We start from the raw sequence: 57,671 nt of genomic DNA on the forward strand, positions 1-57,671 counted from the left end.
GTTTGCACCGTTCTTACGCAATGTTACCCAATCAATATTGCCTTGCCAGCGAGAAACATCAACGCCGTGCACGGCATGCTGACGCGGAGAAGCCTTGCCGAAATTGATTGGCTTTGCATCACGGAAACGCTGACCATATACACGAGAGCGTTGCTCAGGTGCTAAGCGCACAGGTGGATAGGCCGCAACCTCCGGCTTCGGCATTGAAACAGGTGTAATGATCCGTTCCTCAGCAGGCTGCACGACAGGCGCCGGAGGCGTGGCTTTGAATGGGCCTGCGTCGGGAACAGGTCCAGCCCATGCGAGAACTTCCTGTTGTGGCTCAGGCGGCAATGATTGCGAGGCTCTTGCAACATCCATAACGGGCTCTGCAGGTCTGATGACCGAGCCAGTCAGATCAGCGGATGGTTGTGGCATCACGCTATCTATGCCTGAACTTGATGTGCATCCCGCAAGGGCGGTGCAGGCGAGGGCAATCGCAGACATAATCGAAGGACGCATGATACCCACACACAAAACTCAGGCATTCGGAAGCCAATTACATCGGCTGCACAAAAGCCATCAACCAACACACGCAATGCTCACCTCAAGCAAATTGCTGACCGAAGCCTATGCGATAATGTTGAATTCAAAGTTTATAAAAGGCTTAATAAACAGGAGATTTTGTTTATAGTTAATTGTCATAAATTTAAATAAAATCAGTAATTTATGATAAATAAATAAGAAAATAATTTAATATCGAAATATTATTTTTTAAACAGATCAAGCGCGTTTGACAGGTTGATCGAAATCTTGCTCGAAGATTTGCTCTGCAAAAGGCTTTGGCTTCACACTTTCAATCTGCATCATCAGATCAGCGATTTTATCTGGGCTGGAAATGCCGCATTCATAGATCTGGATAATCTCGCGCGCCATCTCATCCTTTTGAGGTGATGTTATCGGGCAGCGTCCCAGACGCTGACAAGACATCACAAAAGCCACCTGTAACTGTTCCAGAACAGCAGGGCTAAAACGCTTGAAATAATAATCCCTCGAAAACGGCATATTGGTTCATTCATTGTTGGTCGTGATTGACCGAATTTGGTAACCTGCATTTCGCTTGTAAAGGCAAGTCTGTAGTAAATCTGAAAGCTATACTACCATACTATAGGATAGTTTACATTCTGTAACAGATTTCAACTGCGCATTAATTCCACTCGCGCTGCGATTGCAGCGATCTTTTCTGGATCGTATTCTCCGGATTGATATGTTCTGATAATAACGCGGGCGAGTTCATTTTTCGCCTCATGCGTTGTCGGGCAGCGGTCTAATAAGGCGCAGCTTCGATTATATGCAGCCTGCATCAGCTGCAAATCTTCGGGTGCGAACGTTCCGTGATACTCTTTGCCTCTGAATGGCATTTTGTTCTCCCCCATCAATTATATGATTGAAGCTCGTATTTCCAAGGAAAGCAACAGCATTTTAAGATCGACCTGATATACTTCATTCGGGCGGCTCTAAGGCTTTTTCAAAACCTTCACAGTTCCAATGCTTGTCGCTATTGGTTGGTTGAATTGCATATCAAAAGGGAAAAGATAGTGAAAATCGGCGTCGTTACAGTCTCTGACCGCGCAACCCGCGGTGAATATGAAGATTTAAGCGGACCAGCTATAGAAAATTGGCTGAAAAGCGCGATTGTAACGCCTTATGAGACGGTCCGGCGCGTCATACCGGATGGTATGGCATCTGTACGCGACACGCTAATTGATCTCGCCGACAATGTTGGGTGCGATCTCATCCTAACGACTGGCGGCACTGGACCAAGCCCACGCGATGAAACGCCGGAAGCCATGAAGGTTGTTCTTCACAAAGAGTTGCCGGGCTTTGGTGAGCAAATGCGTCGCGCAAGCCTTGAGCAGACGCCTACAGCGATCTTGTCTCGTCAGACTGCAGGCAGTCGCGGTAAAAGCTTTATTCTCAATCTTCCGGGTAAACCTGTTTCGATTGCAATGACCTTGCAGGCCATTTTCCCTGCTGTGCCGTATTGCCTCGATCTGATCGGTGCGGGACGCATTGAAACCGATCCATCAGTCGTTAAAGCGCATAGACCCGGCTGATTTTCGCGGATTATCGCTATCAACCTCCATTATGTCGCGACGAAATTGCGCAACCCTGCTTTGCACTTTTGCATAATTAGCACACTTGCATTTCTCTAATTTGAAGCCGACTATCAGCTAAAAATAAGGGGAATTCAGTGAATCCATTCGATGAGATGCTTAAGCAGGGCGAGGGTGTCCGCCAACCATATGAATTTCTCAAACAGTGGCTCGACGAGCAGGATCAGCATAAACTTCTGCAAAAGACGCAGGATGCCGAGAGTGTCTTTCGCAAAACCGGCATTACCTTTGCCGTCTATGGCGATGAGGATGCGGCAGAGCGGCTAATCCCGTTTGATATCATTCCGCGTATTATTTCGGGTCAGGAATGGCGCAAGCTTTCGCAAGGCATCGAGCAGCGTGTTATGGCGCTCAATGCTTTCCTTGATGATATTTATCATCGTCAGGAGATTGTGCGGGCAGGGCGTATTCCGAAAGAGCTGATTACCAACAACGAGGCATTTCTGCCTGAGATGATCGGCTTCCGCCCGCCGGGCAATGTCTATACGCATATTATCGGTGTCGATATTGTGCGCACAGCCGAAAACCAGTTTTATGTGCTGGAAGACAATGCACGCACGCCGTCCGGTGTTTCTTACATGTTGGAAAACCGCGAAACGATGATGCAGCTTTTTCCAGAGCTGTTCCAAAACGTAAAAGTGCGCCCGGTTGAAAACTATCCGCAGTTGCTACGGCAATCTTTGGCAAGTGTCGCGCCACCCGGAACGCAAGGCGTGCCGACTGTCGCAGTTCTCACACCCGGCATTTATAATTCTGCCTATTTTGAACATGCTTTTCTTGCTGATCAGATGGGTGTTGAGCTGGTGGAAGGTAGTGATCTGCGTGTTGTAGACGGTCGTGTCGCGATGCGTACAACAAAGGGCTACCGCACGATTGATGTTCTTTATCGGCGCGTTGACGACGATTATCTCGACCCACTGACATTCAGACCGGATTCAACGCTTGGCGTTCCGGGTATCATGGATGTTTATCGGGCTGGCAACATCACGATCGCGAATGCGCCGGGAACAGGCATTGCTGATGATAAGGCGATCTATTCCTATATGCCTGAAATCATCGAGTTCTATACCGGGCGAAAAGCAATTCTGGAAAATGTGCCGACATGGCGATGCTCGGAGCCTGATAGTTTAAGCTATGTGCTCGACAATCTGGCTGATCTGGTCGTCAAGGAAGTGCACGGTTCGGGCGGCTATGGCATGTTGGTTGGCCCCGCGGCTACAAAAGCCGAGCGAGATGCATTTGCTGAAAAGTTGAAGGCGCGTCCGCGTAATTACATTGCGCAGCCGACGCTGGCACTTTCAACGACGCCGATCTTTACCGAAAGCGGCCTCGCGCCACGCCATGTTGATCTCCGACCATTTGTGCTGGTTTCAGACCGTATCCGGATCACACCCGGCGGGCTAACGCGTGTGGCGCTGAAAGAAGGTTCACTTGTCGTGAATTCCAGTCAGGGTGGCGGCACTAAGGACACCTGGGTACTCGACGACTAAAGCATGTCGCGGAAAAGTGGTAACTGGTTTTCCAATACCGACATGCTCTAAATCACATCACACGCAGCAACTGACGCAAAGATCAGAGCGTGCATAGGGGAATGAATTATGCTTCTTGGCCGTACGGCAAACGGGCTTTACTGGATGTTTCGCTACATTGAGCGTGCCGAAAACATGGCGCGTCTGGTCGATGCGGGACTGCGGATGGCGCTTACAAAGACATCAGATGCACCGGAAGAATGGTCTTCCGTCGTGGTTTCGGCTGGTGCAAGCCAGACATTCTCAGCAAAATATCAGGCTTATAATGCAGCGAATGTAGCCGATTTTCTTCTGCGCGATATGGATAACCCATCCAGCGTGATGTCTTGCATGGAAACAGCACGCTCGAACGGGAGAATGGTGCGAACTGCACTCACGCGCGAGGCGTGGGAAAGCATCAACGAAGCGTGGATGGTCCTGAAAAAGTCGCTGTGCAAGCCTCTCAAAGAAGCTGACCTGCCGCCACTGCTTGATCAGATTAAGCGCGAGACAGCACTGATCCGCGGCGCGTTTCACGGCACAATGCTGCGCAATGAGATTTTCGATTTTGCGGGTCTCGGCACATTTATTGAACGCGCTGATAATACGGCGCGCATCCTTGATGTGAAATATTACGTACTGCTGCCTGCAGTGTCCTATGTCGGAACAACACTCGACAACTATCAGTGGGAGTCAATCCTGCGGTCCGTGTCGGCGCATCGGTCTTATCGTTGGGTCTATGACGGTGATTATCGCCCGGCACATGTTGCAGATTATCTCATTTTGAATGGACGTATGCCGCGCTCACTCAATCATTGCTACCAAAGCATCAACGGCCATTTGAATTTCCTTGCCAAGGATTATGGCGATAGCGACGTATGCCATCAGACAGCCGACAAGATTTACGCGACACTGCAAAATCAGGACATCAGTGCTATTTTCGATATTGGTCTGCATGAATTTCTGACGGAATTCATTGCGCGTAATAACCGGCTCGGCAACGAGATCGCGGAAACCTATAACTTCTATTGAGGTGATTGCTTGTTGCTCAATATTCGGCACGTTTCCCATTATCGCTACGAAAACCCGGTTCCTTATGCGGTGCAGCGCCTGCGCCTGCGCCCGCCGACACTTCCCGGCCAACTGGTTAAACATTGGGAATTGAAGATCGAAGGCGGAGAGCCGGAGGTTTCTTATATTGATGGTTTTGGTAACAAGACCGACCTTGTTCAGCACGTTCGAAACATTACTGAAATCATCATAGCTGCCAGCGGTAGCGTCGATGTGGAAGACCGCGTTGGCGTCCTTGGACCAGTCTATGGGTACGCCCCTTTGTGGCTGTTTGAGCGCGAAACGCAATTAACACTGCCGGGGGAGCGCATCCGAGCGCTGGCGGGTGATTTAGGTGCAGCTCAGGAAAGACTGGCATTACTTCATGAACTAATGGGTAAAGTTCATTCGTCCGTGGAGTATATGCCCGGCACGACCAGTGTAGCGACCAATGCCGAAAGCGCACTGGAGGCAGGGAAGGGTGTTTGTCAGGATCACAGCCACATTTTTCTGTCTGCGGCGCGGTTGCTGAAAATTCCGGCGCGCTACGTTTCGGGCTATCTGCTGATGGAAGGCACTGACGAGCAGACGGCCAGCCATGCCTGGGCCGAGGCGCATGTCGATGGTTTGGGCTGGGTGGGATTTGATGCAGCAAACAATGTCTGTCCCAATGATCGCTATGTGCGTCTTGCTACGGGCTTAGATTATCGTGACGCAGCACCGATTTCGGGTGTAAGGCTTGGAGGAGCAGTTGAAAGTCTTGCAGTGCACATCAATGTAGGGCAGTGATTATTTCAACTTAAGATTTGCCTGCCGGAAATTATTGATGACTTATTGCGTTGGAATGAAAATTGATCGTGGCCTTGTGTTCATGTCGGACACACGGACGAATGCGGGCCTCGATAATATTTCCAAGTTTTCAAAAATGCGAACATGGACAACACCGGGCGAGCGGGTGATTGTTCTCTTATCAGCGGGTAATCTGGCAACAACGCAGGCGGTTGCAAGCCTGCTTGAAGAACGCATGAAAGCACCGGATGAGCGTCATCCTTCATTGTTTGATGCGCCATCTATGTTTCAGGTCGCGCGTCTGATTGGTGATACCGTCAAAGAAGTCATCAGCAATTCTGCGACTGGCGGGCAGAATGCTGATGCTTTCGGTGCTTCTTTCATCCTTGGCGGACAGATCAAGGGGGGGCAGCCACGCTTGTTCTATATCTATCCTGAGGGTAATTTCATCGAGAGTTCCGAGGATACGCCATTTTTCCAGATTGGTGAGAACAAATATGGTAAGCCAATTCTGGTTCGTGCTTATCAGCCGGATATGAGCTTTGAAGATGCTGTGAAACTACTGTTGGTGTCGTTTGACTCGACGCTGAAGGCCAATCTTTCTGTTGGTCTGCCGCTGGATATGCAGGTCTATGAGACAGACAGACTTGAACTGGGCGAACACCGTCGTTTTGAAGCGAGCGATCCCTATTATCAAACGGTATCGGAAAGCTGGTCTGAAGCCTTGAAGGCGGCATTAGAACAACTTCCTTCATTCAGTTTTGAGAAATAGAAAATGGCCGGGAAAAAATCACCCGGCCATTTTGTTTTAGTCTTTCGTCACCGTAGCGACATAGTTGGCATCGGCTACCATGTCGAAATTATGAACATTAGCACCGGTTACAGCCGTCTCAATCTGCTGATAGATAACAGCGATCGGGCTTGTCTCCTGAAACTTCTTCTGAATGTCTTTATACATTGCCTCGCGCTTTGTCGTGTCGCGCTCTTCGGCAGCTGCCATTGTTTCGGCGGTGAGTTCAGGAATATCCCATGAAGCCTGCCAAGCCGTGGTGCGCAGATTGACTTCATCGCCATTGTTTGGATTGTTCGTGAAGGTAACCGCGTTTGTATGCGGGTCCCAATAATCCGGCCCCCAGATGCCAAGGGCAAGCTGATGCTTACGGGCGCGAACTTTCGTTGTGGTCAGCTTGCCATCGCCCTGCAAAATCTCGACATTCACTCCAGCCTTCGCCATTGTTTGCTGAATGCTTTCAGCAATACCGACATAAGGTTGATTGTTGCGCACGTCGAGCGTGACACTGATACCGTCTTTTAATCCTGCCTTTTCAAGCAGTTCCTTGGCTTTCTCAACATTGTAGTCGAATGGGTTGTCATCCGTAGCGCCAAACATACCAACAGGCAGGAAGGACTGATGCTTACGGCCAATTCCCTTGATCAGTGTGCCTTCGATCGTATCGTAATCAATGAGATATTTCAGCGCCTGACGCACTTCTGGCTTTGCCAGCTCCGGCACATTTTGGTTCATCGACAGATAATAAACGCGGCCCTTCGGGGCGTTGATGACGTTGAACTTGCTATCCTTTGCCAGTTGCTCAATGTCGCCCGGTTCCAGATTGCGTGCGATATCAATGTCGCCTGCCTCAAGCAAAAGTCGCTGCGACATGCCTTCTTTGACGTGGCGGTAGATGATCCGCTTCATCGCTGGCGTGGCGTCGGTGTAGTTATCATTGCGTTCGAGCAGCAGCACTTCATTGGCGCGCCATTGCTTGAGTGCGAAAGGACCTGAACCAGCATAATTGTTCTTCAGCCATTCGTAGCCGAAATCTGTTTCAAACGGATAGGTATCGGTCTTTTCCGTCTTCTGCTCGTGCTCTTTCACCAGTTTACTGTCAACGATTGATGCAACGCTGGACGTCAGGCAGTTCATCACAAAGCTTGGGGCAAAAGGCTTGCCGGTCGTGAAAACAAACGTTTTATCGTCAACGGCTACCGCATTTTGCTCGACGTTTTCGGGTGTAATACCGAACTGACTGAGAATGAATGCCGGGCTTTTATCAAGCTTAATTGCGCGCTGTATGGAGTAGGCAGCATCCTGAGCTGTAATCGGATTGCCCGATGCAAACTTCAAGCCGTCACGAATTTTGAAGGTGATGGACTTGCCGTCTTCCGAGAATGTCCAGCTTTCAGCGATTTGTGGAATAATCTTCGTTGGATCTTTAATATCTGTCGTGACAAGGCGCTCGTAAGTGCTGGTCAGCATTTCCGATGTCGTGATTTCAAAAATTTCTGCCGGATCAAGCGAAATAATGTCATCGATGCTCATCGCAATCACAAGCGTATCAGCCGGTGTTGCGGCCTCTACGGCTTTCGATGATGCCGAAAAGCACAGCGCGAGTGCGAGTGCAGCTGGAATGGTTGAGCGCATCAGGCGCGTCGTGGTGGTAAACTTCATACTTTGTCCCTCTGGAGACCACAGGTTTTGCAAGCCTTTGGTCATCGATATGAATGCGTTTCGAGGGCTTCTCCCCGGAAGCCGACTCTCAAGAACGCACCGATAATAGATTCCGATTTTTGAGGGGGCACAATAGTTAGACAGAATTGGTCGCAAATAAAAAAGCGGCTGGAAAATCCAGCCGCCTTTCATCTGAGTTTAGAACGGATTATCCGAAAACTTTGAAACGCTCAGCATCATCCATAAAGCCCTTGTCACCAAAAGGCTGTTCATTGGAACCGAACGGCATCTGAGCGCGCAGCTTCCAGGACGAAGGGATACCCCAGGTCTTGGCAACTTCAGCGTCAATCAGTGGATTGTAATGCTGAAGGCTTGCACCGATGTTCTCATTGGCGAGAGCCGACCAAACGGAAAGCTGCGCCATGCCGCCAGCCTGTTCAGACCAGACAGGGAAGTTATCCGCATAAAGTGCGAACTGTTCCTGAAGGCCTTTTACAACGTCCTGATCTTCGAAGAACAGAACTGTACCAGCGCCAGCTGCAAAGCTGTTGAGCTTACCTTCAGTCTGTTCGAATGCGTCGGCAGGAACAATTTTACGAAGTTCTTCCTTTGCAATGTTCCAAAGCTTGTCGCTTTCAGCGCCAAACAGGATAACAGCGCGTGAGCTCTGAGAATTGAAGGAAGATGGGGAATTCTTGACTGCTTCACGGATCAGTTCTGCCACAGCATCCTTGGAGATTGGGAGGTTCTTACCAAGTGCGTACTGCGTGCGGCGCTTCTTGAGAGCGTCAATATAGCTATTGCTCATCGTGCATGTTCCTGTTGTTACGGCGATTCTGCGCTGCGAACCTAATGCAGCAAAGTGAAAACTCTACTGCAAAATATTGTGATTTTAGAAGGAGAAGCCAGCCCATGTTTCTGAAACACACTGTCAACAGATACGACGTTTTTCGGTTTCAGTGTTTCATTTGGCGAAACGAATTATGAGGCATAGCTTAGAAAAATCTGCTTCGGACTTTTATCTTATTATAAAATCTGACAAAATTTATAGGAATTAACAAAAGAGCCTAGAAAAGCTGGCGCGTAAATTTGCGACCCGCACAAGGCAAATGGGGATTATGATTTGAAGTCATTTATTATTATCGGTGGTGGCGCAAGCGGTGTGCTGATGGCCGCCCAATTGCTGAAACAATCCTCCGAAACAAATATTCGAATTTTCGAACGCTCGGGAAATATCGGCGCAGGGATTGCTTATTCAACGCAGAATCCTAACCATTTGCTCAATGTCCGTGCCAGCAATATGAGCGCGTTCGTAGACGAACCCGACCATTTTTTGAATTGGCTTCAAAATCATTCCGAAGATGCTACAGACGAAAAATGGGAAGCCCATTCTTTTGCACCCCGCTGTGTCTATCACCTTTATCTCAATGATCTCCTCAAGCCGTATCTGGGAGAAGATACCCCGCGCATTTTGATAGAAAACGCAGAAATATCTGACATTGCATTTGAAGGTAAACAACTGCGCGTCGAAACAGTTGATGGGAAAAGTTTTTCAGCTGATGCGATAATCATTACGACGGGTAATGAAGCCTCAATAGCAACGTCTGGCCGTTTTGTGACTGAGTACTGGTCGAGCAATGGCTATTTCAACATTCCGACAGAACATTCCGTTGCCATCTTTGGCACTGGATTATCGATGATCGATAGCGTGATTTCATTGCTTGATCGCGGGCATACTGGTGACATTCATGCAATTTCACGACGCGGATTGGTGCCAGCTGCACATGCACCGTCCGACCCTATTTCAATTGAAGCGAGTTCGTTGCCAATCGCCGATGGTTTGCCTGCATTAATCCGCATTGTTCGCAAGATAATTTCGCACTGTGAGGCTGAAGGCAAAAGCTGGCGCAGTGTGATTGACGGGCTTCGGCCACATACCCGGAACATCTGGAATCGACTGCCTATCCGGCAACGCCAGAGTTTTCTGCGTCATTTGCGACCGTGGTGGGATGTTCATCGTCACCGGATGGCTCCTGCAATTGCAAAACGCATTGAGGCTGCCCAGCAATCAGGCCAACTGACAATCACAGCCGCGCATCTTTTATCAGTCAAAAACAAAGGCGAGCATATTGCGGTTCGCTATTGCGAGCGTCGCGCCACAAAAGATATCGAATTAGATGTCCAATCCATTATCGATTGCCGTGGCGGCAGCGCGCGCTTTTCCACAACGCGAAATTCCGCGCTAATCAGCCTGATGGAAAATGGCTTAGGCAAACCTGATTCACTCGATCTGGGCCTTGATGTAACTGCTGATTTGCAGCTGCTGAATGCCCGAGGAGAACCGACGGGACCGTTATTTGCAATTGGCCCGATAACAAAGGGCTTGTTCTGGGAGGTGACAGCGGTTCCAGATATACGGTCACAGGCAGCACAATTGGCTGCGACGCTTCTCGAAGGTTAGGAATCGCTAATCAAATGAATTTATGCCTTGTCATTTGAATGCAAAACTTACGCGTCAATATGACCGATAAAGAGTGGTGACATGGGAAATGCACGCCTTGAAACCAAATTTTGCGGCCCATTCTACAATAAAATGATTCAAAATAACGCGATAAGCCATTGAAAGCTATTGCCATAAAAGTGCCTAGCCGGTCATAATAAAAACATCGGAATATATGATTCCTCACGATACCTTACCGGAGCGTTTCTGTTACTGTTTTTCATGAGCGGTGCCTGCTTCGGATCAACCTTGATTGCGGATAGGAGGCCTTGGGCGCATGACGATGGACGGCAGGATGCTCTTTTTGCTGGTCCTTCTTCCGTTTCTTGGCAGTGCTGTAACAGGTCTATTTCGCGGAGTTGATAGAAGCGGTTCTGCCTGGTTTACGGCAGCTATTGCCCTTGTCGCTTTTGTCATAACAGCAAGTCTTTATCCAATCGTAGCTAACGGCGGCGTTGTTCGCGGATCGATCGATTGGCTTCCAAATTATGGATTGAATATCACTTTCCGTATGGATGGCTTCGCATGGCTATTCGCCATGCTGATTACCGGCATCGGTTTGTTGGTCGTGATCTATGCACGCTATTATATGTCGCCCGAAGATCCGGTCCCTCGGTTTTTCTCGTTTCTTTTGTCTTTTATGGGGTCAATGCTCGGCGTGGTTTTGTCGGGTAATATTGTGCTGCTTGCCGTTTTCTGGGAGCTGACGAGTATCTTCTCGTTCCTGTTGATCGGCTATTGGTATCACAACGCCAGTGCGCGTGATGGCGCGCGTATGGCGTTGACCGTCACAGGCATTGGCGGCTTTTGTTTGATGGCTGGCGTGCTGCTGCTTGGTCATATTGTTGGCAGCTATGATCTCGACAAGGTTCTGGAAGCTGGGAACGTCGTTCGCACGCATCCGCTCTATACTGTGACGCTTGTCCTCATTTTGATGGCGGCTTTCACGAAGTCGGCACAATTTCCATTTCATTTCTGGTTGCCTAATGCGATGGCGGCGCCAACGCCAGTTTCAGCCTACCTGCACTCTGCGACGATGGTTAAAGCGGGTGTTTTCCTGTTGGCGCGTCTGTGGCCAGTGTTTTCTGGCACGGAAGAATGGTTCTGGATACTTGGTCTTGCAGGTCTCACAACCTTGCTGATCGGCAGTTTCTTTGCGGTGTTCCAGCAAGATCTCAAAGGCTTGCTAGCTTATTCGACCATCAGCAATCTTGGTCTTGTCACAGCGCTTTTAAGCCTTGGCAGCCCACTGGCCGCTGTCGCTGCAATCTTCCACATGGTCAATCACGCTATATTTAAAGCGTCATTGTTCATGGCGGCTGGTATTATCGACCATGAAACCGGCACTCGCGATATGCGAAAATTGAGCGGGTTGGCGCGAGCAATGCCCTACACGGCCACACTTGCGATGGTCGCGAGTGCGTCAATGGCCGGTGTGCCGCTGCTTAACGGCTTTTTGTCGAAAGAAATGTTCTTTGCCGAAGCGGTCGAAACGCATATGGCATCGACACTTGATACGCTCACACCTTATATTGCGACATTGGCTGGTATTTTCACCGTCGCGTATTCGGTTCGGTTTATCTATTCCACTTTCTTTGGCCCTGCACCGCATGATCTGCCAAAAGCTCCGCATGAGCCGCCACACTGGATGCGTCGTCCAATAGAATTGTTGGTGCTGCTTTGCCTGTTGATCGGTATCGTGCCGAACATCGCCATTGGTCCGTTTTTGCATTCGGCTGTCACGTCGGTGCTGGGAGATGCAACGCCTCAATATAGTCTCTCCGTCTGGCATGGCTTCAACCTGCCGCTGATGATGAGTATCGTGGCGATGATCGGCGGCGTTATTCTATTCATGGCGCTCAAGAATTATCTTGCGACCAGTGAAGACGGCCCACCGCTTTTCCGTCATTTGCAAGGCCAACGTATTTTTGAACGTGTGCTGGTAACGGTGTCATGGAACTGGGCGCGTAAGGCTGAAAGTTTTCTGAGTACACGACGCCTTCAGCCGCAGCTTCGCATCGTTGTCGCTTTTGCATTGATTGCTGCAGCATGGCCTATTTTTGAAGATGGTATTCATGCCGGTATGCTCGGCGTGCAGCCGGTTGATCCAATCTTTGCTGGCCTTTGGATTCTAGGTGGCGCCTGTGCCATTGGCGCTGCATATCAGGCTAAGTATCATCGCTTGGCTGCATTGATATTGCTTGGTGGGGCGGGGCTCATTACCTGCATCACCTTTGTCTGGCTGTCGGCACCGGATCTCGCGGTCACGCAGCTGCTCGTTGAAATTGTAACAACCGTGCTGCTGCTTCTCGGCCTGCGCTGGCTGCCGAAGCGCTTCGAAGATCCGGATCCAATCCCGGTCAAGTTTGGCCCAAGAATTCGTCGTTATCGCGATTTCGTGCTGGCGATCGGCAGTGGGGTTGGTGTGTTCATCATCTCCTATGCGATGATGACGCGCCCATCACCGGAAAGCATCGGCGATTACTTCTTGCAAAATGCCTATTCAGGCGGTGGCGGCAAAAACGTCGTGAATGTTACGCTCGTTGATTTCCGTGCCTTTGATACATTTGGCGAAATTGCCGTGCTTGGCATCGTCGGTCTCACGGTTTACGCACTTCTGCGTCGTTTCCGTCCGGCTTCTGATAGCACCGGCTCGACCGCACAGCAGAGAATTCAGGATGCATATGATGAGGCAATGGAAGATCGCGAAAAGGGCGAAACCCTGACCGATTATCTGGCAGTTCCATCTGTCATCATGAAATGGCTCTTCCCGGTCATTATCGTGCTTGCTGTGCATTTGATCCTGCGTGGCCACGACCTGCCGGGTGGCGGCTTTGCTGCTGGTATCACTTTGGCGATTGCATTCATTCTGCAATATCTGGCAGCGGGTACGCGTTGGGTTGAAGATCACCTGCGTATTTTGCCTGTTCGCTGGATTGGTTTTGGCTTGTTGATTGCCGCAGCCACCGGAGCGGGCGCATGGCTCTTCGGCTATCCGTTCCTGACAACGTTCTTCCAATATGCGGATATACCACATATCGGAAAGATGCCGGTCGCAAGCGCGCTTCTGTTTGATATCGGCGTTTTTGTACTTGTTGTTGGTGCAACAGTTCTGATGTTGATCGCATTGGCGCATCAGTCGATCCGTAAACATCGCGTTGAAAAACTTGCTGCTGCGAAGGAGGACAACTGATGGAACTCGTTCTCGCTGTCGCAATCGGTGTCCTGATGTCGTCTGGTGTGTGGCTGATCTTGCGTCCGCGCACGTTTCAGGTTGCAATTGGCCTCGCGCTTGTTTCTTACGCCGTCAATCTGTTCATCTTTTCGATGGGGCGTTTGCGCACCAATGCGCCACCGGTGCTTGATTCAGGCATCAATGTGCAAGCGGCGCAATATACTGATCCAGTGCCACAAGCACTGGTTCTGACTGCTATTGTTATCGGATTCGCAATGACGGCTCTTTTCCTGGTCGTTCTCCTTGCATCGCGCGGTATGACGCGAACCGACCATGTCGACGGCAAGGAGAATTGATTTTGGACTGGAAGTCACATCTCATTGTCGCGCCAATTCTGCTGCCACTCGTGACAGCGGCATTTCTGCTGCTTTTCGATGAACGCAAACGCAAGCTGAAGATGGCAATCAACACGATTTCTATCATTGGCTTGATTGTTATCGCGTTCACGTTGATGGGCGTTGCCAGTGATATCGCGCCCACAGCCGACGTTTATCTGATTGGCAACTGGCCAGCGCCGTTTGGTATTGTTTTGGTGTTAGACCGCCTTGCAGCCCTGATGCTGGTGCTGACCAGTGTGCTCGCGCTCGCGGCCTTGAGCTTCGCGCTGGCGCATTGGCACAAGGCAAGCCCGAATTTTCATACGATCTTCCAGCTTTTGCTGATGGGATTGAATGGTGCATTTCTAACTGGCGACTTGTTCAACCTGTTTGTTTTCTTCGAGGTTATGCTGGCTGCATCTTATGCGCTCGCTTTACATGGTTCTGGATCAGCCCGCGTTAAAGCTGGCATGCATTATATTGCAGTCAACCTCGTTGCGTCGTCGCTGTTTCTGATCGGTGTCAGTCTAATCTATGGTGTGACAGGTACGCTTAATATGGCTGATCTCGCACACAAGATTTCGCAGGTTGCGGCTGAAGACCGGATGCTTCTCGAAGCAGGGGCTGCAATTCTGGCTGTCGCTTTCCTGGTGAAAGCCGGGATGTGGCCGCTGAACTTCTGGCTCGTTCCGACCTATACGGCAGCGGCAGCGCCGATTGCTGCGATTTTCGCGATCATGAGTAAGGTCGGAATTTACGTATTGCTGCGCCTGTCACCGCTTATGTTCGGTATTGGGGCTGGTGAATCCTACGGTTTCGGTAACGACTGGCTTTATTACGGTGGCATGGTTACGCTGGCTTTCGGCTTGATTGGTGTGGTCGCATCCCAAGCCATGGGACGTCTTGCAAGCTATAGCATTCTGGTATCGTCTGGCACTCTGCTCGCCGCAATCGGTAGCGGAAATACGGCAATGACGGGCGCTGCACTGTTTTACATGGTCAGTTCCACACTCACTATTGCGGCTTTCTTCCTGTTGATCGAACTGATCGAGCGCGGTCAGGATGCGGCGGCTAATGTTCTTGCGGTTACCATGGAAGCCTATGGTGATGACGAGGAGGAAGAAGAAGAAGAGGAAGTTGGCGTCGTGCTGCCAGCAACTCTGGCTATTCTTGGCACCTGTTTCGCGGTTGTCGCTATTCTGCTTATTGGCTTGCCGCCGTTCTCAGGTTTCATTGCAAAATTCCTGATCCTCGCCGCAGTGTTTAATGGTGATGGTGCGGCGCCGACATTGGCAATGCCTGTCAGTCCTGCAAGCTGGGCATTGATCGCGCTTATTCTGCTGTCGGGCCTATCAGCGCTCATTGCAATGACCCGTACGGGCATACGCACATTCTGGGCGTCACTTGAAGGCAATGTTCCACGCGTTCTGGTACGCGAAGTGGTGCCGATTGCTGGACTTCTTGCTGTCTGTCTTGCTCTGACAATTGGTGCAGGTCCAGCCATGGGCTATATGGATGCAACGGCTCGCGCACTTCATTCGCCGCAAGATTATATCAACAGCGTTCTGCAAGCCCCGCGTGTAGGCGGAGAAACGGTGGAGGTAAAATGAGAAAAATTCTACCTTTCCCGCTGCTCTTCGTGGCATTGATCATATTCTGGCTTTTGCTGAATGGTTTCACACGAGCACAGTTGCTTTTATCGATCCCGATTTCGCTGCTTGCTTGCTATGCAATGACAGCGCTACAGCCTCAGAAAAATCATCTGCGCTCAATCCCGACGATGATTTGGCTGTTTGGTGTCGTGAGTATTGATATTCTCACATCCAATCTCGCAGTCGTTAAGCTCATCCTATCACCGCGAAAGAAACGGCATCCGGGTTTTGTGGTTATTCCGCTGGAGCTTGAAAACCGAACGGCATTGGCTGTCCTTGCCTGTATTATCACCACAACGCCGGGAACAGCTTGGGTAGATTACAATGTTACCCGTAAGGCACTGACAATCCATGTTCTCGATCTGGAAGATGCAAAGGCTTGGCGGACACTTATCAAGCAACGCTATGAGCAGCCGCTCATCCGTATATTCGGGGCGAGGGACGTTGTTAAAGAGGAGCAATCAGCATGAGTGCAGTCATTCTTTTCTGGTCGCTTCTGGCTGCGCAACTCATGCTGGTCGCCGCGATGGGTTGTGTGGTCTATCGCTTGCTTATCGGCCCGCGTGCGCAAGACCGTGTGCTGGCAACTGACGCGCTGTATCTGAACGCGCTTTTACTGTTGCTGACATTTGGTATGCGTACCGGCAGCGTCATTTATTTTGAAGCAGCACTCATTATTTCAATATTGGGCTTTGTTGCGACCGTAGCGCTTGCGAAATTCCTGATGCGCGGGGAGGTGATCGAATGATCGGAGCTGCTGATCTGCCCGTCTGGGCTGCAATAATCATTGCATTTTTTCTGGTGTCCGGTGCGTTCTTAACGCTTGTCGGATGTATTGGACTTGTTCGTTTTAAAAGTTTTTATGAACGCATTCATGCGCCGACAATCGGTTCTTCGTTCGGCGCAGGCGGAATCTTGATCGCTTCCATCATGTTTTTCTCCATCTTGCAATCCAAGCCGATTCTGCATGAAGTGTTGATTACCGTTTTTGTGGTCATCACAACCCCGGTAACGCTCATGTTGCTCAGCCGTGCCGTGATTCATCGGGATCAAACGCAGGATAGCAAAGAGCTTCCTTCTTCTTCCGACCAGAAATGATGGTTGGAAGCTTGGTCTGAGGCATTTGGAGGAGTGCTGAGGACTGCGGCCAATTGTCCATATGCACCCTGCATCCAGACAAGCGGATTGAAGGATCAGGCAATTTAAATTATCTGAATTTCAGTAATTTCTGAAAATTCAGAATTTACGGGAGAGAAGACTTGGAATTAACGCCAATTGTTCAGTCGTTTGTTCTCCACTTTGGAGAGATGGGCAGCCGCTGGGGTATCAACCGGACGGTTGGTCAAATCTATGCGCTGCTTTATCTATCGTCTGAACCTCTGTGTGCGGATGATATCGTCGAGGCGCTTGGGGTATCACGCTCCAATGTCTCGATGGGTATCCGCGAATTACAGGGCTGGAACCTTGTGCTTTTGAAGCACATACCGGGCGACCGTCGCGACTTTTTCACGACACCTGGTGATGTCTGGGTCATTTTGCGTACGCTCGCTGAAGAGCGCAAAAAGCGTGAGATCGACCCAACATTGACTGTGTTGCGCGAAGTGCTGATGGAGCAGCCGCAAGATGACGGCGACAAGTTCGCACAGGAGCGCATGAAAGACATGTATGCGCTCATCGAACGGCTCACCAACTGGTATGATGACGTTAAGAAGCTCGATACAGACCGATTAACCAGCCTTCTGGCGCTTGGTGCCAAGGTTACGCGTTTTCTGGAAACGACCGACAGGATCGTTGCTTTGGGACGCGGCAGAACAGCGGCCAAAAAGGAGCCTAAGCGAGAGTGACAGTCGCGCGCACCCAAACGGAAGAAGTGACACAACAGGACAGCGAAAAACCGGACGACAAACGTCGTTCGCGTCGCCGTCCGGTCCCATCTCTCCTCAAAAAGGGGGCGCGACTTCAGGCAGTGGCAGCACTCATATGGCTGCCACAAGCCGCAATTCTTGCTTACGGCGTAGGCTTGCTCGCCAGTACTGGCTTTGATGCAACAATCTACTATTTAGCCGCAGCGCTCTTTTTTCTTGGTTGCATACGCAGTCTGCTTGATGCGCGTGGCGCGTCGATGGCTTTCGATGCCGCACGTTCAGAACTCACAAAGCTACGCGAAAAGGCCGTCACAGCACTCTCACAACGCTCGCCGCTCGATACGTCACGATCATCTTCGGGTGAGGCCGCCAGCATTCTCGCCGAACAGGCCGAAATGGTTGTTCCTTACCTGTCACGCTTTGTGCCCGTCCGCATTCGCGTCATGCTGGTTCCACTGGCAATTCTGGTGGCAGTTTTGTGGTTTTCATGGATTGCTGCACTGACCTTGCTGATTGCAGCTCCTCTAATCCCGATTTTTATGGCCCTGATTGGCTGGCGCGCAAAAGCAGCCAGTGAAAAGCAGCTTGTCGCTTTGGGTGATATGAATGGTTTTCTGCTTGATCGCCTTCGCGGTCTGGCGACCATCCGCAGCTTTCATGCAGTGGATATGACCGCAAATCGCTTGCGCGATAATGCTGAAACCTTGCGCAAAAAGACCATGATTGTTCTGCGGATTGCTTTTCTTTCATCGGCGGTTCTCGAGCTTTTCGCGGCTATCGGCGTTGCCATGGTTGCGGTTTATATTGGCTTCCATCTTCTTGGAACGCTCGATTTTGGTGCATGGGGCCATAAGCTCACACTTGCCGAAGGGCTCTTTATTCTTCTACTTGCACCTGCATTTTTTGAGCCTTTGCGTGATCTATCGAGCGTTTGGCATGATCGCGCATCAGGTGAAGCTGCGATTGATGCACTGGAAAATCTTGCCGCCCATGAGATGCCCGTTCTCGGAGCGGTTCAGCCAGCAAATAAAGTGGCAACCGAACCTTCACTGATCATGCGGGATATTGGTTTTCACTATGGCAATGGGCCAGACATCTTCAAAGGGTTCAATCTTGATGTTGAGCCGGGTGAGCATGTCGCGATCCTTGCTCCAAGTGGCTATGGCAAGTCGACATTGCTGGCTCTGATTGCGGGACTTGCTGCTCCGCAGACAGGTGAAATCCGTATTGGTGGCATTGTTCTCGACGATGAAACAGCGACAACTCTGCGTTCAAGGATGCGCTGGGTAGGGCAAAAGCCACATATATTTGCTGGCAGTGCGCGATTTAATATTACTCTTGGCCGTGACGCCGATGCCAAGAAAACGCAAGCTATCGTTGAGCAGATGGCGCTTGGCCATGTCGCGGGAGTTACTGGCGCAGGCGTTATTGGCGAAAATGGTGCCGGTCTCTCTGGCGGTGAAGCGCTCAGGCTGGCTTTAGCACGTGTTGCGGTCGATCAGAACGCAGACATTATCCTTGCCGATGAACCGACAGCTCATCTCGATCATGAAACAGCTGACCGCATCGCTGATAGCCTTATCAATCTTGCCAAAGGCAGGACGCTGATAATCTCCACACATGACGAAAAGCTGGCAAGCCGTATGGATCGCATCATTCGACTGGATGATATGAGCGCCACGACAGAAATCTGGCAAAAGAGGGCTGCGGAATGAATGGTCTTCAGGCGCTGCGACCAATTTTACGCCTTTTCTTTAGTAGCAAGGGTAAGCTTCTTTACGCCGGTATTATTGCCGCAACCATGACCGTGCTAGCAGGCATTGCACTGCTAGGGCTTTCTGGTTGGTTCATTACAGCCACAGCGATTGCAGGTTTGACTGTTTCAACTGCAATCGTTTTTGACGTGTTCATGCCTGCAGCGGGTATTCGCTTCTTTGCGATCCTGCGTACAGGCACGCGTTATCTGGAACGGTTAGTGACGCATGAAGCTACACTCGCCATTCTGGCCGCTCTTCGTGAAAAGCTGTTTCGTGCATGGGCGCGGCCTGCTGCGGCTAATGCCTTACTCAAGCGGCCTGCAAGGCTGTTGTTCCGGCTGACTGCCGACATTGATGCGCTCGACTCTCTTTATTTGCGCGTACTCGTGCCAGCAGGTGCAGCCCTTGTAACGGCCATCATCGCAGGATTTGCACTCGGGCTGATGCATCCAGCATTTGGGTTGGTGTTTGCACTGTTGCTTCTGGTTTTCGGACTTGGCTTTCCGCTCCGGGCCGCAAGACGCTCTGAAAAGCCGATGCGCCGGCGCGCCAAAGGTACAGAAGCGCTACGCGCGCGCACCGTTGACCTGGTTGCAGGGCAAACAGAACTGATCATGGCGGGACGGTTGGCTAATCAGAACGCAAGCATATTGCGAGCGGACAGTTATATCGAAACTAGCGACCGTACTCTCAACCGGATTGAAGTTTCGACAGGCGCGAAATTAGGCATTCTTCATGCTGGTTTGATGGCGGGAGGGCTCATCAGTGTTGGGCTGCTCATGCAAGCTCAGCTTATCAATGCGCCTGTCGCTGCACTTGGGCTTCTTATCATTCTGGGTTCTATGGAGCCTTTTGCTGCGCTAAGACGCGGAGCGGTGGAGCTTGGACGCACAATTTTGGCGGCTCGCCGCGTTGGTCCTGCGCTGTCAGCTTCAGATGATATCCAGGATATGAGCCTTCCGAAAAACGGAAATGCTATTGAACTTCAAAGCGTTGTCGCACGTCATGAAGGTTCTACAGTAACTGCTTTAAAAGCTATCAGTCTTACCGTCAAAGAAGGCGAGCGCGTTGCTGTGATTGGCACAAGTGGCGCGGGCAAGTCTACGTTATTCAACGTACTTGCAGGAGAGGTTAACGCTGAGAGCGGCGAAGTTAAGGTTCTACCTGCTCGTCTTTTGACCCAACGCACAGAGCTTTTCAAAGACAGCCTTCGCAACAATCTCATGCTCGCAAATCCAAATGCCAATGATGCAGATTTGAACGCTGCGTTGGAAGCTGCGGGGCTTGGAGAATTCATGCAGTCTCAAACCGATGGTTTGGACACAGTTTTGGGCGAAGGCGGGCTTGGGCTGTCTGGCGGTCAGGCCAGACGACTTGCACTGGCGCGACTGTTCCTGACGGACTCCCCTTTATGGCTTCTCGATGAGCCAACAGAAGGACTTGATCAGGCGACCGCTGAAGACGTGCTTTCCCGCCTGAGTGAACAGGCAAAGGGTCGTACACTGCTGATTGCAACGCATATTCAGCGCGAAGCACAGATTTGTGATCGGGCAATTGTTTTGGATCAAGGCGCTCTTATTCAATCAATGTCCAAAGGAGAGGCGCCTTTTGGCGAAATCCTCAATTCTCTGAGGTGAAATATGAGTAGGGGGCTGTTTTCGGTCGATGCCGACAGCAGCTCGTAACATCAGGAGGGCCGGACTGTCCGGCTAAAGAGATGGAATTCGATATTGTCTCCCTGTCGCGATTGCAGTTCGCAATCACGGCACTTTATCACTTCCTTTTCGTACCTCTGACACTTGGTCTTTCCGTGCTGCTTGCCATCATGGAAACCGTATATGTCATGACCGGAAGGCTCATCTGGCGGCAGATGACCAAATTCTGGGGTACGCTGTTTGGTATCAACTTCGTTATGGGTGTCGCAACCGGCGTTGTGATGGAATTTCAGTTCGGTATGAACTGGAGCTATTACAGCCATTATGTTGGCGACATTTTCGGAGCGCCGCTGGCGATTGAAGGCATGATGGCCTTCTTCCTAGAGGCGACCTTCGTTGGCCTGTTTTTCTTTGGCTGGGATCGATTATCCAAAGTGGGGCACCTGATGGCGACTTATGCTGTCGCTGCGGGTTCCAACTTCTCGGCACTTTGGATTCTAATTGCCAATGGCTGGATGCAAAATCCAGTCGGATCAGCCTTCAATCCTGAAACCATGCGGATGGAAATCACTGATTTCTTCGCAGTTTTGATGAACCCGGTTGCACAGGCAAAATTCGTGCATACGGTTTCGGCTGGCTATGTAACCGCTTCGATCTTCGTTCTGGGCGTTTCGGCCTGGTATTTGCTGAAAGGCCGTTCCACCGAACTCGCTAAGCGGTCGATGACGGTCGCCGCATCTTTTGGTCTCGCGGCATCGCTTTCTGTTGTCGTTCTGGGTGACGAAAGTGGCTATCTCGCCAACGAGCATCAAAAGATGAAAATCGCAGCCATCGAAGCCATGTGGGAAACTGAGCCAGCTCCGGCTTCGTTCACTGCATTTGGCTTTCCTGATCAGGAAGCACGCGAAACGCACTATGCTGTGCATATTCCATGGGTCATGGGTCTTATCGGCACGCGTTCGCTGACAACGCCTATCGAAGGAATTGAACAGCTTGTCGAGAATGCGCAGGGGCATATCCGCAAGGGTTTGATTGCCTATGATGCATTGCAGCAAATTCGCGCTGCGCACGACACCAATGCTGTTTCTCAGGATGTGAAAGATGCATTCGCTGATAACAGTCAGTGGATGGGTTATGCGCTGCTTCTCAAGCGCTATGTCGATGATCCGCGTCAGGCGACGGATGCGCAGATTACACAGGCGGCGAATGATACGGTGCCCGGTGTATTGCCGTTGTTCTGGTCGTTCCGCATCATGGTCGGCATCGGCTTCTTCTTAATTCTGCTGACGGGGACATTCTTTGTCTTGTCTGCGCGTCGTAAGCTCGATCATTATCCGTTCCTGCTAAAAGTCGCCGTTTTTGCGATACCGCTTCCGTGGATTGCAGCAGAAATGGGCTGGATTGTTGCCGAGTTCGGGCGTCAGCCGTGGATTATTGAAGGTATTCTGCCGACAGCCGTTGCCGTGTCCAATCTTGGTGCTTCGACGGTTCTCTTCACCATCGTTTGCTTTGTCGCAATTTACACGGTCCTCTTCGTCATAGAGATGGCACTCATGCTGCGTGCCATTAAGGCTGGACCAGAACCTGACAGCAAACCGGAAGCAAAGCTGGCACCTGCAAGCATTGCGCCAGCGGAGTAAAGAACATGATACTCAGCGATTTGTTGGACTATCAAACACTGCGCGTCATCTGGTGGGTACTGCTCGGCGTATTACTGATTGGCTTTGCCGTAATGGATGGCTTCGATCTCGGTGTCGGCACACTTTTGCCATTTGTAGGCAAGACCGACATCGAACGACGCGTGGTTATCAATACGATTGGACCCGTCTGGGAAGGCAATCAAGTCTGGCTGGTTCTCGGTGGTGGTGCAATCTTTGCCGCCTGGCCGCCGCTTTACGCAGTGTCTTTTTCCGGCTTCTATCTGGCGATGTTCGCCATATTGTTCGCACTTATTTTGCGTCCAGTTGGTTTCAAATACCGTTCCAAGCGCGACAGCGATGCATGGCGTACCGGCTGGGACTGGGCACTGTTCATTGGTGGCTTTGTGCCATCATTGATCTTTGGTGTCGCAGTCGGTAACGTGTTGCAGGGTGTTCCATTTCGTTTCAATGGAGATCTTCAGATTTTCTATGACGGAACATTCTTCGGTTTGCTCAATCCGTTTGCGCTGCTATGCGGTCTGCTGTCTGTCTCTATGCTGGTTATGCATGGGGCGTCGTGGCTCGTGCTTAAAACAACTGGTACGGTTCAGGCACGGGCGCGCGCTTACGGTAGTGTTGCAGCTATCGTAACCACAGCCCTGTATGTCCTTGCTGGTATCATCAGCTGGATGTGGGTTTCGGGTTATAAGATCACCAGCACTGTGGTGCCGGATGGTCCGTCAAATCCGCTGCGCAAGGTTGTGGAGCTGGATCATGCAGCCTGGTTCGATAACTATATGAACTATCCTGTGCTGCTCATCGCACCGGCACTGGGTATTCTGGGACCGTTGCTTGTGCTTATCGCGCTGCGAAAGGGAAGGGAACTCGCCCCAATTCTGTTTGGTGCCGTTTCAATCTTTGGGGTCATTGCGTCAGTTGGCGTTTCAATGTTCCCGTTCATCCTGCCATCGTCAGTTGACTTGCGTTCAAGCCTCACTGTTTGGGATGCATCGTCAAGCCATATGACGCTGTTCATCATGCTCGTGGTGACGTTGATCTTCCTGCCGCTCATCGTCGCTTACACATCATGGGTCTACAAAGTTCTATGGGGTAAGGTCGAGAAAAGCGACATCGAGGACGAAAGCAATCACGCTTATTAATGCATCATTGGGCTGTGATCGCCCTTACAATATAATCGAGAAAGGAAAGCAAGATGTGGTATTTTTCCTGGCTTCTTGGCCTACCACTCGCAGCCGCTTTCGCTGTGCTGAATGCTATGTGGTACGAGTTAATGGACGATAGAGCACGCAAGCGACTGAACGGAGACCCAACCGCAGAACTTGCGCGTGAAGGTAACAAGCATCACTAAGTGCTTCTGATAGCGGCCCGGAAACGGGCCGTTTTCTTTTGCGTAAAATAAGTCATCTAAAAAATGGCAGCATATAGTACCAATTGGTACCCTAATTTTGCGATGGGAATTGTAATAATATTTCGTATATTCACCGTCCAAGATTTCGATAAATTCCTTTTATATAATGCATTTAGAAGAATGTAGAAATTTTATTACGCTATTTATCCAATCCAATAGAACCGTTCTGATAGAATTTAATGCACGATAAGAAAAATAATATTGCTTTATTTTTCATGCCGCTCCATCCTGACGAAAGCAGTGTTGAAGGAGGAAATCAGCAATGCTTCGCATGGGAGAAATGAGGTCATTGCGCCGTATTCTTAGCCAGTGACGAACCGGCATCAATTTTGCTGGAACCAATAATCTGCTCTCTCGTTCGAAATTAAATGCACGTTTTGAGGAACACCTGCATGAGCGATGATGTTGTGCTTTCTTTGCATGTCCCTGAACCGGAATGGCGCCCGGGCGATACGCCGGATTTCTCCCACGTAAAAATACCGAGGGCAGGGAGTGTCCGACGTCCCGAGATTGATGAAAAGCCGGAATCAATGCGCGATCTGGCTTTCAGCATCATCCGCGTACTGAATCGCGAAGGTGAGGCGGTTGGCCCCTGGGCGGGTACGCTGACCGATGATGAGCTGAAAGACGGCCTCCGCCACATGATGATCCTGCGCGCTTACGATGCCCGCATGATGATGGCGCAGCGGCAGGGCAAAACCTCGTTCTATATGCAGCATCTGGGTGAAGAGGCGGTCAGTTGCGCGTTCCGCAAGGCGCTGCGTAAAGGCGACATGAATTTCCCGACTTATCGGCAGGCAGGGCTTCTCATCGCTGACGACTATCCGCTCGTCACCATGATGAACCAGATTTTCTCAAATGAAGCAGATCCGCTTAAAGGTCGCCAATTGCCTGTCATGTATTCCTCGAAAGACCATGGCTTCTTCACCATTTCCGGCAATCTTGCCACGCAATACACGCAGGCTGTGGGCTGGGCGATGGCTTCAGCTATCAGCCACGACACCAAAATTGCAGCTGCATGGATTGGTGATGGTTCGACTGCCGAAAGCGACTTTCATGCAGCACTTGTTTTTGCATCCACATATAAGGCCCCGGTTGTTCTGAATATCGTCAATAATCAATGGGCGATCTCGACGTTTCAGGGCATTGCGCGCGGCGGATCCGGTACCTTTGCGGCGCGCGGCCACGGCTTTGGTATTCCTTCGCTTCGTGTCGATGGCAACGATTATTTGGCGGTACATGCGGTGGGTAAATGGGCAGTCGAACGCGCACGCCGCAATCTTGGCCCGACGATTGTCGAATACGTGACCTATCGCGCTGGCGGGCATTCAACGTCTGACGATCCGTCCGCTTATCGCCCGAAGGCTGAAAACGATGCATGGCCTCTGGGCGATCCAATACTGCGGCTCAAAAACCACCTGATCCACCGTGGCGTCTGGTCCGATGAGCGGCACAAGCAAGCAGAAGCGGAAATTCTCGACCTCGTCGTCAGTGCACAGCGTGAAGCAGAAGCTATCGGCACACTTCACGATGGTCGAAAGCCCTCGATGCGTGACATGTTCGAAGATGTTTACGCGGAAACACCGCCGCATCTTGTTCGCCAGCGTCAAGAAGCGGGGTTCTGATATATGTCCAAGATGACCATGATTGAAGCCATTCAGAACGCTCATGACATTGCCATGGAGCGCGATGATAAAGTTGTCGTGTTCGGTGAAGACGTTGGTTATTTCGGCGGGGTTTTTCGCTGCACCGCAGGACTGCAAAAGAAATACGGCAGGGACCGGTGTTTTGATGCGCCAATCAGTGAGCTAGGTATTGTCGGCACGGCGATTGGCATGGCGACTTACGGCTTGCGCCCCTGTATCGAAGTCCAGTTTGCCGATTACGTTTATCCGGCCTACGACCAGATCGTCTCAGAGGCTGCGCGTATGCGTTATCGCTCGGCGGGTGAGTTTACATGCCCTATGGTTATTCGTATGCCTTCGGGCGGCGGCATTTATGGTGGGCAGACGCACAGCCAAAGTCCGGAAGCGCTTTTCACCCATGTTTCCGGTCTGAAGACCGTGATGCCTTCAACGCCTGCCGATGCCAAAGGTCTGCTGCTGGCAGCAATTGAAGATCCCGATCCTGTCATCATGTTCGAGCCGAAGCGCCTTTATAACGGACCTTTTGACGGACATCACGACAAGCCCGTCACTTCCTGGAAAAAGCATGAGCTGGGCGAAGTGCCAGAAGGCTACTATACCGTGCCACTCGGCAAGGCTGCAATCAGACGTGAAGGCAGCGATGTGACTGTTCTGGCCTATGGCACGATGGTTCACGTGGCATTAGCAGCGACCGAAGAAACCGGCGTCGATGCCGAAGTGATCGACCTGCGCACGCTGCTCCCACTCGACACGGAAACAATCATGGCTTCCGTTAAGAAAACCGGGCGTTGCGTCATTGTGCATGAAGCAACACTGACCTGCGGTTACGGCGCCGAGCTTGCGGCACTCGTGCAGCGCGAATGTTTCTATCATCTTGAAGCACCGATCATCCGCGTGACGGGCTGGGATACGCCATACCCACACGCACAGGAATGGGCCTATTTTCCCGGACCAGATCGTGTCGGTCGTGCACTCGTTTCAATCATGGAGGCTTAAATGGCTCATTTTGCGATCAAGCTCCCTGATGTTGGCGAAGGCGTTGCAGAGGCTGAACTTGTCGAATGGCATGTTAAGGTTGGCGATGTTGTCCGGGAGGACGATCTGCTTGCTGCCGTCATGACCGATAAGGCAACAGTTGAAATCCCTTCCTCGCGCAGTGGTAAAGTCATCGCGGTGAATGGCGAAATCGGCGAGAAAATTGCTGTTGGCTCCGAACTGGTGCGCCTCGAAATAGAAAGTGGAAGCAGCGAACAAAAATTGGAAGCACCAGAACCTGTAGATGCCACTCCAGCTGAAACACCTCAGTCGCAAACAACCAGCGCGGAAGCGCCTGTGCTGTTGCAAACGCCGGTTCCACCTAAAGCTGTTGCGCAGAAAAAAGAAACCTCAAGCCGGGCTTTTACCGGTGCCGGGCCGGTGCGCGCAGAAGGTGAAAAACCGCTGGCAACACCATCGGTCAGGTTGCGCGCACGCGACGCAGGCATTGATTTAAGACGCGTCAAAGGTAGCGGCCCTGCCGGACGCATTACGCATGAAGATCTGGACGCCTTTTTCCAGACTGAGAGCGGAGCCGCGTCTGCAGTGTCGGGTTATGTTGCAGACACTTCGATCAACGAGATCAAGGTCATCGGCCTGCGGCGCAAGATTGCAGAGCGTATGGCTGAAGCAAAACGCCATATTCCGCACATTACTATCGTTGAAGAAGTGGATGTGACACAGCTTGAAGACCTTCGCACGGGGCTTAACAATGAGAAGAAGGAAGGGCGTCCGCGCCTGACCTTGCTGCCATTTGTTATCCGTACAATCGTCAAGGCAGTCAAAGAACAGCCTGGTCTCAACGCACATTTCGATGATGAAGCAGACATAATTCGCCAGTTTGGCGGTGTGCATGTGGGCATTGCCACACAGACGCCAAACGGTCTTATCGTGCCGGTGGTTCGCCACGCGGAAAGCCTTTCTGTCTTTGCCGCCTCATCGGAACTTGTCCGAGTGACGGAAGCAGCGCGCAACGGCACAGCCAAGCGCGAAGAACTGACAGGCTCGACCATAACCATCACGTCATTGGGGCCATTAGGCGCCATCGCAACCACGCCGATTATCAACCGGCCCGAAGTGGCGATTGTCGGCATCAACAAAATGGCCGTGCGCCCGATGTGGGACGGCACACAATTTGTTCCGCGCAAAATGATGAACCTGTCGTGCAGCTTCGACCATCGCGTTATCGATGGATGGGATGCGGCAGTATTCGTGCAGAAGCTGAAGAGCCTGCTTGAAACGCCTGCGATGATTTTTGTAGAGGGCTGATCGGATGAGTGAGATTTCCTGCAAACTTCTGATCATTGGCGGCGGTCCCGGCGGTTATGTCTGCGGTATTCGTGCAGGCCAGCTTGGTATCGATACGGTTCTGGTAGAGAAAAAACGGCTGGGCGGTACCTGTCTGAATGTCGGCTGCATACCGTCCAAAGCTGTTATCCATGCCGCTGACGAGTTTCATCGCCTCACGACTTTCGCGTCTAAAGGCGCGCTTGGCATCACAGCTGAAAGTCCTAAGATCGATTTTGCCAAAACGCTCGAATGGAAAGACGGCATCGTCAATCGCCTGAACAGCGGTGTCGCCGGACTTTTAAAACGCTCCCGCGTGCGAATGTTTCAGGGGCAGGCGCGTTTTATGGATGGTAAAACCGTTGTGGTGGATACCGATACCGGTCGCCAGACTATCCATGCCGAGAACATCGTGATCGCACCAGGGTCGGTGCCGGTCGAAATTCAGTCGCTACCGTTTGGCGGCAATGTCATCTCCTCTACGGAAGCGCTTTCACTCGATAAGATCCCTGAAAAGCTTGCCATTGTTGGCGGTGGTTATATCGGGCTCGAAATCGGTACGGCATTCGCAAAGCTTGGTGCAAAAGTGACCGTCGTTGAAGCCACTGATCGCATACTGCCGCAATATGATGCAGAGCTGACACGCCCGATCATGGCACGGCTGAAAGCCCTCGGCGTTGAAGTTCTGACGAACACGTCTGCCAAAGGCTTATCCATCGATGGGAAAGCGCTGGAGGTGTTGCTGGCTGATGGCAAGACGCATTCAATTCCTGCTGACAGGATTTTGGTCACGGTTGGCCGCAAGCCACAAACCGATGGCTGGGGTTTGAGCGAAATCCGGCTCGATATGGATGGCCGCTTTATCCGCATCGATGATAAATGCCGCACATCAATGCGCGGCGTTTATGCCATCGGCGACGTAACAGGTGAGCCAATGCTTGCGCATCGGGCTATGGTGCAAGGCGAAATGGTTGCTGAAATCATCGCGGGTGGCAAACAGGCGTGGGATAAGCGCTGCATCCCGGCAGTCTGCTTTACTGATCCTGAGATCGTAACAGTCGGCCTATCTCCTGATGAAGCGCGCAAGACAGGTCATAATATCCAGACCGGCATTTTCCCGTTTCAGGCCAATGGACGCGCAATGACTATCGAGCGGGAAGATGGCTTTATCCGGGTTGTCGCCCGCGCTGATAACCACCTGATACTTGGCATTCAGGCCGTCGGTGTCGGAATTTCCGAGCTGTCATCTGCCTTTGCACTTGCTGTTGAAACAGGCACACGCCTTGAGGATATAGCCGGGACGATCCATGCTCATCCGACCCTCGGAGAAGGCTTTGCCGAGGCCAGCATGAAAGCACTCGGCCACGCCCTGCATGCTTAGTCTTTTGACTTGTTCTCGTGTCGCCAGACAAAAACGGCAGCACCGGCAATCATAGCTGCAAGCGCAAACCATGTGATTGCGTAAGACAGATGGTTGTTGCGGAAAGTAACAACCGTCAGACCGCCAATGGGTACCTTGCCGGAATTGGACTTTGCATCTGCATCAATGAAATAGGGCGCGACACTGCCCAAGCCTTCTTTTTCGGCGAAGGCTTTGACATCACGCGAGTTCCACTCATTGCGTGCGGGATCATTGGGACGCAGGAAGAAGCCATCAGGTTCGGGCAGACGCAGAAGACCAGTTACAGTCGTCTCGCCAGCGATTTGCGTTTCTACGCGTGAAGATGGATCTCGCTTGGCATCCGGAATGAAGCCACGATTGATGAAGGTCAGTGTACCATCATTTGAACGCAACGGCGTCAGCACCCAAAAGCCCAAACCGCGTTCGGTCAACGCACGAACTAACACTTCCTTGTCATTGAGGTAAGAGCCGGTTAGCGTAACATGCCGGTACTCATCATCGGCCTGATTGACATTGGCCCAGTCGTCTTTGCCCGGAGCCGCAACCGGCTCCGCATGAACGCGCGCATCAACGCGGGCAATCAGGTCAAGCTTCCATTGCAGGCGCTCCACTTGCCAGATGCCAAGGCTCAGAAACAATGCGAAAAACAGCGCCCCCAGAACAGCCATGAAGCCAAGGAAGAAGCGCGGTTTCTTCTTTTGTGGTGTCGAACTGGCTTGCATGGGCGTTATCATAAGTTATTCCTGAGCAATGGGGGAGAATTGCCGCTTGAAATACTCCATATGCGCCTTGCGATAAAGGGTGACCAAGGCAAAAGAACGTGATTGCGCAATAAGAAATAGCGCCGACATCTCTCTGACCGGATGCGGCGCTTTAAATTATTCAAATTTTTTATGCGCTTTTTTGAACTCGGCGTCTGCGATGTGAGTAGCCGCCTTTCGAGAGGCGAAGAACATTGCAAACTTGCGTCTTATCTTCAGAAGGCTTCTGCATTTGCGTTTGAGCATTCTGGAGCATCTGGGTTGTGACAGGCGTGTGCTTTGCACTTGGTCCGATAGTAATGCTTCTCATCGATCATTCTCCCTGTTTTTGGGTACGGCCGAAGCCTCAAAGGCTACTCCGTCCGGTAGTCAAGAATGTGCGAATGAAGAGATTATTAACCTTATTGGGGAGCTTGACAAGCACCAAATACAACCCTGCGTAAGCCCTTACATATGCATATGAAAAAGCCGGGTCGCTCGTGCAACCCGGCAATTTATAGCTCGTGATTTTAAACTTAGTCGCGATTGCCGGTTAGAATTTCACGCTTGCCGACATGGTTCGCAGCACCAACAAGACCTTCTTGTTCCATGCGCTCAACAAGTGAAGCCGCACGGTTGTAGCCAATGCCGAGGCGGCGCTGGATGTAAGAAGTTGAGCACTTTTTATCGCGCAAAACAACCTTCACAGCCTGCTCATAGACATCGTCGCTGTCTTCCGAACCCATGGCCGAAGCGTCAAATACTGCTGTGTCCTGCGCTGTGTCTTCATCTTCCTCATCTTCGGTTACAGTCGCCAGATAATCCGGACGGCCCTGTTCTTTCAGATGATTGACGACCTTTTCAACTTCTTCATCGGACACGAATGGTCCATGGACGCGAACGATACGGCCACCACCGGCCATATGCAGCATATCGCCTTGACCGAGAAGCTGTTCGGCACCCATTTCACCAAGAATGGTGCGGCTGTCGATCTTCGATGTAACCTGAAACGAAATACGTGTCGGGAAGTTGGCCTTGATCGTACCGGTGATAACATCAACCGAAGGACGCTGCGTCGCCATGATAAGGTGGATACCAGCCGCACGCGCCATCTGTGCCAGACGCTGCACAGCGCCTTCGATGTCCTTGCCGGCAACCATCATCAGATCGGCCATTTCGTCGATAATCACGACGATATATGGCATTGGCGTCAGGTCGAGTTCTTCCTGAACATAAGTTGCTTCGCCGGTTTCCTTGTCAAAGCCGGACTGCACCGTGCACATGACGGTTTCGCCCTTGCCCTTGGCAGACGCTGCACGCTGATTGAAGCCTTCGATGTTGCGAACGCCCAGACGTGCCATCTTGCGATAGCGATCTTCCATTTCGCGCACAGCCCATTTCAAAGCCACAACGGCCTTCTTCGGATCGGTCACAACCGGGGTCAGAAGGTGCGGAATGCCATCATAGATGGAGAGTTCCAGCATCTTTGGATCGACCATGATCAGGCGGCATTCTTCCGGCTTGAAGCGGTAGAGCAGCGACAGGATCATCGTATTGATGGCGACAGACTTACCCGAACCGGTGGTGCCAGCTACGAGCAGATGAGGCATCTTTGCAAGTTCTGCGATGATGGGCTCACCACCAATTCCTTTGCCTAGGCAAAGCGGCAAACGATAGTTCGAGGATTCGAACGTACGAGAGTCAATCATTTCTCGCAGATAAACGGTTTCGCGGCTGGCGTTTGGAAGTTCAATGCCAATGACGTTGCGACCCGGAATAACCGCTACACGTGCAGACAATGCCGACATGGAACGTGCAATGTCGTCAGACAAACCAATCACACGCGAAGACTTTACGCCGGGTGCCGGTTCAAATTCATAGAGCGTGACGACAGGGCCGGGACGAACATGGATGATTTCACCACGCACGCCGAAGTCTTCCAGCACACTTTCGAGAAGGCCCGCGCTGCGCTCAAGCATTTCCTGCGTGATGACATTTCCATCAAGCGAAGGCGGCTCCTGCAGCAGATCACGCGGCGGAAATTCATAGTCGCCATGGATGACGACAGCTTCTGTCCGGGGGAGGGGCTGCGGCTGATAAAGAGCTATTGAAGGGGCTGTCTTCGCGGGGGCTTCAACCTTTGGCGCTTCTGCAACAGGTGCAGGTGCTGCAACTTCCTCAACCACATGCTCTTCTGCTTCAGCGACAGTAAGCACGACTTCATCTTCAGTCGTTTCGGCAGCAACGTCAGCGACGGCTTCGACAGGTGCATTAGGCGCAGCCACTTCGATAGGCGCACGAGGTGCTTCAATTTTCACTTCTGCAACACGAGCGGCAACTGGCTGTGGAGCTGGAGTAACCTGAACAGGCTGAGCAACTTCAGCAACCGGAGCAGGCTGTTCTACGACAGCAACAGGTGCTTCCTGAGGCTTGGCTTTATTCCATTCAACCGTGCGGAACTGTGCGATGATCGATTCAACAGTCGGTACAGCACGCTTTGGCGTTGCAACTTCTGCAACAACCGATACTGGCTGAACTGGTGCGCTATCGAAATCAAAGCTTTCCCAAAAAGCAAAGTCAGACAGATGTGCAAATGCTGAAATCGCTGCTGAAACATCTGATGCGGATGTTGCTTCAATCTCCGAAGAAAACTGCACTGGTGCAGTTTCGACTGGCTGGATAACGGGCGTATGAAGAACAGGAGGCACAGGCGCGACTGGCGTACGAACCATATTCTGTGAAACAGATTCCTGAAGTGCTGCAACAGCCATTGGCTGAACTACCGCAACCTTTTCGATCTCGATTGGCGCAGCCTCTACAACAGCAGGCTTTGCGCGCCCATTAATATCGGGCAAATCTTCACCGCGGCGGCGAACCAGATCAATCTCTGGTGTCCGTGTAAAACGAACATTCGCGCCTAGCGAAAAATATGATTTCCATGCGCCGTCGGAGTCTGGTGAATGCGCTCCCAAAGGGTCGCGCTGCGGCTTCTGCTCAGGAGCAGACTCTGCACGATTGCCATCAGTATGGGGAAGATTTTCTCTCAAATTACGCATGATACCTGAACCATAGATATGTCGCCCGAATGAGCCTTAGTAATAAAAAATGAAGGTTAACAACCCCCTTCATAATTCACTCAAAAACGACAAATTTCTTCAGTGTGATATATTGCGGCTAAAGCGATGATAGCGTTTATCGATCTTAAACTTAATTATAAATCATAATATTAAAGTATTTTTCTAATCTAAAATATAATGTTTGTTGGGTTAAGCTGTTATGGTGAACAGGTAGGCCACTTATCCGGATAACGCTCATTTCGAGACTCACTGAGACTCAGCTTGTCTCAACCAGTCAGACAAGGAAATGCGGCGGTTTCCTCCGCGACCAACAAAGGCTTCTGCAGCGCACATCGAATTCAGCACGGCTTCCTGTGTGGCTTCGGCTGCTGCGCGGAAAAGAATATCGATCCGATTCTCATTCAGACACTGCATTGCCACAAGATCGCGCTGCTCATCGTGATCAAACGTTACAGCCGTTGAGAACCCGAGCGCAATGTCACCGCTGCCATTGCCCCAGAAAGCACCAAGCCGAGCCAGCCCGGCGCCACAGCGTTTGACAACCCGCTTGAGTTGGCGATGCTCAAGCGGAACATCGGTTGCCAATATAACGATGACTGAACCCTTTTCCGGTTGAGCTATGGTTTTGGGCGACGGCCTGCGTCCATCCGGCAGAACGAGATCACCCGTACGCCCGAAATTGGTGAGCGTGAGAATGCCAAGATGATAATCGGCTCCATTAAGCGTAAAGCGACGGGACGCACTGCCGATACCGCCCTTGAAACCAAAGCAGGTCATGCCGGTTCCAGCACCGAAATTGCCCTGCGCAAAACTGCTGCTGGCATTTTTCAACGCAAGCTGTGCATGCTCCTCAGTAACAGCCATCGCCTGAATGTCGTTGAAAGGCCCGTCATTGCATTCCAGCACGACAGGATTGACTGTGGCAGTGGTGCGCCCAATATCTGGATTGGCTATAATCGCTTCACGAATAAGCGCATTGGCGCAGGTGCCGACGCCAAATGTATTGGTAAGCAGGATAGGGGTTTCAATATTCCCCAATTCTTCAACCTGCATCAGACCAATGCTTTTTCCAAAGCCATTAATGACATCGACCGCACCAAGAACTTTCCGGCGATAAAGATTGCCCGAATGCGGCAGGATCGCCGTGACGCCAGTATTTATATCGCCATCGTGTAACGTATGATGCCCGACAAGCACTCCCGCAACATCGGTGATCGTATTTTGCTTGCCTGTCGGCATTTCACCACAAACAATACCAAAATCCCGCGCCGTCAGACTCATATCGATCCCTCACTGTTCAGTGCTAGCAGTGATAAGCGCTTTTCAATTGCAAAGAAACCACTTCCAAGCGTGACGAAAAAAGCACAGCTATGACTACTTATGCTCAATTTAAGCAAAAGTATTGGCCGGTTTGGTTTTCCTGTGTTGACTCGTGCCTATTAGAGGCGCAGCAAATGCGGCGTTAAGAAATTTCGGCCGAACAAGGGGATCTACGCGGCATGAAAATTACTATCGAACAAACGCTCGATCAGGCCGGAACCGGCCCCTTCCAGCGTAATCTTCTCGGCGTATTCGGACTGGTATGGGCCGCTGACGCGATGCAGGTTCTTGCCGTAGGCTTCACTGCTGCATCAATCGCGTTGACGTTTGGCCTCACGGTTCCGCAAGCTTTGCAGACGGGGACACTCTTCTTTTTAGGCATGCTGATCGGTGCTGCAGCATTTGGCAGATTGGCAGACAAATACGGCCGCCGTCGCGTGTTGCTTATCACAGTGGGGTGCGATGCCATTTTCGGTTTGCTTTCGGCTTTCTCACCAAATTTCGCAATCCTGCTTGGCCTCCGCTTTCTCACAGGTGTTGCTGTTGGCGGCACATTGCCCGTCGATTATGCGATGATGGCGGAGTTTCTGCCTTCCAAAAATCGCGGTCGCTGGCTGGTGATGCTGGAAGGTTTCTGGGCTGTGGGGACGGTGATTATTGCTCTGGCTGCATGGGCAGCAAGCCTTGCCGGTGTTGCCGATGCATGGCGTTATATCTTCGTGGTAACCGCTGCTCCAGCTTTGATCGGTATCTGGTTGCGTTTCTGGGTTCCTGAATCGCCGATGCACCTGCTCAAATCCGGGCAGGAAAAAGAAGCCAAGGCGGTCATGAACCGCGTTCTGCGCAAGAATGGCAAACAGGAACTGCCTCCGAAAGCTACACTTGAGGCACCGCTTCTCGTGACAAACGAAAAGTTGCTATCGCCAAACCTGCGCCAGCGCACACTGACAACGCTTGCAATCTGGTTCCTCGTGTCGGTGTCCTATTACGGCATCTTCACATGGATACCAGCAAAGCTGGCAGGCGATGGCTTTGGCTTCGTGCGCGGCTATGGTTTCTTGGTGATCGTCGCTTTGGCACAGTTGCCGGGATATGCGCTTGCGGCTTATGGCGTGGAGGCTTGGGGACGTCGTAAGACACTCATCACCTTCTTGTTCATCAGTGCTGCTTCCTGTGTGCTGTTCACTGTTGCGGGAAACTCGGTTCTTGTTGGCGCATCGATCCTGATTATGAGCTTTGCATTGCTAGGGACATGGGGCGCGCTCTATGCTTTAACTCCTGAGTTATTCCCGACAGCGTTGCGTGCAAGCGGTATGGGCGCTGCGGGCGCTATGGCACGCCTAGGTGGATTGCTAGCACCATCAGCTCTCGCGCTAGTCATCAGCCAGAGCTTCATTGTGGCTGTCGCACTATTTGCTGGGCTGCTTGCATTAGCTGGTGTGATTGCGTTTTTCATCAATGTCGAAACACGTGATAAAGCGCTAACGTGATAAACGACAACCCGGACCTCAAAACTGAGGTCCGGGGATCTATTTTATTAGTTTAACATATTAGGTATTATATATATATTATTGTTTTTATTAATACTTTTATCAAATTAGTTGCATTTCCTAAAGGTAAGATTATAGCGATTTCGACCAAGTTGCGGATACTCTCCATCCTTCAATGGCAGAATGCCATGATAGAAGAGTCGGGACGGTCCACCCCAAACGACCACATCGCCGTGGTGCAGCACGAATTTGCGTACTGGATCACTGCGCTGCAATCCGCCGAATTGAAATGTCGCGGATAGTCCCAGCGACACAGAAACAATCGGATTTTCGAAATCCTTCTCGTCCTTATCCTGATGCAAAGACATTTTTGCGCCGGGTTCATACCGATTGATGAGACAGGCATCCGGTAAGAAATCAGGATAACCAGCTTCGTCCGCAGCACTTTCTGCAAGATCGCGAAATGCCCCCGGCATTGAAGGCCACGGCTTTTCCGTTTCAGGATCAACGGCGCTGTAACGATAGCCCTTCCGGTCCGTCACCCAGCCAAAAGACCCGCAATTTGTCATAGCGACTGACATGCGAAATCCGCCTGGCGTCGTCATATTCCGAAAAGGTGCATCATTCTCAACATCTTGCATGGCGTTGAGAATTTCGGCTTCGTTTGCGAGCGCAAATCCCCGCAAAAGAACGGCACCGTCGGCAAGCTTTTCTCGAGTTTCAAGCTGGGAAAACAGATCAATCATAAGGTCATTCTAACACAAAGCCGCACAAGAACGTCCCGAAAACTGCTTTCATATTATCGCCTCTCTTGACAGAGTCGGAGACTCGTAACATATAAAGTTACATGAAAAAAGATGGCAAACTTTCGGGCGTCCTCCACGTCCTCCTTCACATGGCTGAGTATAAAAAGCCCGTGACCTCCGAAGTCCTCGCAAAAGCGATGGGCACCAATCCCGTTGTCGTGCGTCGCGTCATGAGTGGTCTGCGAGAGCAGGGCTATGTGCGCTCCGAAAAAGGTCATGGCGGCGGATGGGAGATCGCTTGCGACCTTAGCAAAGTCACGCTGCATGACATTTACAACGCCATAGGCAAACCGTCGCTGCTTGCGATGAGCAATCGCACAGAAATGCCGGGTTGCCTCGTCGAGCAGGCCGTCAACGCATCGCTCAACAAGGCGTTCAGCGATGCAGAAGAGCTTTTATTGAAACGTTTTGGCGAAGTGACACTCGCCATGTTGAGTGCGGATTTTCATCAGCGCGCGATTGAACGCGGCGCAACTTTCGACTTGGAGACAGCCCATGACGCATCATGATGTGATTATTATCGGTGGCAGCTTTGCCGGACTTTCGGCGGCGACCTATGTGGCGCGCGGCAGACGCTCGGTTCGCGTGATCGATACAGGCAAGCCACGCAACCGCTTTGCCGAACATTCACATGGTTTCTTGGCTCAGGATGGAAGCAGCCCGGCGGCGATGCTCGAAACGGCAAAAGAGCAGGTTAAAGCCTATCCGACTGTAAGAGTAACGGAGGGTAAAGCTGTAAACGGAACCGGGCAGATTGATGACTTCTCGATTGAACTGGATACAGGCGAGGTCGTCAGTGGGCGCAGACTGATCTTTGCCTTCGGCATTTCTGACGTTTTGCCAGATTTACCGGGGTTGGCTGAACGCTGGGGCAAATCGGTTATTCATTGCCCTTATTGCCATGGCTACGAGTTCAGCGGCAAAAAACTGGGCGTGTTGAACCTTTCGCCGATGTCGTCTCATCAAGCCATGCTTATCACCGAATGGGGACCGACCACATTCTATCTGAATGGCGGTGAAGAGCCTGATGCTGCAACTTTGGCAGAACTCGAAAAGCGTGGCGTCACTATTGAAGCGAAACCGGTCGCAGGCATAAGAGGTGAGGGAACATCCATCTCCGAGATCGAACTTGCTGACGGTCGCCTGTTGCAAGCTGACGCATTATTCATTGGACCATCCAATCGCCTAAACAGCCCGCTCGCTGAGCAACTCGGCTGCACATTGGAAGACATGCCGCTTGGAAAAGCCATCAAAACTGATGAGATGAAAGCGACAAGTATTCAGGGTATCTATGCCGCAGGCGACATTTCAAGGGGCGCACATAGTGTTGCATGGTCCGTTGCGGATGGTGTTTCCGCTGGCGTTTCCGCCCATCGGTCTTTGGTATTTTAGATTTATATCACTTTATAAGAAAACGGGGCCAAAGCCCCGTTTTTATTTAACTTAATCGTTTGTACCAAACCGCTCTTCGCTCAGCGCTGCGGCCATGAGAGCCTTCGTATAATCCTCATAGGGGTTATCGAAAACCTGTTCTGTATCGCCTTGCTCGACGATCTTTCCGTTCTTCATAACAATCACATAGTCGGACACGGCACGTACCACCGCCATGTCGTGACTAATGAAGAGATAGGAAAGCCCGTGTTCCTTCTGCAGATCACGCAAGAGCGTAACGATCTGCTTTTGTACGGAACGATCCAGCGCACTGGTCGGCTCATCAAGCACGATCACCTTTGGTTTCAGGATCATTGTGCGCGCGATGGCGATACGCTGGCGCTGACCACCTGAGAACTCGTGCGGGTAGCGATTACGCATTGCCGGGTCCATGCCGACTTCGCGGAGCGCTTCCTGCGCGCGAAGATCCCGTTCCTTTGCCGAAAGGTTCGGTTCATGGATAAGCAGACCTTCGGTGATGATCCGGCCGACGGTCATACGCGGGCTAAGCGATCCGAACGGATCCTGAAACACCAGCTGAAGCTCACGGCGCTTGGGCCGCATGGCCTGCGATTCCGTCGGCAACTCTTTACCCAGATAAGCAATCCGACCTTCTGAGGGAAGAAGGCGCAGGATCGCGCGGCCAAGCGTCGATTTGCCTGAACCCGATTCACCGACAATCCCGATGGTCTGACCTTCTTTCAAGGTCAGCGAGACATCGTTTACCGCCGTCATGTAGGTGGCGGCACCAAGCCAGGGCTTATTGATAAGGAAGTTCACCTTCACATTATCAGCACGGATAAGGACCGGCGCTTCTGCAGGCGGAGACAGCTTTTCACCTTCTGGCTCTGCATCAAGCAGCATCTTCGTATAGGGATGCTCTGGTGCGGTAAAAAGCTTTTCCGTCTCGTTGGTTTCCACTACTTCACCCGAACGCATCACATAGACGCGGTCGGCAAAGCGGCGCACAATACCAAGATCATGGGTAATGAACACAACCGCCATCCCCAGCCGCTGCTGAAGATCAGCCAGCAGGTCGAGAATTTGCGCCTGAATGGTGACATCAAGCGCGGTTGTCGGCTCATCGGCAATGAGAATATCCGGCTCATTAGCGAGCGCCATGGCAATCATCACGCGCTGGCGCTGACCACCTGAAAGCTCATAAGGGTAGCTATCGATACGGCGTTCCGGTTCAGGAATGCCGACGAGCTTCAGCAATTCCAGAATACGTGGCCGCGCCTGTTTCTTGCTCATACCGCCATGATAGCGTAGAGGTTCTGCCAGCTGATCGCCTATCCGATAAAGTGGATCAAGCGATGTCATCGGCTCCTGAAAGATCATGGTGATCTTTGCGCCGCGGATTTTGTTGAGTGCCTTATCGGACATGCCGATCAAGTCTTGGCCACGATAAAGCGCTTGTCCGGTCGCTTTACCGTTTTGTGCCAGCAACCCCATCATTGCCATGGTGGTCTGGCTTTTGCCAGAACCGGATTCACCAACGATTGCGATTGTTTCGCCAGCCTTCACATCGAGATTGATGCCGCGCACAGCATCAACGGGACCATCATTTGTATCAAAAGTGACGCGGAGATCGCGAACGCTCAGAATATTTTCTTTTGTCATCTCAGCGATCCTTCGGGTCAAGACTGTCGCGCAGGCCGTCGCCCAGGAAGTTCAGCGCAAACAGGATGATGGTGAGGGTTGCGGCAGGCCAGATCAGGAGCCAGCTTGCGCCGCGCATGTTCTGTGCGCCTTCCGAGATGAGGAGGCCGAGCGAGGTGAGGGGATCCTGCACGCCAAGGCCCAAAAAGGACAATAGGCTTTCGAGCAGGATAGCTTTGGGCACAAGAAGCGTGACAAAGACGATCACCGGACCGAGCGCATTGGGAATGATGTGGCGCGTGATGATACCACGTCGTGTTGCACCAAGGGCTTCGGCGGCCTGCACAAACTCCTGTCGTTTGAGACTTAACGTTTGACCACGCACAATGCGCGCCATATCCAGCCATTCCGTTGCACCAATAGCAATGAAAATGATGAATATCGACCTCCCGAAGAAGACGAGCATCAATATGACGAAGAAGATAAAGGGCAGGGAATAGAGAATATCCACCAGACGCATCATCACATTATCGACGCGACCGCCGAGATAGCCAGAAATGGCGCCATAACCGACCCCAAGCACCAGTGCCATGGCGGAAGCCAGCAAGCCAATCGCCAGCGAGATACGAACGCCGATAAAAATACGTGTCAACAGATCACGGCCGAGATTATCAGTGCCCAGAACGAAATAATTACGCGCTACGTTCAATGTCAGTTTGCCGGAAAGTCCGTCGGCTGCAAGTTCGATCCGTGGATTGCTAAACAGGTCTGAACGCTGGAAGTAGCGCAACACGCGCTCATCAGTCGGTCGTTGGGCGGTAAAGTCTACGACGATACTATTTCCGCTCAATTCTGGTTCTGCAGTTGATTGAAGCCTTGCACGCGCCAATTCGCGATCGAGGCCGGGTATGATCGTATCTGCGCGTGGATAGGCTTCAAGGCTTGGTGCAACACGCACGAACTGCGGGTAGATTTTATCATAAGGATGAGGGCTAACCATTGGCCCAAAAATGCCAGCCAATGCCAGAACAACAAGAACAATTGCACTCGTAACGGCGGCCTTGTTCTTGCGCAGGCGAAGCCATGCATCCTGCCAGAGCGAACGGCTTTGAACGGAACCGAGCTTTTCAGTTTCTACTGCTGCTGTAAAATCAGTCATAGCGAACCCTCGGATCAAGCCATGCATAAAGAAGATCGACGATCAGGTTAAACACCACGACAAAGATCGAGATGACGACGACCGTACCCATGACAAGGGTATAGTCGCGGCTCAAAGCGCCCTGCACGAAATAGCGGCCAATACCGGGAATGCCGAAAATTGTTTCAACCACAACTGAGCCGGTGAGCAAGCCCGCAGCAGTTGGTCCGAGATAGGAAACCGCCGGCAACATCGCAGCACGCAAAGCATGTACGCCCACGACGACGCGTGCTGGCAAACCGTAAGCACGCGCAGTGCGAACGTGATTAGCACGCAGAGCTTCAATGGTTGCACCACGCACCAAACGCGCGATGACGCCAACTTGCGGCAAAGCCAGTGTCAGAACTGGCAATATCCAGTAAAGCACATTTGCAGATGACCAGCCGCCAGCCGGAACCCAACCGAGGATCACACCAAATAAGAGGCTGAGTAGGGGGGCAACGACAAAGTTTGGAGTCGTAATGCCGAATGTAGCCACTGCTACGACAAAATAGTCGACAGATGAATTCTGCCTGAGTGCCGCCATCGTACCGAGAATAGTTCCAAGAACAGTGGCTAGTGCCAGACCTAACGATCCAAGCATAATTGACACGGGCAACCCCGATGCAAACAGGTCGTTGACGGTAAAGTCTCGACGCGTAAAGCTCGGGCCAAGATCACCCTGCACAAGATTGCCCAGATAAATAAGATACTGCTGCCAGAGCGGCGCATCCATATTATAGGCCTTCTTGAGATTTTCGAGAATGAGCGGATCAATCGGGCGCTCAAGGTCGAAAGGACCACCCGGCGCGAGCCGTATAAGAAAGAATGTCAAAGTGACTATTATAAAGATCGTGGGTATTGCACTACCCAATCGTCGGAGCGTGTAGCCCAGCATTTCAGTTATCCTCCTTTGCTGAACCACTTTGATATGATTCAGCAAATCCCATTATGGGTATTGTTTTACTTAGCCTTTTATCGATAGCCAGCGCGTAGCGTGAGAGTTCATCAGATTATCGTCGTAGCCTTTGACCTTATCGGCAACGAGTGCCGTCGATGAATAGTAGAGCAGGGGAATTGCCGCCCCTTTTTCAAGTAATATTTTCTCCGCTTCAGCGAGGGTTTTACCTCTCTCTTTGGGGTCGGTTGTGGATTGAGATTTCGCCATCAGCGCGTCATAGTCCTTGTTCGACCATTGCGCGTAGTTAAAGTAGCTGTCGCTCGTGAAGAGTGACAGAAACGAGTTCGGATCATTGTAATCCCCAACCCAGCCATCGCGCGCGGCATCGAACATGCCTTTCTGCTCAAGGTAATTGAAATAGGTCGTGCCATCGACTTCGTCGAGCGTTGCATTGATACCAATATCTTTGAGCATGTCGGCAATCGCCGCCATTGTGTTCTTGTGGTTTTCAGATGTGCTATAGCGCAACACGATCGAAAGACTTTCGGGCGCAACACCCGCTTCTTCTAAAAGCTCTTTTGCTTTGTCTTCACGATCAAGAACGTCCTGATTAGCAAAACTCAGCTTTGGCGCATCAAAAACATAATCATTAATACCAGGCGGAACCATCGAACCTGCTGGCAGCATTGTTCCGCGCCAGACTTCCTGTGATAGAAAATCACGATCAATTGTCATCGATATTGCCTGACGAACGCGCGGATCACGTAGTTTACTGTCAGGCTCGCCTTTGATGTCGATATAATAAATTCCGAGCAAAGGTGCTTGATGGAACTCTTGGCCGAGACTGTTCTTTACGTAATCCATCTGTTCAGCAGCAACATCGGAACAAATATCAATCTCTTTAGCCTCGAAACGGCGCATACAGCTTGAGCGATCCTGAAATGGAACCCAGTTCACTTGATCAATCTGAACATGCTCAGCATCCCAATAAAAAGGATTTTTCTTCAGGGTAATCTTGTCGTTTGGATTAAAACTGACAAGTTGATAAGCGCCATTGCTGATCATATGCCCGGGCTGCGTGAACTTTGACCCGAACTCTTTGACCGCCTTTTGATTGACTGGATAAGCTGTATTATGCGTAAGCAATTCAATGAAATAGGGAGTAGGGGCATTTAACGTTATGCGCAACGTTTGATCATCAAGCGCTTTGACACCTAATTCATCAACCAGCATCTTACCTGTCGCAATCTCCTTAGCATTTTTGATTGCATAGAGGATACTGGCATAGCCAGCCGCCGTTTCAGGATTCATCAGGCGTTTGAACGAAAATTCGAAATCACCGGCAGTGACAGGGTCGCCGTTCGACCACTTTGCATTCTCGCGCATGTGAAATGTGTAGTTGAGACCATCTGAAGATATTTCCCAAGCTTTCGCAGCGCCCGGAATAGCCTTGCCGTGGCTATCCTGCGCAACGAGGCCTTCATAAAGGTCCCTAAGAACACGGTCTTCTTGAACTGTCGTTGTAAGTTGCTGGTCCAATGTGGAAGGGTCGGTGTCATTTCCACGATTGAGCGTAATCGCTGCCGAAGAAACTGAGCAAAGAGACAATAGGCAAACGCTTGATAGTAAAATTCCACGAAACATCTCAAACTCCCATATGAATTAAAAATTAAACAACCTGCAAAAAGCAGAGTTTTCGGGCCTATTTCTTGAACAAAAACCTCTTTTCAAAATCAAATATTCGTTGGGAAAGCCCTATTCCGGCTATGCGACGTCGTAAAATAGGGCTGCGCCAACAGGCGCAGCCCAAGCTAAAAATTATTGTTTGAGAGACAGCCAACGTGTTTTGTGGCTATCCATCAAATTGTCGTTCCAACCGTCGACCTTGTCGGAAACAAGTGCGCGGGAGGAATAATAAAGAATTGGAATATTGCTCATATCGTCAAGCTTGAGCTGCTCGGCTTCAGCCAGAACCTTGGCACGGGCATCCAGATCAAGGATCTTCGCTGCTTCAGCCATCTTCGCATCATATTCAGGGTTTTTCACCTTTGAATAATTGAAGCTGACATCGCTCTGCGCAATATAAAGGAAGTTCTGCGGATCGTTGTAGTCACCGATCCAACCGGCACGTGCAATATCAAACGGACCATCTTCACGCAGGAAGTTAAAATATGTTGCGCCTTCGGTTTCGTTCAATGAGGCTTTGACGCCAATATTACCGAGCTGGTCAGCAATAGCTGCCATCGTGTTTTTGTTGTTTTCAGAGGTGTTGTAAAGCAACTCAATCGAAAGCGTATTCGGCTCAACACCTGCTTCTTTCAGAAGCTCCTTAGCCTTGTCTTCGCGATCCAGCATGTCGTCGGAATAGTCAAGCTTAGGCGCGTCTTTCACGTAGTGATTGATGCCAGGAGGAACCAGTGAATACCCCGGAAGCATCGTGCCCTGCCAGACCTGATCGGCAATGAAGTCGCGATCAATGGCCATTGAAATTGCTTGACGCACGCGCGGGTCTTTTAGTTTGCTGTCCGCAGTCTTGCCCTTCACTGGCAGATAATAAACGCCAAGATAAGGCGCCAAGCGGAATTCATTGGCAAGGTTCTTCTTCACGTAATCCATTTGCTCAGCAGGCACATCAGAGCAAATCTGGACTTCCTTTGCCTCGAAGCGGCGCATGCAGCTGGCACGATCTTCAAAGGGAATCCAGTTGATCGTGTCGATCTTTACCTGATCCGCTTCGTAATAATTAGGGTTCTTCTTCATGACAATCTTGTCATTCGGCGTGAAGCTGACCAGTTCGTAAGCGCCGTTCGTTACAAGCTTGCCGGGCGTCGTGAATTTATCGCCATTTTCTTCAACGCTCTTCTTATGCAATGGGAAGCCAGTTTGGTGCGTCAGAAGTTCGAGGAAATAGGGAGCAGGGGAGTTCAGCGTCACTTTCAGCGTATGGTCATCGACAGCTTCAACTCCGAGTTCGTCAACTGGCTTTTTGCCTCCAGCAACATCTTCCGCGTTCTTGATGACAAACAACATGCTTGCATAACCGGCGGCTGTCTTTGGGTCCATCAGACGGTGAAAAGCGAAGCTGAAATCACCAGCAGTTACCGGATCGCCATTCGACCATTTTGCGTTATCACGCAGATGGAAAGTGTAAACCAAACCGTCTTCCGAAATATCCCATGACTTCGCAACACCGGGTACTGCTTCACCATCAGCATTTTGGATTGTCAGGCCATCGTAAAGATCACGAAGAACGTTTCCTTCAGATACTGTCGATGTGCGATGATGGTCGAGCGTCGCCGGATCTGTATCATTACCCCGGTTGAGAACTACCTCTGCCGCCGCCGCTCCCATAAGCGCCACAAGACAAACACCCGTCATTAAAGTTTTACGAAACACTAAGTACCCCTCCTTGGTAATTTTCGAAATGAGTCATATCTTATGGATAAGATTCAAGCTTGCAAGGAAAGATAGTAAGGCTATGAATTAATTACGCTAATTAAGTACTTTCCGTCAAAGCCAATTTCTTGGGATGGGTACGCTTCACACGAAATTGCCCGTACAATTGAGAAGATCATACATAGAAAAGCCGAGCATTTCGGGAGTTTAGGAGTTATCGCGCATGCCTCACAGCGTTCCATCATACGATTCGGAAGCATCGACTGTGCTTGAGGAATTACTTCGGCTGGATGCGATGTGAATTATCTGCGTCATTCTTACCTCAAAATTTAAATCATCATGAAGGCATATTGGTTCCATAATCTATCTTATGCGACTGCAGTACGTAGCCGGGGTACATTCTATTCTAAAGTGCAACATTCCAATGAATTCATGTGGTTAGCTATATCCTGAGCGCAATACGTCTGTGTGCCGAAACAATCTATGTTCCGAGTTTATGGCTTATCGGGCTTTGGAAGATGGAATGGGGCCAGAAGTTGGTTTTGTGATCGAAACTCACTATGGCAAAAAGGTGCTATTGAGAACATCAACAAGCGCATTCGACCGTATTTTGCTCAGCAACACGGACCTGACACAAGTCAGCCAGACGCAGTTGACTGCCCTCGCCCATAATCTCAATACAATCCCGCGCAAGTGTCTTGGATTTAAGACACCCGCCGGGGTTTTTGCTTCTCTTTTGCAGGAAGCGGCTTAATCAGATACCCTCGCCTTTGGCATGATGCACTTGGGTAGCTTTTCCATACAACCGCCGCTTATCTGTTCAACACATTTTATCAGTGCACAGCAGCATACATGATGTCTTTCTCAGTGACTGTCAGCGGTGAGAATTCCTCAACGATGCGTCCCTGGCGGCAGACCAGAATTCGATCTGAAAGAGCTAGAATTTCCGGAAGATACGAGGAGATAACGATAACAGCCAGTCCCTGATCTGCAAGACCTTCAATCAAGCTGTGAATTTCAGAAATCGCGCCCACATCTACACCACGCGTCGGCTCATCAAAAATGATAAGTTTGGGCTTCTGTACAAGCGCCTTGCTGATGACAACCTTCTGCTGATTACCGCCTGAAAGCTCAATGACCTGTGCCTTTGAATCAATGCTTCTGATAGCGAGCTTATTTCGCCATGTATCTGCGAGCGCCTTCATTTCCTTATAGCTGACAACTGGCAGCCGTTCCAAACCAGCAGCCAGAAGTCCCGCATAAAGATTTTCAGCGATAGACATGGTTTCAAAGAAGCCATCAACCTTACGGTCTTCAGTGACATAAACGATCCCGTCCCGCACGGCCTCACGTGGCGTGGTGTAACGCACCGGCTCTCCACGATATTCGATGGTTCCGCCACGCAGAAAATTACGTTTTAAAACGCCGGCAATGATCTTGGCGATCTCGGTTCTGCCCGAACCAACAAGCCCGAAAATACCAGTCGTCTGGCCCTCAAAAACTGAGAAGGATGTGTTGCGGACCATCGCCCCCATAGACACATCTTCTACCGATAGGATACGCGGACCAGCAGGGCGAATAGCTCGGCGTGGCTGGGAACCCTCGACAGAAGCGCGCCCGATCATTGCCTGAACAATCTTCGCCTGATCGAGATTAACGGTATTCTCTGTCATCACCTTCTCACCGTCACGCATGATGGTGATGCGGTCTGAGATAAGCAGAGCTTCTTCGAGAGCATGACTGATGAAAACGATGGTTACGCCGCGTTTTTTCAACCGCCTGACGAGTGCGAAAAAATGCTTGCGTTCTTCAGGTGTCAAAGTCGCTGTTGGTTCATCAAAAATGATGATTTTCGCGTTTAGCCGAACTGCGCGCGCGATCTCCACCATCTGGCGTTTTGCAGCACCAAGCGTCGAAACATTGGCTGTGGGATCTACAGTAAAATTCAGCGATTGCAGAAATTGTTGTGCCGCAATGGTAATGCCGCGCAAGCGGTTGAATGCTTTCTCATCGCCAAGATAGAGATTCTGAGCGACAGTCATCGAGGGCACAAGACTCGTTTCCTGAAAGACCATAGCGATACCCTTTTGCAAGGCATCGGCAGGACCAGAAAACTTGATTTCTTTTCCGTTCAGAATAAGCTTACCAGAACTCGCTTCCACAACACCGGCGAGCAATTTGCTGAGCGTTGATTTTCCCGCGCCATTTTCACCCAACAGTGCGTGCACCTCACCCGGGCGAAGGTCGAAATCAACCGCATTAACGGCGACATTCCCGTGATAAGACTTCGTGATCGCTTTGGTTTCCAGCAGAACTGTCATTGCCCATCACCTTTACCAAGCTCGACAATCAGATCAGCTCCTTTGACCGTTGCAAGCACCGACGAGCCTGTGTCCAATATCGACGTCAATCCATGACGGTTTCCATCAGAACGGCTATGGAAACTTTCTTCCGGCAGGCACTGACTATCGAGCCGCACCGCAAGACCATATGAACGCGATGGCGCCCAGGGTTTGTGAACTCCCATCGTACGCACTGATCCACATTGCAGTGGCGCAAGAAAGTCAGAGCCAGAAGACAGGGCTGGCGCAATCCAGTATTCGCGCTCAATCGTTGCGAGCATGTCGCGACGGAAAGCCTTCTCCTGTAAGACAAACTCGATCAGTCGATTTCGGGGTGCGAAAACTGACAGCCAGAAACCACCATTGCGTGCAGGCGAAAGTCTGCCCGGATAACCCGGAATTCTGGTCAGAACCGGCGTTACGCCCGCTCCAGCATCAATGCGAATAATGCGGTGCGCAAAAGCTTCGCTGACCAGTATCGAGCCATCACGATTAACTTGAACACCTGATGGCCATGCAAGCCCTTCTGCCAGAAGAGTTGCGTTCCCGGAAACAATATCAAGCCTCCACACAGACCCGGTCGCCTGTTTGTTCATGAGCGCGACAACCCAGTCAGACGGGGCATATGTGGCAGAGCCTACTGTCAGGACAATGGTTGTCGCGTCGATTACCGAGACAGCCGTTGAGCAAAGAAGCACGTTTGAACCAAGACGATCAAAAATCTTGCCGTCATGTATGCCACCTTGAATGAGCAACTTGCCACTATCAAGCGCAACAATCAGAGTATCATCGGAAAGCACAGCCAATGCGGAAATATCGGCGTCGTAACTCGCGATTTCCTCAGCCGTTGCATCTGTAATTCTGAACACCGAAGCACCAGATGAGAAGACGGGTGCGCGCGACCAAAGCACGAGATTATCCGGCGCTTTATGCGATAGAAGAACCGGGGCATCATCCAGCGCAGTATTGGGTTTGTATGCACCGTCATAGGGTGGGATCGTTATGGCCTTGCCACGAAACGGATCAAGAAGGTGGTCAATGAAACTCATTTTACCTCTCCCCAATAGGAGTTCCAGCCCGTCCAGTCCGGATCAGCTCCATCAATCTTGATGCGACCAATCCGGTTATTGAGAATACCGCCAATATAAAGAAAGCCTTTGTGCTCACGCATTGACGTCACCATAGGATGGCTTGCGCCGCCCAAATCGCCAAGGGTTGCGACAATGGCTCCTGAATCATCAAATTTCACGACGCCGCCCGTATTGATATTGGGGAACAACCACTCATCCTGCGGGAGGCGCCGGGTCATGCGCTTGCGCATACCGGGATTGCGCAACGCAAGATCGAAACTTGGTGTGCGCATCCCCAGCCACGCCATCCAGTAAGTGCCATCGGAAGCCCGGTTGATATTATCCGGATAACCCGGCATGTCGCGGATAACTGTTTCAAGAGTGCCAGCCTTTGGCCCCTCAATCCAGTAACGGTGAACCGAGCAGGCCCACGACTCTGCCAAGAGCAGTGACTGGCCGTCATGGGCTATGCAAACGCCATTGGCATAGCGGAGATTTTTAAGGACCGTCCGTGTTTTGCCAGTTTTCGGATCATACACCAACAAGCGCCCGGTGGGTCGGCTCTCAATTGAGTCCAGAGCCCAGTCATGGGCGTCATAACGTGTCGTCGAATCCGTAAACCACACCCGACCATGACGGTCGATGTCGCAATCATTCGGATCACGCAATCGTGCATCGTCGATAACAGAAAAAAGGGAACGGCTTGTCTCCGTAGATAATTCGCTGACCGTGCCATTCTGTGCAACAGAATATAAACCCATCGCGCCCACGCAAGACTTGATGGATCCGTCACGGTCGATCGCAAGTCCCAGCGGGAAGCCGCCAATATGCGCAAATATTTCTGAGCGTTTATAATCTGGAGCGAAATAGCGCACGATTTCGCCATGCCGTGTGCCCGCATAAAGATTGTCGTCCCGGTCCAGAACGACATCTTCCGGACCTTCGACCTCACCAATACCGATAGCTTCAGCATTCGCCAGTGAATTGTTGAGCGCGTATGGTGTGCCGGATCCGGGGACTGCCGACAGAGCGGTCTGCATCCGGTGATGCACGGGTGCCACATAAACCTCAGACACGACCTTATGTCGGTTTTTTAACCAACGCACATCAAACACGATTGCGAGCGCCAGCAACAATCCGAGGATCATCTGATTGGTGCCCGTTCCCGCGCCCATGCGGATCAATCCGTTATTGATAAGCAGGACGGCGACAGCACCCATAAAGCCCTTGGCAATGGAACCACGCCCGCCGCCTAGACTGTTCCCTCCAACAACGGCAGCTGTTAATGCCAGCAATTCCAGTCCAAGTCCGGTTCCGGGCCCGACCCCGGACAAACGTGCAGCAAAAAGATAGCCGGCAATGCCACATGCAGCTCCGCATACAACATAAGTCAGAAAAACCGTTCGCCGCACCGGAATGCCGATATTGAATGCAGAACGACGAGCACCACCAACGGCACTGATATGCCAGCCAATGCGCGAACGTGTGATGATCAGATGTGCGAGTACCGTGAACAACACAGCAATCAGAGCACTCACAGGCAAGCCCCATAAGGTACCCATACCCATCCAGTCAAAGCTATCAGAATAGACGGCAGAACTTTGGATTTGTTTGCCGTAGTGAATGATCAGGATATCATAGATCGAACGACCGATAATGAGCGTTACAAGTGTTGTGAGAAATGCGCGCAGACGCAGATAGCCAATGAGAAAGCCATTGAACGCGCCAAACAATGCTCCCACACCGACCGCAGCAATAAAAGCCAGCCAGACAGGTCCTTCCCCGATATAAATAACGGAGAGTGTGGCAAAGGCTGCAAGAGCAAAAATAGAGCCAACCGACAGATCAATTCCGCCACCGATGATAACCACCGTAAGCCCGATCACAACGATCAGAAACTCACCCATCTGCCGAGATGTATCAAGGAGACTGCCTGCGGTAAAAAAGCCCGGAACAAGCACACCGAAAATGCCGATGACGGCGATAAGAAAGACAAACGGAACCAGATTGTCAGCCCAGTTTTTAACGAGAATTTCCCCGGCGAGATGATCTGGGATTCTGTTATATCGAAACCGCGCTAGCGCTTCTCTCATTTTCATTCGATGTTTCCGGCTTTCCGAAAGGCAAGGCCTGTTACCCAGTCCCCGCTGCTCGAGCGGGGAAGCTTTAGCAAAATGGGACAGCACGGCGCTCAAGAAGCGCCATGCTTTCCGAAATTGTGGCTTTAAGTCTTCGCTGCTTCGATTGCTTTCTGACTCCAGCAGACGCCGGGCGTCAGATCAGCCTTCGTACGCGCGCGTTCGAGTGTGTAAAGGTAGCGTGCCTTATCGCCGGGCTTTTCATTGCCCTGCAACAGAAGCTTGATCGCGGTTACAACGTCGTGCGACTGACGAACCAGTTCACTGGTCACGATAGCGCCGAAAGTACCATCTTCCAGCAGATTGCAGTCGATCTGTTCGCCGCCACCGGTGGTCACCAGAAACACCTTATCTTTAAGACCTGCATCACGAATGGCTGCAGCGGTTCCCTGCGCGGTAGCGTCCCAGAAATCAATAATGCCGCAAACATCAGGATTTTGCTGTAGCAGTGTTGTGGCTGCATTACGGGCAGTTGTCGGATCCCAGTTGGAATCCGGCTGACCAACGACCTTGAATTCTGGGTTCTTCTCGAGAACAGCCTGCACACCAGCCCATTGATCTAGGCTCGATGCATTAACCTGATCGCCCTGTATCACGCCGATCTTCTTGCTGGAATTTGGCCCACAGCCTTTGATAACGGCTTCCGTTTCGAGCTCTCCAAGCTTCTTCCAGTCCGAACCGGCAAAAACGTCAGAAGCAAAGTTCGATGGATTATCGAGCTGGATAACAAAAATGCCGGCATCCTGTGCCCGCTTATAAAGGCGGCTATAGGAGTTGATATCCGGGGATTGTACAATCAGCACATCCGGCTTGTTCGCAGACGAAATCAGATCTGTGATTGCCTGCGCGCCTGCATCCACGCTCCAGTTCGGATCACGTGTTTCCCAGATGCCACCGAAAGCCTTGACTTCTTCACCGATAAAATGGTTCCAGCCCTGAGCCAGATCGAAGCCCATTGTCATTGGAACAAGCACAACGCGCTTGCCCTTAAGCGCATTTTCATAAGCAGCAGGTCCGGGATTCCCCGCATCCTGCGCCGAGCTCGTGAAAGCGCCCACAGCAAACACCATGGTCGCGGACAGAGCAGCAAGTAAACTACGCTTCCATAACTTCATTTTCCAACCCTCTTTTCGATGAGCCGCTAAGCGCGCCCTTAGTTACAAATGTCAGATATCGCCCTGCTGACTGGTCTGTTCGTCGCGTGGATTGAGACGCCCATCGAGAATGATTGCAGCCAGCAAAATTGTTGCTTTGATCAGGTTTTGATAGATATTGGGCAAGTCGAGGATGGTCATACCGTTGAGCAAAATGCCGATTAGCAAAGCGCCAACCAAAATATTGCGCATCCCGCCTTTTCCGCCGGAAAGACCTATGCCGCCGATCACTACCACCAGAATGACATCATAGAGCAACGTTGAATTCACGATGCGGGTATTCATGCTTTGCAGGCTGACAGCCGTCGCAACGCCTGCAACCCACGCCAGCAAAGCACTGACAACATATTTGAGCAGCGTCAGCGGACGCACACCAATGCCCATGGTCCGCGCCGCCTGATAGTTATCGCCTATCAGGTAAAGAAACCGTCCGGGCTTCGTATATCGAAGAAACAGCCAGCCTATGACCAGCATTCCAAGGAAAAGCAGCACGTCGAGCGGAAGCCCTACCAGACGCGCCTGCCCCAGAGAGAGCAGCGCCAACGCATCCTGCGGAATGGAAATCACATCCTGCGTCAATATCTGAGAACGAACAAAGCCGAAAACAAAAGCGCTCGTGGCAAGTGTCGCAAAAAGCGCTGGGACACTTGCATAGGCAACCAGAAAACCATTGACCAGGCCAATAGCCACAACGACCAGAAAAACAACGGAGCTTGCCGCCAGCAAGCTCCAGCCATGATGCAACAATTCAAGTTGCAGCGCCGTCGCTATCACCATCACAGCTACCATGGATAAATCGATACCACGACCGATAACCACCAGCCCCATACCGATAGCCAGAATGCCGAGCACTGAAATGCTGCGTATAATTGCGATAAGGTTTCCGGCTGTCCTGAAACCATCGAGGCTCACGGCAAAGCCTGCAAACAATGCCACAGCCAGGATCAGAACAATTTTTTCCTGACTAACCGAGCTGAAAAAGCCAGATGACCGCGACACTTCAGGCAACCTTTCACATGCTGAAACAGTCGTTTCAGGCCGTTAGTCGGCACCCTATCGGGCAGCAACAATCGCGGTAATTGAAACGTTTTCCGGATCATCAATAGCCGGTCTCGGTCGTTGCTTGCAGGCAGCCTTTTCTATCTTGAAGTCAAAATGCGAACAATTTTTCGCAAAACAGCACCTCACAGGAAACAGGTCTTAAACCATGTCTTCTGCCAAAGAACCAATGCAGAGCTTGTTTGCTTCAGCTGGTTACATCAAACTCAGGGTCAACAGGAATAGACAAGGCCGTGACAATCCGATTGGTCTCTGATGCCATGCCAATAACAGCAAGGAGATCGCCATACTGGGCATCAGTCATGCCCTTAGCGCGTGCGGCGGCTGTGTGAGAGTGAATGCAATAATTGCAACCACTGGCAACCGACACAGCAATATAGATCAGCTCTTTTGTCAGCGGATCGAGTGCCGACGGCTCTACCATCACCTCTTTCAGACTTTGCCACGTGCGTTCGAGGGTGCGAGGATCATTCGCCAGTCCTCGCCAGAAATTATTTATGAAGTCCGATCCCCGCACGGCCTTTATATCATCGAATACGGCTTTAACGCGTGGTGATTTCTCCGCATCCCCGTCGGTCCAGAGCTTCACTGTCGTCATGTTCATCACCTTGAATTTCTAAAAGCGCTGGAAAACGTTATAGCAAACCAATAACGCCCGCCAAAATAAGAATATAGCTTCGGAACCAGCAAATCGGGGCGGGATTACCGCCCCGTAGAGCAGGACAATATAGATTAGATGTTGCCTGCGATTTTGAAGCGCAAGGCATCGTCAATAAAGCTCTTTTCGCCCGGTTCACTCTCATTAGAACCAAATGGCAATTGGGCGCGCAGCTTCCAATTTTGTGGAATATCCCATTGCTCTGCAACCGCAGTGTCGATCACTGGATTATAATGTTGCAGACTAGCACCAACCCCTGCGTTCGCTAAAGCAGTCCAGACTGCGAACTGCGTCATGCCTGATGATTGCTCAGAAAATTCAGGAAACTTGTCCGCATAGAGCTTATAGGTTTCTTGCAGATCACGAACTACCTGTTGATCTTCATAAAAAAGAACCGTTCCTGCTCCCGATGCAAATTTCTTGAGTTTAGCTTCAGTTGATTCAAAAGCATCTTGAGGTACAAGAGGTCGCAACGCTGCCTTCACAAGCTCCCAGAACTGAACGCTTTCGGAGCCATAAAGAATAACAATTCGCGAGCTTTGAGAATTAAAGGTGCTAGGCGCATGGCGCACAGCTTCCTGAATTATGCTGGTTACGTCAGCCTGAGACAACTCTAGGTTCCGGCCAATATTATACTGGCTTCGACGGCGGCGAATTTGATCGATAAAGTCATGGGCCATTACAGGTCTCTTTGCTGGTGAACAGGATTTGGTTTCGGGCCATCGCTGAATTGATAGTCGAAGGTGGGTAAAATTGACAGGTTCGCACATCCCACGCAAAGTCACGAGGCGGCAATTTCTGCCGCTTCTGGAGAAATTAATTCCATTATGTGTAGTTCCGACACCCATTTTATTATACAAAATTTCAAAGTTGAATAACGAGTAACTACTGATCATTTTGTATGATCGGAATGGTTCAACATACAATTTGCTGTCATGTTTTACGGCTCTGTTGCAAATATTCCGACAATGACTGAATTGATAGTATTCTGGCTTTCGATCAAAGCATTCGCAAACTGAAAGAAATGATGGCGAAACGCGGCATTAATCTGGATCATTCAACCGTCTATCGTTGGGTCGTTTGTTTCAGTCCAAGGCTGCTTAAACGTTTTATTCGGAAAAAAGCCAAGTCACACGTAAATGGAACCTCGATAAAGCTTACATCAAGGCCAAAGGCAGGTGGCTGGATTTGTATCGTGTAAGCGATAGAAATGGCGATACGGTTGAAGTTTTTTCAGCAAAAGCATGATCTAGCTACCGCGAAACGCTTTACAACCGAGGTAGCGTCCTACCACAGCAGGCCAGAGCGCATAATCATTGATAGCAGTTGGACCGCCAGAACAACTATTCTACAATGTGACACAGAAGGCCAACGCATACGAGTTGCCCTTCTTGCCAGAGCCTGCCAAGTATGCACGTGATTTGCAGGAAAATCACACCGAGGTGCAACAACACCATGCTCTCTACCGACCATAGCGTTTCTACCACAATTCATGCTTTTACCTCATCCGGCCATCTTAGGCTCAGCAACTTCCGCCACCAACCGTTAGCGCTGCAATATGGTATCAATGTAGAAACTCTAATGAGACAATTAGGAATGTAATCAGGAAGCTGGGATCAGCTTACACTTACTTATGGCAAACTCTCTGAATTGATTAGTTATCACCCCAAGGTCTGGAAGATCATTCACTTGAGTAAGTTTTGTTTTAAAATTTCGATTGGAACAAAACACCGCTCAGCTATTGACGCAGTTATGCAGCAAGTGCCTCGTACCGGTGTTTGATTGAGTGCGCATGCTGATCTGAAAAAGCATCTTGTTGTTTACGCGTCATGCGAATGAGTTCAATGTATGCAACCGTGCCGTTCATGGATTTGTTGGGGCCAATAGTACTATCTAAAACGCATAACAACAAAAATCCAACTTTTGTGGGCACTTACCCGCAACGCCAGCCCACTTCTATACGCAGGTAGCGCGGGTGAGAATGCCGGCGCATTTCTGAGGGGCTTAGACTACATTCTGTAGTTCAATGTCATCAGAGCTACAATCGGCTGTCCAACCTCCTCAAAAGGGCGACGGTCCCATTCGGGTGCACATTGTTGGGCGCATGCAAAGTGCAAGCTAGAGAAGGTATTTGACTGAGATAACTCCGAAATATCTGCCAACCGCTGAATCCGGATTGCCCAATTCCATACCGTCGAGACTGACATATGCTACATCTCGCCCGCCCAGCGCCTGTCCGCGCGCCAGATCTGCACCAAGCCCTTAGTAACCGACTCCGGCGAATGACTTCATACACAGCGCTGAAAGAATATCAGCCAAATCCTGGCTAAGATAAAAGCGCGCATATATCCATAACCAATAGAACGGATTACAAACATTTCTGACGGTTGGTTGCATGTCACATAGAAATCAAATTCAATGAGGTTAGAAATCTCAACCGGTCTATTGATCTCAATCGCTAGAACGCACTCTTTAAAGGCCACGACGAAGGCAGTATCATCTGGGCGCGTATCGCTTCGTTGATCGAAACCTGCAAAATCGACGCTATCGTCCTCTTTGCCTATCTTAAAACAACAAGCAAAGCTACCGCAGCAGCCCCCAAGCAGCATCAACGAACTCATTCCAGGGATCTGTAATATCCAGAGCTAGATCACTGGCTCTAAACAGCAAAGGCTTAAGATAGCCATGGTTACGCCATATTATTTTAAGAGAGCGGGTAAACTGACCGCAAGCTCAAGTGCAAACTGGTACAGGGCAGAAATTTTACACTACGTTTGGTCAACCAATCAGATCATGTTGAGGGCTGTGAATTTCTACTACATGAGTGGGCGTAGAACATGTTTTTTCCGTGTTAGGTCAATGCCACCGATTGCAACAAGAATGCGAGAAAACCATCGTCTCCCACAAAGCATAGATCTACATCTCAAATATCCATATACCAATCAGACGCGTAGCAGGAGACTAATATGATCACATTTACCATGATCCAAGTTTCAAACTTGCTGATGAGACGACGCCATTTTCACGTCTCTTCGACACCAATGACAGGGATAGAAAAACGCACGTGGAAAGAAATAAAGATCTTCGTATCACACTTTTTTAGTTCAAAAGTATCATTGTCATAGAACACTTCGTCGCCCCGTAATGCTCCAATCATCCGCAAAGCAATGCGGATGATGTCAAGGTGATTATTGCGCTCCAACCGAACGCGCACGAAATTCCCCAGATATCAGAAATAACCAAAAATTCAGTGGCCGTGCCACCTTTGAAAAGGCCGATATCCTCGCATGGCGCTCCTTCTCTCTTCGCATCGGCGCATCGGCGCATCGGCGCATCGGCGCATCGGCGCATCGGCATTTGGGATCATTAATACTTAAAAACGCCGCCACGGGAGTGTCTTCCGAATGAATCTATCTATCAATTTGAAGTAAATCAATAATAAAGAAAATATTTATTTTGATTAAATAAATATGCACACAAATAATTGTCTTTGTTATCGAATAGATAATTAATTATGGTTCGAATTCCAATCGCGAACAAAAATCAGAAAAAATCAAACATATATTTAATCCTTTAATATAAGATATTCTTTTTCTTATAGCCACAACCAAATCCATTTTTTTGATCGGCTTATTATGATGCCTTTCCTTGTAGAAAAATAAATTTTCCAGTTCTCATCATTGTTGCCATATAATCAATAATAAGGTTTTTCATAAGTCTACGGCATCCCTTTTCAGCTACGGTCGTCGGAATACTTACGCTGTGCTCCATGTGGCTACGGTTATTGAACGAAGCGACTTATTTGAGCGTGGTAAGCCCGGCGGCATCGAAATTACGCCCCCCCCCTTTGGTAGATGAGCTCGGTCTTGTAAAGACCGTTGATTGTCTCGGCTAGAGCTTTATCTTTACTCCCGTCATCACTTCCAACAGACACC

General features: G+C 50.7%; 48 protein-coding genes and 1 pseudogene (1 of these 49 running past the window's edge). 26 read left to right on the top strand and 23 right to left on the bottom strand.

The window, feature by feature from the left end:
• Nucleotides 1–501: the beginning of a glycoside hydrolase family 25 protein gene (locus J2782_RS09695; RefSeq protein WP_310011853.1), read on the bottom strand. 555 nt of this gene lie to the left of the window's left edge; only the first 501 of its 1,056 coding nucleotides appear in the window; it begins with the start codon at nucleotides 499–501; its stop codon lies off the left edge, out of view.
• Between the two features lie 261 nt (nucleotides 502–762).
• Complete coding sequence (locus J2782_RS09700; RefSeq protein WP_310011854.1) at nucleotides 763–1,044, bottom strand: hypothetical protein; 282 nt, start codon at nucleotides 1,042–1,044, stop codon at nucleotides 763–765.
• 533 nt (nucleotides 1,045–1,577) lie between these two features.
• On the opposite strand from J2782_RS09700, the gene mog reads away from it, so the two are divergent.
• The 5 genes from mog (at nucleotide 1,578) to J2782_RS09725 (ending at nucleotide 6,275) form a co-directional block, all read left to right on the top strand.
• A complete protein-coding gene (gene mog, locus J2782_RS09705; RefSeq protein ID WP_310011857.1) occupies nucleotides 1,578–2,096 on the top strand; it encodes a molybdopterin adenylyltransferase in 519 nt (172 codons plus the stop codon).
• A 137-nt stretch (nucleotides 2,097–2,233) separates the two neighbouring features.
• On the top strand, nucleotides 2,234–3,646 hold the full coding sequence (locus J2782_RS09710; protein ID WP_310011860.1) for a circularly permuted type 2 ATP-grasp protein: 1,413 nt from the start codon (nucleotides 2,234–2,236) through the stop codon (nucleotides 3,644–3,646).
• A gap of 108 nt (nucleotides 3,647–3,754) precedes the next feature.
• Nucleotides 3,755–4,696, top strand: coding sequence for an alpha-E domain-containing protein (locus J2782_RS09715; RefSeq protein WP_250041980.1), 942 nt, complete (start codon nucleotides 3,755–3,757; stop codon nucleotides 4,694–4,696).
• A gap of 9 nt (nucleotides 4,697–4,705) precedes the next feature.
• Nucleotides 4,706–5,503, top strand: a complete 798-nt coding sequence (locus J2782_RS09720) for a transglutaminase family protein (RefSeq protein ID WP_310011862.1) — start codon at nucleotides 4,706–4,708, stop codon at nucleotides 5,501–5,503.
• A 37-nt stretch (nucleotides 5,504–5,540) separates the two neighbouring features.
• Nucleotides 5,541–6,275, top strand: coding sequence for a proteasome-type protease (locus J2782_RS09725; protein ID WP_310011863.1), 735 nt, complete (start codon nucleotides 5,541–5,543; stop codon nucleotides 6,273–6,275).
• A gap of 36 nt (nucleotides 6,276–6,311) precedes the next feature.
• Here J2782_RS09725 and J2782_RS09730 read toward each other — a convergent pair whose 3' ends face one another.
• Nucleotides 6,312–7,955: an ABC transporter substrate-binding protein gene (locus J2782_RS09730; RefSeq protein ID WP_310011865.1), complete on the bottom strand. Its 1,644-nt coding sequence runs from the start codon at nucleotides 7,953–7,955 to the stop codon at nucleotides 6,312–6,314.
• A gap of 208 nt (nucleotides 7,956–8,163) precedes the next feature.
• A complete protein-coding gene (locus J2782_RS09735) occupies nucleotides 8,164–8,763 on the bottom strand; it encodes a nitroreductase family protein (protein ID WP_310011867.1) in 600 nt (199 codons plus the stop codon).
• Between the two features lie 315 nt (nucleotides 8,764–9,078).
• Between J2782_RS09735 and J2782_RS09740 the strand changes: the two genes are divergently transcribed.
• The 17 genes from J2782_RS09740 (at nucleotide 9,079) to lpdA (ending at nucleotide 29,354) form a co-directional block, all read left to right on the top strand.
• On the top strand, nucleotides 9,079–10,416 hold the full coding sequence (locus J2782_RS09740; protein ID WP_310011869.1) for an FAD/NAD(P)-binding protein: 1,338 nt from the start codon (nucleotides 9,079–9,081) through the stop codon (nucleotides 10,414–10,416).
• 316 nt (nucleotides 10,417–10,732) lie between these two features.
• The gene (locus J2782_RS09745) at nucleotides 10,733–13,648 is read left to right on the top strand and encodes a monovalent cation/H+ antiporter subunit A (RefSeq protein WP_310011870.1); all 2,916 of its coding nucleotides are present in this window, start codon (nucleotides 10,733–10,735) and stop codon (nucleotides 13,646–13,648) included.
• Nucleotides 13,648–13,986, top strand: coding sequence for a Na+/H+ antiporter subunit C (locus J2782_RS09750; protein WP_140903345.1), 339 nt, complete (start codon nucleotides 13,648–13,650; stop codon nucleotides 13,984–13,986). Before J2782_RS09745 ends, J2782_RS09750 begins: the two co-directional genes overlap by 1 nt.
• A 2-nt stretch (nucleotides 13,987–13,988) precedes the next feature.
• Complete coding sequence (locus J2782_RS09755) at nucleotides 13,989–15,617, top strand: monovalent cation/H+ antiporter subunit D (protein WP_310011871.1); 1,629 nt, start codon at nucleotides 13,989–13,991, stop codon at nucleotides 15,615–15,617.
• Nucleotides 15,614–16,129: a Na+/H+ antiporter subunit E gene (locus tag J2782_RS09760; RefSeq protein ID WP_310011873.1), complete on the top strand. Its 516-nt coding sequence runs from the start codon at nucleotides 15,614–15,616 to the stop codon at nucleotides 16,127–16,129. The genes J2782_RS09755 and J2782_RS09760 overlap by 4 nt, the downstream gene beginning before the upstream one ends.
• The gene (locus J2782_RS09765; RefSeq protein ID WP_250041967.1) at nucleotides 16,126–16,407 is read left to right on the top strand and encodes a K+/H+ antiporter subunit F; all 282 of its coding nucleotides are present in this window, start codon (nucleotides 16,126–16,128) and stop codon (nucleotides 16,405–16,407) included. Before J2782_RS09760 ends, J2782_RS09765 begins: the two co-directional genes overlap by 4 nt.
• On the top strand, nucleotides 16,404–16,757 hold the full coding sequence (gene mnhG, locus J2782_RS09770; protein WP_310011874.1) for a monovalent cation/H(+) antiporter subunit G: 354 nt from the start codon (nucleotides 16,404–16,406) through the stop codon (nucleotides 16,755–16,757). The genes J2782_RS09765 and mnhG overlap by 4 nt, the downstream gene beginning before the upstream one ends.
• A 161-nt stretch (nucleotides 16,758–16,918) precedes the next feature.
• Complete coding sequence (locus J2782_RS09775) at nucleotides 16,919–17,503, top strand: GbsR/MarR family transcriptional regulator (RefSeq protein ID WP_250041963.1); 585 nt, start codon at nucleotides 16,919–16,921, stop codon at nucleotides 17,501–17,503.
• Nucleotides 17,500–19,239 carry a thiol reductant ABC exporter subunit CydD gene (gene cydD / locus J2782_RS09780; RefSeq protein WP_310011875.1) on the top strand — a complete coding sequence of 580 codons (1,740 nt, stop codon included), beginning with the start codon at nucleotides 17,500–17,502 and terminating at the stop codon, nucleotides 19,237–19,239. The genes J2782_RS09775 and cydD overlap by 4 nt, the downstream gene beginning before the upstream one ends.
• A complete protein-coding gene (gene cydC, locus J2782_RS09785; protein WP_310011876.1) occupies nucleotides 19,236–20,918 on the top strand; it encodes a thiol reductant ABC exporter subunit CydC in 1,683 nt (560 codons plus the stop codon). The genes cydD and cydC overlap by 4 nt, the downstream gene beginning before the upstream one ends.
• An 80-nt stretch (nucleotides 20,919–20,998) precedes the next feature.
• Nucleotides 20,999–22,576 carry a cytochrome ubiquinol oxidase subunit I gene (locus tag J2782_RS09790; protein ID WP_310011877.1) on the top strand — a complete coding sequence of 526 codons (1,578 nt, stop codon included), beginning with the start codon at nucleotides 20,999–21,001 and terminating at the stop codon, nucleotides 22,574–22,576.
• Nucleotides 22,577–22,581: 5 nt separating this feature from the next.
• The gene (gene cydB, locus J2782_RS09795) at nucleotides 22,582–23,736 is read left to right on the top strand and encodes a cytochrome d ubiquinol oxidase subunit II (protein WP_310011879.1); all 1,155 of its coding nucleotides are present in this window, start codon (nucleotides 22,582–22,584) and stop codon (nucleotides 23,734–23,736) included.
• Between the two features lie 53 nt (nucleotides 23,737–23,789).
• Nucleotides 23,790–23,945 (top strand): cytochrome bd-I oxidase subunit CydX, encoded by a 156-nt coding sequence (gene cydX / locus J2782_RS09800; protein WP_250041954.1) that lies wholly within the window; start codon nucleotides 23,790–23,792, stop codon nucleotides 23,943–23,945.
• 452 nt (nucleotides 23,946–24,397) lie between these two features.
• Nucleotides 24,398–25,630, top strand: coding sequence for a 3-methyl-2-oxobutanoate dehydrogenase (2-methylpropanoyl-transferring) subunit alpha (locus tag J2782_RS09805; RefSeq protein WP_310011880.1), 1,233 nt, complete (start codon nucleotides 24,398–24,400; stop codon nucleotides 25,628–25,630).
• 3 nt (nucleotides 25,631–25,633) lie between these two features.
• Nucleotides 25,634–26,647, top strand: a complete 1,014-nt coding sequence (locus J2782_RS09810; RefSeq protein WP_310011882.1) for an alpha-ketoacid dehydrogenase subunit beta — start codon at nucleotides 25,634–25,636, stop codon at nucleotides 26,645–26,647.
• The gene (locus tag J2782_RS09815; protein WP_310011884.1) at nucleotides 26,648–27,955 is read left to right on the top strand and encodes a dihydrolipoamide acetyltransferase family protein; all 1,308 of its coding nucleotides are present in this window, start codon (nucleotides 26,648–26,650) and stop codon (nucleotides 27,953–27,955) included.
• 4 nt (nucleotides 27,956–27,959) lie between these two features.
• A complete protein-coding gene (gene lpdA / locus J2782_RS09820; protein ID WP_310011887.1) occupies nucleotides 27,960–29,354 on the top strand; it encodes a dihydrolipoyl dehydrogenase in 1,395 nt (464 codons plus the stop codon).
• Here the strand turns inward: lpdA and J2782_RS09825 are convergent.
• The 4 genes from J2782_RS09825 to J2782_RS09840 all read right to left on the bottom strand — a co-directional run bounded on the left by J2782_RS09825 (nucleotide 29,351) and on the right by J2782_RS09840 (nucleotide 34,473).
• Nucleotides 29,351–30,109 carry an SURF1 family protein gene (locus J2782_RS09825; protein ID WP_310011889.1) on the bottom strand — a complete coding sequence of 253 codons (759 nt, stop codon included), beginning with the start codon at nucleotides 30,107–30,109 and terminating at the stop codon, nucleotides 29,351–29,353. The two genes, lpdA and J2782_RS09825, sit on opposite strands and share 4 nt — an antisense overlap.
• Before the next feature lie 157 nt (nucleotides 30,110–30,266).
• On the bottom strand, nucleotides 30,267–30,446 hold the full coding sequence (locus J2782_RS09830; protein WP_250041948.1) for a hypothetical protein: 180 nt from the start codon (nucleotides 30,444–30,446) through the stop codon (nucleotides 30,267–30,269).
• A 205-nt stretch (nucleotides 30,447–30,651) separates the two neighbouring features.
• Nucleotides 30,652–33,171, bottom strand: coding sequence for a DNA translocase FtsK (locus J2782_RS09835; protein WP_310011890.1), 2,520 nt, complete (start codon nucleotides 33,169–33,171; stop codon nucleotides 30,652–30,654).
• Between the two features lie 267 nt (nucleotides 33,172–33,438).
• Complete coding sequence (locus tag J2782_RS09840) at nucleotides 33,439–34,473, bottom strand: DmpA family aminopeptidase (protein ID WP_310011893.1); 1,035 nt, start codon at nucleotides 34,471–34,473, stop codon at nucleotides 33,439–33,441.
• A 218-nt stretch (nucleotides 34,474–34,691) separates the two neighbouring features.
• Here J2782_RS09840 and J2782_RS09845 point away from each other — a divergent pair, with 218 nt between their 5' ends.
• Nucleotides 34,692–36,002 carry an MFS transporter gene (locus J2782_RS09845; protein ID WP_310011894.1) on the top strand — a complete coding sequence of 437 codons (1,311 nt, stop codon included), beginning with the start codon at nucleotides 34,692–34,694 and terminating at the stop codon, nucleotides 36,000–36,002.
• 107 nt (nucleotides 36,003–36,109) lie between these two features.
• On the opposite strand, the gene alkB is transcribed toward J2782_RS09845, so the two are convergent.
• Nucleotides 36,110–36,748 (bottom strand): DNA oxidative demethylase AlkB, encoded by a 639-nt coding sequence (gene alkB, locus J2782_RS09850; protein ID WP_310011895.1) that lies wholly within the window; start codon nucleotides 36,746–36,748, stop codon nucleotides 36,110–36,112.
• 101 nt (nucleotides 36,749–36,849) lie between these two features.
• Here alkB and J2782_RS09855 point away from each other — a divergent pair, with 101 nt between their 5' ends.
• Nucleotides 36,850–37,317, top strand: a complete 468-nt coding sequence (locus tag J2782_RS09855; RefSeq protein WP_310011897.1) for an Rrf2 family transcriptional regulator — start codon at nucleotides 36,850–36,852, stop codon at nucleotides 37,315–37,317.
• On the top strand, nucleotides 37,304–38,200 hold the full coding sequence (locus tag J2782_RS09860) for an NAD(P)/FAD-dependent oxidoreductase (protein ID WP_310011898.1): 897 nt from the start codon (nucleotides 37,304–37,306) through the stop codon (nucleotides 38,198–38,200). The genes J2782_RS09855 and J2782_RS09860 overlap by 14 nt, the downstream gene beginning before the upstream one ends.
• A 51-nt stretch (nucleotides 38,201–38,251) precedes the next feature.
• On the opposite strand, the gene J2782_RS09865 is transcribed toward J2782_RS09860, so the two are convergent.
• The 5 genes from J2782_RS09865 to J2782_RS09885 form a co-directional block, all read right to left on the bottom strand.
• Nucleotides 38,252–39,862: an ABC transporter ATP-binding protein gene (locus J2782_RS09865; protein ID WP_310011900.1), complete on the bottom strand. Its 1,611-nt coding sequence runs from the start codon at nucleotides 39,860–39,862 to the stop codon at nucleotides 38,252–38,254.
• A 1-nt stretch (nucleotide 39,863) separates the two neighbouring features.
• On the bottom strand, nucleotides 39,864–41,000 hold the full coding sequence (locus J2782_RS09870) for an ABC transporter permease (protein ID WP_310011902.1): 1,137 nt from the start codon (nucleotides 40,998–41,000) through the stop codon (nucleotides 39,864–39,866).
• Nucleotides 40,993–41,916, bottom strand: a complete 924-nt coding sequence (locus tag J2782_RS09875) for an ABC transporter permease subunit (RefSeq protein WP_310011904.1) — start codon at nucleotides 41,914–41,916, stop codon at nucleotides 40,993–40,995. Before J2782_RS09875 ends, J2782_RS09870 begins: the two co-directional genes overlap by 8 nt.
• 69 nt (nucleotides 41,917–41,985) lie before the next feature.
• Complete coding sequence (locus J2782_RS09880) at nucleotides 41,986–43,563, bottom strand: peptide ABC transporter substrate-binding protein (protein WP_310011906.1); 1,578 nt, start codon at nucleotides 43,561–43,563, stop codon at nucleotides 41,986–41,988.
• Nucleotides 43,564–43,737: 174 nt separating this feature from the next.
• The gene (locus J2782_RS09885) at nucleotides 43,738–45,315 is read right to left on the bottom strand and encodes a peptide ABC transporter substrate-binding protein (RefSeq protein ID WP_310011907.1); all 1,578 of its coding nucleotides are present in this window, start codon (nucleotides 45,313–45,315) and stop codon (nucleotides 43,738–43,740) included.
• A gap of 487 nt (nucleotides 45,316–45,802) precedes the next feature.
• On the opposite strand from J2782_RS09885, the pseudogene J2782_RS09890 reads away from it, so the two are divergent.
• Nucleotides 45,803–46,069: pseudogene (locus tag J2782_RS09890) on the top strand (transposase); the annotation flags it as partial.
• Nucleotides 46,070–46,148: 79 nt separating this feature from the next.
• Here the strand turns inward: J2782_RS09890 and J2782_RS09895 are convergent.
• From J2782_RS09895 to J2782_RS09935, 9 genes are all read right to left on the bottom strand, one after another.
• A complete protein-coding gene (locus J2782_RS09895) occupies nucleotides 46,149–47,636 on the bottom strand; it encodes a sugar ABC transporter ATP-binding protein (RefSeq protein ID WP_310011909.1) in 1,488 nt (495 codons plus the stop codon).
• On the bottom strand, nucleotides 47,633–48,706 hold the full coding sequence (locus J2782_RS09900) for a hypothetical protein (protein WP_310011910.1): 1,074 nt from the start codon (nucleotides 48,704–48,706) through the stop codon (nucleotides 47,633–47,635). Before J2782_RS09900 ends, J2782_RS09895 begins: the two co-directional genes overlap by 4 nt.
• Nucleotides 48,703–50,826: an ABC transporter permease gene (locus tag J2782_RS09905; RefSeq protein WP_310011912.1), complete on the bottom strand. Its 2,124-nt coding sequence runs from the start codon at nucleotides 50,824–50,826 to the stop codon at nucleotides 48,703–48,705. The genes J2782_RS09900 and J2782_RS09905 overlap by 4 nt, the downstream gene beginning before the upstream one ends.
• 125 nt (nucleotides 50,827–50,951) lie before the next feature.
• Nucleotides 50,952–51,980, bottom strand: a complete 1,029-nt coding sequence (locus tag J2782_RS09910; protein ID WP_310011914.1) for a sugar ABC transporter substrate-binding protein — start codon at nucleotides 51,978–51,980, stop codon at nucleotides 50,952–50,954.
• A 51-nt stretch (nucleotides 51,981–52,031) separates the two neighbouring features.
• On the bottom strand, nucleotides 52,032–53,018 hold the full coding sequence (locus J2782_RS09915; RefSeq protein WP_310011915.1) for an ABC transporter permease: 987 nt from the start codon (nucleotides 53,016–53,018) through the stop codon (nucleotides 52,032–52,034).
• Between the two features lie 247 nt (nucleotides 53,019–53,265).
• Nucleotides 53,266–53,676 (bottom strand): carboxymuconolactone decarboxylase family protein, encoded by a 411-nt coding sequence (locus J2782_RS09920; RefSeq protein WP_310011919.1) that lies wholly within the window; start codon nucleotides 53,674–53,676, stop codon nucleotides 53,266–53,268.
• Between the two features lie 134 nt (nucleotides 53,677–53,810).
• The gene (locus J2782_RS09925; RefSeq protein WP_310011921.1) at nucleotides 53,811–54,416 is read right to left on the bottom strand and encodes a nitroreductase family protein; all 606 of its coding nucleotides are present in this window, start codon (nucleotides 54,414–54,416) and stop codon (nucleotides 53,811–53,813) included.
• Nucleotides 54,417–56,024: 1,608 nt separating this feature from the next.
• Nucleotides 56,025–56,357: a hypothetical protein gene (locus tag J2782_RS09930; RefSeq protein WP_310012318.1), complete on the bottom strand. Its 333-nt coding sequence runs from the start codon at nucleotides 56,355–56,357 to the stop codon at nucleotides 56,025–56,027.
• A gap of 401 nt (nucleotides 56,358–56,758) precedes the next feature.
• Complete coding sequence (locus J2782_RS09935; RefSeq protein WP_310011922.1) at nucleotides 56,759–56,950, bottom strand: hypothetical protein; 192 nt, start codon at nucleotides 56,948–56,950, stop codon at nucleotides 56,759–56,761.
• Between the last annotated feature and the right edge of the window lie 721 nt (nucleotides 56,951–57,671).

Origin of the sequence: Brucella pseudogrignonensis, from assembly GCF_031454375.1 — a bacterium.
GTDB lineage: Bacteria > Pseudomonadota > Alphaproteobacteria > Rhizobiales > Rhizobiaceae > Brucella > Brucella pseudogrignonensis_A.

Bases quoted from the DNA above. Each gene is read 5' to 3' on its own strand.
- J2782_RS09735 (WP_310011867.1), bottom strand. From the start codon at position 8,763: ATGAGCAATAGCTATATTGACGCTCTCAAGAAGCGCCGCACGCAGTAC.
- J2782_RS09860 (WP_310011898.1), top strand. From the start codon at position 37,304: ATGACGCATCATGATGTGATTATTATCGGTGGCAGCTTTGCCGGACTT.
- J2782_RS09880 (WP_310011906.1), bottom strand. From the start codon at position 43,563: ATGTTTCGTGGAATTTTACTATCAAGCGTTTGCCTATTGTCTCTTTGC.
- J2782_RS09825 (WP_310011889.1), bottom strand. From the start codon at position 30,109: ATGATAACGCCCATGCAAGCCAGTTCGACACCACAAAAGAAGAAACCG.
- cydB (WP_310011879.1), top strand. From the start codon at position 22,582: ATGATACTCAGCGATTTGTTGGACTATCAAACACTGCGCGTCATCTGG.
- J2782_RS09835 (WP_310011890.1), bottom strand. From the start codon at position 33,171: ATGCGTAATTTGAGAGAAAATCTTCCCCATACTGATGGCAATCGTGCA.
- J2782_RS09730 (WP_310011865.1), bottom strand. From the start codon at position 7,955: ATGAAGTTTACCACCACGACGCGCCTGATGCGCTCAACCATTCCAGCT.
- J2782_RS09725 (WP_310011863.1), top strand. From the start codon at position 5,541: ATGACTTATTGCGTTGGAATGAAAATTGATCGTGGCCTTGTGTTCATG.
- J2782_RS09920 (WP_310011919.1), bottom strand. From the start codon at position 53,676: ATGACGACAGTGAAGCTCTGGACCGACGGGGATGCGGAGAAATCACCA.
- J2782_RS09700 (WP_310011854.1), bottom strand. From the start codon at position 1,044: ATGCCGTTTTCGAGGGATTATTATTTCAAGCGTTTTAGCCCTGCTGTT.
- J2782_RS09925 (WP_310011921.1), bottom strand. From the start codon at position 54,416: ATGGCCCATGACTTTATCGATCAAATTCGCCGCCGTCGAAGCCAGTAT.
- J2782_RS09905 (WP_310011912.1), bottom strand. From the start codon at position 50,826: ATGAAAATGAGAGAAGCGCTAGCGCGGTTTCGATATAACAGAATCCCA.
- J2782_RS09815 (WP_310011884.1), top strand. From the start codon at position 26,648: ATGGCTCATTTTGCGATCAAGCTCCCTGATGTTGGCGAAGGCGTTGCA.
- cydC (WP_310011876.1), top strand. From the start codon at position 19,236: ATGAATGGTCTTCAGGCGCTGCGACCAATTTTACGCCTTTTCTTTAGT.
- J2782_RS09895 (WP_310011909.1), bottom strand. From the start codon at position 47,636: ATGACAGTTCTGCTGGAAACCAAAGCGATCACGAAGTCTTATCACGGG.
- J2782_RS09855 (WP_310011897.1), top strand. From the start codon at position 36,850: ATGAAAAAAGATGGCAAACTTTCGGGCGTCCTCCACGTCCTCCTTCAC.
- J2782_RS09745 (WP_310011870.1), top strand. From the start codon at position 10,733: ATGACGATGGACGGCAGGATGCTCTTTTTGCTGGTCCTTCTTCCGTTT.
- J2782_RS09865 (WP_310011900.1), bottom strand. From the start codon at position 39,862: ATGACAAAAGAAAATATTCTGAGCGTTCGCGATCTCCGCGTCACTTTT.
- J2782_RS09840 (WP_310011893.1), bottom strand. From the start codon at position 34,473: ATGAGTCTGACGGCGCGGGATTTTGGTATTGTTTGTGGTGAAATGCCG.
- cydX (WP_250041954.1), top strand. From the start codon at position 23,790: ATGTGGTATTTTTCCTGGCTTCTTGGCCTACCACTCGCAGCCGCTTTC.
- J2782_RS09790 (WP_310011877.1), top strand. From the start codon at position 20,999: ATGGAATTCGATATTGTCTCCCTGTCGCGATTGCAGTTCGCAATCACG.
- J2782_RS09900 (WP_310011910.1), bottom strand. From the start codon at position 48,706: ATGAGTTTCATTGACCACCTTCTTGATCCGTTTCGTGGCAAGGCCATA.
- J2782_RS09750 (WP_140903345.1), top strand. From the start codon at position 13,648: ATGGAACTCGTTCTCGCTGTCGCAATCGGTGTCCTGATGTCGTCTGGT.
- J2782_RS09810 (WP_310011882.1), top strand. From the start codon at position 25,634: ATGTCCAAGATGACCATGATTGAAGCCATTCAGAACGCTCATGACATT.
- J2782_RS09830 (WP_250041948.1), bottom strand. From the start codon at position 30,446: ATGAGAAGCATTACTATCGGACCAAGTGCAAAGCACACGCCTGTCACA.
- J2782_RS09760 (WP_310011873.1), top strand. From the start codon at position 15,614: ATGAGAAAAATTCTACCTTTCCCGCTGCTCTTCGTGGCATTGATCATA.
- J2782_RS09805 (WP_310011880.1), top strand. From the start codon at position 24,398: ATGAGCGATGATGTTGTGCTTTCTTTGCATGTCCCTGAACCGGAATGG.
- J2782_RS09845 (WP_310011894.1), top strand. From the start codon at position 34,692: ATGAAAATTACTATCGAACAAACGCTCGATCAGGCCGGAACCGGCCCC.
- J2782_RS09930 (WP_310012318.1), bottom strand. From the start codon at position 56,357: ATGAGTTCGTTGATGCTGCTTGGGGGCTGCTGCGGTAGCTTTGCTTGT.
- J2782_RS09910 (WP_310011914.1), bottom strand. From the start codon at position 51,980: ATGAAGTTATGGAAGCGTAGTTTACTTGCTGCTCTGTCCGCGACCATG.
- alkB (WP_310011895.1), bottom strand. From the start codon at position 36,748: ATGATTGATCTGTTTTCCCAGCTTGAAACTCGAGAAAAGCTTGCCGAC.
- lpdA (WP_310011887.1), top strand. From the start codon at position 27,960: ATGAGTGAGATTTCCTGCAAACTTCTGATCATTGGCGGCGGTCCCGGC.
- J2782_RS09715 (WP_250041980.1), top strand. From the start codon at position 3,755: ATGCTTCTTGGCCGTACGGCAAACGGGCTTTACTGGATGTTTCGCTAC.
- mnhG (WP_310011874.1), top strand. From the start codon at position 16,404: ATGATCGGAGCTGCTGATCTGCCCGTCTGGGCTGCAATAATCATTGCA.
- J2782_RS09870 (WP_310011902.1), bottom strand. From the start codon at position 41,000: ATGACTGATTTTACAGCAGCAGTAGAAACTGAAAAGCTCGGTTCCGTT.
- J2782_RS09765 (WP_250041967.1), top strand. From the start codon at position 16,126: ATGAGTGCAGTCATTCTTTTCTGGTCGCTTCTGGCTGCGCAACTCATG.
- J2782_RS09875 (WP_310011904.1), bottom strand. From the start codon at position 41,916: ATGCTGGGCTACACGCTCCGACGATTGGGTAGTGCAATACCCACGATC.